Annotated in this window: 46 protein-coding genes and 1 pseudogene; 3 read left to right on the forward strand and 44 right to left on the reverse strand. The window is 55.9% G+C overall.

The annotated features are described in order from the left end of the window. Both ACTTKG_RS00410 and ACTTKG_RS00415 read left to right on the forward strand, forming a co-directional pair. A pseudogene (locus ACTTKG_RS00410) lies at positions 1–351 on the forward strand (PTS transporter subunit EIIC); the annotation flags it as partial. A 14-nt stretch (positions 352–365) separates the two neighbouring features. Further along, positions 366–1,448: a DUF871 domain-containing protein gene (locus ACTTKG_RS00415; protein ID WP_442672284.1), complete on the forward strand. Its 1,083-nt coding sequence runs from the start codon at positions 366–368 to the stop codon at positions 1,446–1,448. A gap of 117 nt (positions 1,449–1,565) precedes the next feature. On the opposite strand, the gene ACTTKG_RS00420 is transcribed toward ACTTKG_RS00415, so the two are convergent. The 36 genes from ACTTKG_RS00420 to dapB form a co-directional block, all read right to left on the reverse strand. Next, positions 1,566–2,186, reverse strand: a complete 621-nt coding sequence (locus ACTTKG_RS00420; RefSeq protein WP_442672285.1) for an epoxyqueuosine reductase QueH — start codon at positions 2,184–2,186, stop codon at positions 1,566–1,568. Continuing rightward, positions 2,183–3,187: a Holliday junction branch migration DNA helicase RuvB gene (gene ruvB, locus ACTTKG_RS00425; protein ID WP_442672326.1), complete on the reverse strand. Its 1,005-nt coding sequence runs from the start codon at positions 3,185–3,187 to the stop codon at positions 2,183–2,185. The genes ACTTKG_RS00420 and ruvB overlap by 4 nt, the downstream gene beginning before the upstream one ends. Positions 3,188–3,211: 24 nt before the next feature. After that, entirely contained in the window at positions 3,212–3,817 is a 606-nt protein-coding gene (ruvA, locus tag ACTTKG_RS00430) for a Holliday junction branch migration protein RuvA (RefSeq protein ID WP_442672286.1), read from the reverse strand. Positions 3,818–3,840: 23 nt separating this feature from the next. Continuing rightward, complete coding sequence (gene ruvC, locus ACTTKG_RS00435; RefSeq protein WP_442672287.1) at positions 3,841–4,335, reverse strand: crossover junction endodeoxyribonuclease RuvC; 495 nt, start codon at positions 4,333–4,335, stop codon at positions 3,841–3,843. 35 nt (positions 4,336–4,370) lie between these two features. Further along, complete coding sequence (locus ACTTKG_RS00440; protein ID WP_442672288.1) at positions 4,371–5,102, reverse strand: YebC/PmpR family DNA-binding transcriptional regulator; 732 nt, start codon at positions 5,100–5,102, stop codon at positions 4,371–4,373. A 40-nt stretch (positions 5,103–5,142) separates the two neighbouring features. After that, entirely contained in the window at positions 5,143–6,363 is a 1,221-nt protein-coding gene (gene tyrS / locus ACTTKG_RS00445; RefSeq protein ID WP_442672289.1) for a tyrosine--tRNA ligase, read from the reverse strand. 33 nt (positions 6,364–6,396) lie between these two features. After that, the gene (locus ACTTKG_RS00450) at positions 6,397–8,562 is read right to left on the reverse strand and encodes a transglycosylase domain-containing protein (RefSeq protein ID WP_442672290.1); all 2,166 of its coding nucleotides are present in this window, start codon (positions 8,560–8,562) and stop codon (positions 6,397–6,399) included. A 107-nt stretch (positions 8,563–8,669) separates the two neighbouring features. Then, on the reverse strand, positions 8,670–11,045 hold the full coding sequence (locus ACTTKG_RS00455) for an endonuclease MutS2 (RefSeq protein ID WP_442672291.1): 2,376 nt from the start codon (positions 11,043–11,045) through the stop codon (positions 8,670–8,672). A gap of 16 nt (positions 11,046–11,061) precedes the next feature. Continuing rightward, on the reverse strand, positions 11,062–13,548 hold the full coding sequence (locus tag ACTTKG_RS00460; protein WP_442672292.1) for a DUF3656 domain-containing U32 family peptidase: 2,487 nt from the start codon (positions 13,546–13,548) through the stop codon (positions 11,062–11,064). Between the two features lie 56 nt (positions 13,549–13,604). Then, a complete protein-coding gene (gene scpB / locus ACTTKG_RS00465; protein WP_442672293.1) occupies positions 13,605–14,258 on the reverse strand; it encodes an SMC-Scp complex subunit ScpB in 654 nt (217 codons plus the stop codon). Further along, entirely contained in the window at positions 14,258–14,980 is a 723-nt protein-coding gene (locus ACTTKG_RS00470; RefSeq protein ID WP_442672294.1) for a segregation and condensation protein A, read from the reverse strand. The genes scpB and ACTTKG_RS00470 overlap by 1 nt, the downstream gene beginning before the upstream one ends. A 5-nt stretch (positions 14,981–14,985) precedes the next feature. After that, a complete protein-coding gene (locus ACTTKG_RS00475; RefSeq protein WP_442672295.1) occupies positions 14,986–15,612 on the reverse strand; it encodes a site-2 protease family protein in 627 nt (208 codons plus the stop codon). Positions 15,613–15,625: 13 nt separating this feature from the next. Continuing rightward, on the reverse strand, positions 15,626–16,174 hold the full coding sequence (locus ACTTKG_RS00480; RefSeq protein ID WP_442672296.1) for an NUDIX domain-containing protein: 549 nt from the start codon (positions 16,172–16,174) through the stop codon (positions 15,626–15,628). A 10-nt stretch (positions 16,175–16,184) separates the two neighbouring features. After that, positions 16,185–17,891 (reverse strand): DNA repair protein RecN, encoded by a 1,707-nt coding sequence (gene recN, locus ACTTKG_RS00485; protein WP_442672297.1) that lies wholly within the window; start codon positions 17,889–17,891, stop codon positions 16,185–16,187. 10 nt (positions 17,892–17,901) lie between these two features. Beyond that, complete coding sequence (argR, locus tag ACTTKG_RS00490; protein WP_442672298.1) at positions 17,902–18,357, reverse strand: arginine repressor; 456 nt, start codon at positions 18,355–18,357, stop codon at positions 17,902–17,904. Positions 18,358–18,405: 48 nt separating this feature from the next. After that, entirely contained in the window at positions 18,406–19,260 is an 855-nt protein-coding gene (locus tag ACTTKG_RS00495) for an NAD(+)/NADH kinase (RefSeq protein WP_442672299.1), read from the reverse strand. Further along, the gene (locus ACTTKG_RS00500; RefSeq protein WP_442672300.1) at positions 19,248–20,090 is read right to left on the reverse strand and encodes a TlyA family RNA methyltransferase; all 843 of its coding nucleotides are present in this window, start codon (positions 20,088–20,090) and stop codon (positions 19,248–19,250) included. Before ACTTKG_RS00500 ends, ACTTKG_RS00495 begins: the two co-directional genes overlap by 13 nt. Further along, positions 20,071–21,972 (reverse strand): 1-deoxy-D-xylulose-5-phosphate synthase, encoded by a 1,902-nt coding sequence (gene dxs, locus ACTTKG_RS00505; protein WP_442672301.1) that lies wholly within the window; start codon positions 21,970–21,972, stop codon positions 20,071–20,073. The genes ACTTKG_RS00500 and dxs overlap by 20 nt, the downstream gene beginning before the upstream one ends. Before the next feature lie 12 nt (positions 21,973–21,984). After that, complete coding sequence (locus ACTTKG_RS00510) at positions 21,985–22,872, reverse strand: polyprenyl synthetase family protein (RefSeq protein ID WP_442672302.1); 888 nt, start codon at positions 22,870–22,872, stop codon at positions 21,985–21,987. After that, a complete protein-coding gene (xseB, locus tag ACTTKG_RS00515) occupies positions 22,856–23,107 on the reverse strand; it encodes an exodeoxyribonuclease VII small subunit (RefSeq protein WP_442672303.1) in 252 nt (83 codons plus the stop codon). Before xseB ends, ACTTKG_RS00510 begins: the two co-directional genes overlap by 17 nt. Further along, entirely contained in the window at positions 23,107–24,309 is a 1,203-nt protein-coding gene (gene xseA / locus ACTTKG_RS00520) for an exodeoxyribonuclease VII large subunit (protein ID WP_442672304.1), read from the reverse strand. The genes xseB and xseA overlap by 1 nt, the downstream gene beginning before the upstream one ends. 65 nt (positions 24,310–24,374) lie before the next feature. Then, positions 24,375–24,797 carry a transcription antitermination factor NusB gene (gene nusB, locus ACTTKG_RS00525; RefSeq protein WP_442672305.1) on the reverse strand — a complete coding sequence of 141 codons (423 nt, stop codon included), beginning with the start codon at positions 24,795–24,797 and terminating at the stop codon, positions 24,375–24,377. 77 nt (positions 24,798–24,874) lie between these two features. Beyond that, a complete protein-coding gene (locus ACTTKG_RS00530; RefSeq protein ID WP_442672306.1) occupies positions 24,875–25,147 on the reverse strand; it encodes a DUF2273 domain-containing protein in 273 nt (90 codons plus the stop codon). A gap of 14 nt (positions 25,148–25,161) precedes the next feature. Then, complete coding sequence (amaP, locus tag ACTTKG_RS00535) at positions 25,162–25,740, reverse strand: alkaline shock response membrane anchor protein AmaP (RefSeq protein WP_442672307.1); 579 nt, start codon at positions 25,738–25,740, stop codon at positions 25,162–25,164. Positions 25,741–25,757: 17 nt separating this feature from the next. Next, positions 25,758–26,135, reverse strand: a complete 378-nt coding sequence (locus ACTTKG_RS00540; protein WP_442672327.1) for an Asp23/Gls24 family envelope stress response protein — start codon at positions 26,133–26,135, stop codon at positions 25,758–25,760. Positions 26,136–26,216: 81 nt separating this feature from the next. Further along, positions 26,217–26,774: an elongation factor P gene (efp, locus tag ACTTKG_RS00545; RefSeq protein WP_442672308.1), complete on the reverse strand. Its 558-nt coding sequence runs from the start codon at positions 26,772–26,774 to the stop codon at positions 26,217–26,219. A 22-nt stretch (positions 26,775–26,796) separates the two neighbouring features. Further along, on the reverse strand, positions 26,797–27,873 hold the full coding sequence (locus ACTTKG_RS00550) for a M24 family metallopeptidase (RefSeq protein WP_442672309.1): 1,077 nt from the start codon (positions 27,871–27,873) through the stop codon (positions 26,797–26,799). Then, a complete protein-coding gene (gene aroQ / locus ACTTKG_RS00555) occupies positions 27,870–28,319 on the reverse strand; it encodes a type II 3-dehydroquinate dehydratase (protein WP_442672310.1) in 450 nt (149 codons plus the stop codon). The genes ACTTKG_RS00550 and aroQ overlap by 4 nt, the downstream gene beginning before the upstream one ends. 29 nt (positions 28,320–28,348) lie before the next feature. Continuing rightward, positions 28,349–28,633: an acylphosphatase gene (locus ACTTKG_RS00560; protein WP_442672328.1), complete on the reverse strand. Its 285-nt coding sequence runs from the start codon at positions 28,631–28,633 to the stop codon at positions 28,349–28,351. Between the two features lie 6 nt (positions 28,634–28,639). After that, the gene (locus ACTTKG_RS00565; protein ID WP_442672311.1) at positions 28,640–29,917 is read right to left on the reverse strand and encodes a peptidase U32 family protein; all 1,278 of its coding nucleotides are present in this window, start codon (positions 29,915–29,917) and stop codon (positions 28,640–28,642) included. Further along, positions 29,918–31,147: an endolytic transglycosylase MltG gene (mltG, locus tag ACTTKG_RS00570; RefSeq protein WP_442672312.1), complete on the reverse strand. Its 1,230-nt coding sequence runs from the start codon at positions 31,145–31,147 to the stop codon at positions 29,918–29,920. 122 nt (positions 31,148–31,269) lie between these two features. Next, positions 31,270–31,608 (reverse strand): DUF1292 domain-containing protein, encoded by a 339-nt coding sequence (locus tag ACTTKG_RS00575; RefSeq protein WP_442672313.1) that lies wholly within the window; start codon positions 31,606–31,608, stop codon positions 31,270–31,272. 11 nt (positions 31,609–31,619) lie between these two features. Beyond that, complete coding sequence (gene ruvX / locus ACTTKG_RS00580; RefSeq protein ID WP_442672329.1) at positions 31,620–32,066, reverse strand: Holliday junction resolvase RuvX; 447 nt, start codon at positions 32,064–32,066, stop codon at positions 31,620–31,622. Further along, positions 32,066–32,329, reverse strand: coding sequence for an IreB family regulatory phosphoprotein (locus tag ACTTKG_RS00585; RefSeq protein ID WP_442672314.1), 264 nt, complete (start codon positions 32,327–32,329; stop codon positions 32,066–32,068). The genes ruvX and ACTTKG_RS00585 overlap by 1 nt, the downstream gene beginning before the upstream one ends. A 43-nt stretch (positions 32,330–32,372) precedes the next feature. Continuing rightward, the gene (locus ACTTKG_RS00590) at positions 32,373–33,407 is read right to left on the reverse strand and encodes an aspartate-semialdehyde dehydrogenase (RefSeq protein WP_442672315.1); all 1,035 of its coding nucleotides are present in this window, start codon (positions 33,405–33,407) and stop codon (positions 32,373–32,375) included. Positions 33,408–33,438: 31 nt separating this feature from the next. Next, positions 33,439–34,230, reverse strand: a complete 792-nt coding sequence (dapB, locus tag ACTTKG_RS00595) for a 4-hydroxy-tetrahydrodipicolinate reductase (protein ID WP_442672316.1) — start codon at positions 34,228–34,230, stop codon at positions 33,439–33,441. 268 nt (positions 34,231–34,498) lie between these two features. On the opposite strand from dapB, the gene mutY reads away from it, so the two are divergent. Then, a complete protein-coding gene (gene mutY, locus ACTTKG_RS00600) occupies positions 34,499–35,698 on the forward strand; it encodes an A/G-specific adenine glycosylase (RefSeq protein ID WP_442672317.1) in 1,200 nt (399 codons plus the stop codon). A 17-nt stretch (positions 35,699–35,715) separates the two neighbouring features. Here the strand turns inward: mutY and ACTTKG_RS00605 are convergent, their stop codons facing one another. The 8 genes from ACTTKG_RS00605 to ACTTKG_RS00640 are packed head-to-tail and all read right to left on the reverse strand — an operon-like array spanning position 35,716 to position 42,207. Then, a complete protein-coding gene (locus ACTTKG_RS00605) occupies positions 35,716–36,654 on the reverse strand; it encodes a GNAT family N-acetyltransferase (RefSeq protein WP_442672318.1) in 939 nt (312 codons plus the stop codon). 38 nt (positions 36,655–36,692) lie between these two features. Next, a complete protein-coding gene (locus ACTTKG_RS00610; protein ID WP_442672319.1) occupies positions 36,693–37,430 on the reverse strand; it encodes an aspartate/glutamate racemase family protein in 738 nt (245 codons plus the stop codon). A gap of 23 nt (positions 37,431–37,453) precedes the next feature. Then, complete coding sequence (locus ACTTKG_RS00615) at positions 37,454–38,227, reverse strand: class I SAM-dependent methyltransferase (RefSeq protein ID WP_442672320.1); 774 nt, start codon at positions 38,225–38,227, stop codon at positions 37,454–37,456. Position 38,228: 1 nt separating this feature from the next. Then, positions 38,229–38,864: an NTP transferase domain-containing protein gene (locus tag ACTTKG_RS00620; protein ID WP_442672321.1), complete on the reverse strand. Its 636-nt coding sequence runs from the start codon at positions 38,862–38,864 to the stop codon at positions 38,229–38,231. Beyond that, on the reverse strand, positions 38,837–39,436 hold the full coding sequence (locus tag ACTTKG_RS00625; protein WP_442672322.1) for an HAD-IB family phosphatase: 600 nt from the start codon (positions 39,434–39,436) through the stop codon (positions 38,837–38,839). The genes ACTTKG_RS00620 and ACTTKG_RS00625 overlap by 28 nt, the downstream gene beginning before the upstream one ends. A 3-nt stretch (positions 39,437–39,439) precedes the next feature. Continuing rightward, positions 39,440–40,672: a CDP-glycerol glycerophosphotransferase family protein gene (locus tag ACTTKG_RS00630; RefSeq protein ID WP_442672323.1), complete on the reverse strand. Its 1,233-nt coding sequence runs from the start codon at positions 40,670–40,672 to the stop codon at positions 39,440–39,442. A gap of 10 nt (positions 40,673–40,682) precedes the next feature. Next, positions 40,683–41,795 (reverse strand): DegT/DnrJ/EryC1/StrS family aminotransferase, encoded by a 1,113-nt coding sequence (locus ACTTKG_RS00635; RefSeq protein WP_442672324.1) that lies wholly within the window; start codon positions 41,793–41,795, stop codon positions 40,683–40,685. Beyond that, positions 41,785–42,207 (reverse strand): sugar 3,4-ketoisomerase, encoded by a 423-nt coding sequence (locus ACTTKG_RS00640; RefSeq protein WP_442672325.1) that lies wholly within the window; start codon positions 42,205–42,207, stop codon positions 41,785–41,787. Before ACTTKG_RS00640 ends, ACTTKG_RS00635 begins: the two co-directional genes overlap by 11 nt. Positions 42,208–42,394 lie beyond the last annotated feature (187 nt).

Below are 42,394 nucleotides of genomic sequence, written 5' to 3' on the forward strand. Positions count from 1 at the left end.
GGCGCAGCCATCTGCGTCTATTGCAAAACGAAGAGCGCTTTTCTCAAGAAGACTGTAGCGACGGCTCTTCCCGTCGGCATACTGGGCGTTGGCGAGCCGCTGATCTACGGCGTCACACTGCCGCTCGGACGCCCCTTCCTCGGCGCCTGCATCGGTGGCGCCTGCGGCGGCGCGGTACAGGCATCTTTCGGCGTCGGCGCTCATGCTATGGGGATATCGGGGCTGCCGCTCGCCGCTGTCACGGACAATCTCACGATCTATCTCGTCGGACTTTTGACTGCATACATCGCAGGTTTTTGCGCGACTTGGCTGCTCGGCTTCCAAGATCCCGAAGAAGCGCTAAAACAATGAAAGGAGGCATTGCCATGCAGACAGGAATCTCTGTTTATCCCGCTCTTGACAACACCCCAAAAGAAAATCTTCACCTCATCGAGTCTGCCGCCAAACTTGGCGTCACGCGCATATTCACCTCCTTGCATATCCCTGAAACGAATCAGCGCACGCTCAAGGAAGAGTTCAGCGCCATCGTGCAGACAGCTCGTAAGTATGATATGGAGATCATCTCCGACATTTCTCCTGCAACTCTTGAACTTCTCGGTATGCGTCATTTTTCTCTCGCCGCATTTCAATTTATGGGTATACATACCCTGCGCATTGATTACGGATATGGCGCCGCGCACATTGCTGAACTCAGCCGCAATACGCAGAATATGCGCATCCAGATCAATGCTTCTACGGTCACAGGCAAATTCCTCACACAGCTTTTGCAGGAGAACGCTGACTTCGACAAGATCGACGCACTGCACAACTTCTATCCGCGCGAAGGCACAGGACTTGCCGAAGCGACACTCGTGCGCAAAACGGCGATGCTGCACAAGGCAGGCATATCCGTCGGCGCTTTTGTTCCCTGCCATTTCCGCCGTCGTTCGCCGCTTCGCTGCGGCTTGCCGACGCTTGAGATGCATCGCGACTTCCCGCTTTCCCTTGCAGCCCGCCACCTCGCTGCCATCGGCATGGATTCTATTTTCATCGGCGATTCTCTGCCGTCTGCCGAGGAGTTGGAGACGCTGACCTCGATTGAGGACAACTGCGTGACTATGCGCGCCGAGCTTTCTCTGCGCGAGCCAGTACAAGAAGAGCTGTTAACGCATGTCTTTACCGCCAGACTCGACGAAGCGCGCGACGCTGTGCGTGCGCAGGAGAGCCGCGCCATTCTCAAGGAAATGGGGCAAGATATCCTGCCGCAGAATCAGAAGATGCGCCCCTACGGCGCTGTTACGCTCGACAACAAGGACTACGGCAGATACATGGGCGAGCTGCAGATCATCAAGCATCCGCAGCCCGCCGATGCCCGCGTCAACGTCGCTGCGCTCATTCCGGAGGAAGAGCAGTTTCTCATCAACTACATCATCCCCGGTAAGAAATTTTCCTTCCATCTCGATGAATAGCGCACCTCATGCCGCTTCGTGCGGCGGCTAAATATGTGTCCTGAAAGTTTGCACGAAATAAAGAACTTCCGCCAAGCCCTGCGGCTTATTTGGCGGAAGTTCTTTATTTCCTACACCTTATCCGACATTTTTTATCTGCGTCTGCAATGCTGCTGCCCTGCGCTGCTTCGCCAGCTTTTTCTTTTCCTTGCGGATCGCTTTGCTGTAGCGCTCTTCCTCGCTGAAGATGCAGCCGCAGTACGGCTGGCGATAAAGCGCAAGCTCGTGACTGATGTCGATGCCTTCCTGCCAGCCCGAGCGGAAGTCCTCGTAGTAAAAATCGACGCCATATTTTCTTGCGAAGAACTCCGCTGTCTCGCGCATGAGATCGTGCTGCTGATGGATGCTGTAAAAAAGCGTGCTCGTAAACGCTTCGAAGCCGTTTTCACTCGCGTAACGCGCCGCTTCACTCAAACGCCATGTATAGCACATGCGGCAGCGGCCGTTGGGCAGTCGCTCGGCGCTCAGAGCACGCCGCAGAAAGTCGCGCAGCATATAATTCTCGTCCGTTCGTATATCCAAGTCTGTCTTGGCGGCAAATTCCTTCGCTGTCTTCAAGCGCATATCCCACTCTTTATACGGGTGGATGTTGGGATTGAAGAAGTAGCCGACAGGTTCTACACCATCTTGTCTGAGTTTCTTGACCGGATAACACGCGCAGGGACCGCAGCACATATGGAGCAAAAGTTTCAAGCTCATTTTCCGTCCTCCACATAAGGCACGCCGAGATGTTCATAGGCGGTGCGCGTCACGACGCGGCCGCGCGGCGTGCGGTTGATAAAGCCGAGCTGCAGGAGATACGGCTCGTAGATATCTTCGATCGTATCGCTCTCTTCGCTTATGGCAGCCGCCAAGGTCTCCAATCCGACGGGACCGCCCGCAAACTTTTGAATCATCGTCAAAAGCATACGGCGGTCGGTATGATCGAGTCCGATGCGGTCTACTTCAAGCCGATCGAGCGCCGCATCGGCAATCGCAGCCGTAATCGCCGACGCGCCCTGCACCTGCGCGAAGTCGCGCACACGCTTCAAGAGGCGGTTCGCGACGCGCGGCGTGCCGCGTGAACGCCGTGCGATCTTTTCTGCACCGCTCTTTTCGATAGAGATTTGCAGGATCTCGGCCGCGCGCTCGATGATGAGCATGAGTTCTTGCGGTTCGTAATACTCCAAGCGTGAGATCACGCCGAAACGATCGCGCAGAGGAGCGGCAAGCGCCCCTGCTTTCGTCGTCGCTCCGACCAAGGTGAATGGTGCGATGTCAAGTCGGATGGAACGCGCACTCGGTCCCTTGCCAATGATGATGTCGAGAGCGAAGTCCTCCATCGCCGAATAAAGCACCTCTTCGACGCTTCTGGAAAGTCTGTGTATCTCATCAATGAAAAGCACATCGCGCTCGCCGAGATTCGTCAAGAGCGCAGCGAGATCGCCCGAGCGTTCGATGGCAGGTCCCGAGGTGATGCGAAAGTTCACGCCAAGCTCATTGGCGATGATGCCCGCGAGCGTCGTCTTGCCGAGGCCGGGCGGCCCGTAGAGCAACACATGGTCGAGCGCCTCACCGCGATTCAATGCCGCCTGCACGAAGATCTTCAAGTTCTCCTTCGCTTTCTTCTGTCCAATGTACTCGACGAGCTTTCTCGGGCGCAGACTGTACTGCCAAGTGTCCGCTGCCTGTTCGTCAAGCGCGATGATGCGCCCTTCCATCTCATCCATGCCGCCCCTCCTTCCTCATCGGTGTTGCGCAAACTCTTTCAATGCAAAGCGAATGAGCGCTTCAGCGTCCTTGCAGTCCTTGGCACGCCGCAGGACGGGTGTGAACTCCGCCTGCGTATAGCCGAGAGAGAGAAGTGCCGCGCCCGCTTCAGCAAACATCGTATCTTCAACAGGCTCTTCAATCAAACCTTCCTCGACAATCGTTTCATGATCCGCCATGAATCCTTTCATCTTGTCCTTTAGCTCCAAGATGATGCGCTCCGCTGATTTTTTGCCGATGCCCGGCGCTTTCGTCAGGATGGCTGCCTTCTTGTTCCGCACGGCAAGACAGAGGTTCTCCGGCGTGATGTTCGACAGGATGCCGAGAGCCGCTTTGGGACCAATGCCCGTGACGGAAATGAGCATTTGAAAAAGCTCGTACTCTTCCTCGGAAAAAAATCCATAGAGCGTCATGGCGTCCTCGCGCACGGCGAGATGCGTAAAGAGCATCACTTCTTCACCGATATGCAGACGGCTGTGCGTCGCGCCCGACACAAAGACGCGATAGCCGACACCCGCGACGTCAAGGAAGCAAAAATCAAGGGAAAGGCGCGCGACCTTTCCCCGCAGGAAACCGATCATTAGAATCTCCTCGCATATCCGAACTACAAACGATTGCGCCAAGCGACGCTTCCCATACAGTGTGTCGTGCATACAGCGACAGCGAGCGCATCCGCCACATCATCGGGCTTTGGCGGCTTAGCAAGATGCAGAAGTTTCGACACCATGTAGATGACCTGCTCTTTTGTCGCCTTTCCGTAGCCCGTCACCGCCTGCTTGACTTGCAGCGGCGTATGCTCTGCGATTGGCAGTCCGTTCTTCGCCGCCGCTAAAAGCACGACGCCGCGAGCCTGTCCAACAGGAATCGCCGTCGTGACGTTGCGATTGAAGAAAAGCTGCTCGATGCCCATGACATCCGGTTTATACTCTTTGATGAGAGCGTCCAGTCCATCGTAGAGCTTCATCAGACGATCTTCCATGCGCGCCTTGGGGCTTGTCGTCAGCGCACCGTATGCGTGCGGCACGAGGCGACTGCTCTCCAAAGAGACGAAGCCGAAGCCGCAGATCGCCGTGCCCGGATCAATCCCCAGAGCAAGCATGACGACTCCGCTGCAAATCGCACGACCACAAACCTTTACTCTTCATCAAATGCATAGTTGCTGTAGACGTTCTGCACATCATCATTCTCTTCAAGCGCGTCGATGAGATTCTGCATCTTCTCCGCATCCTTGCCCTCAAGCTTCACGGTCGTATCAGGCACCATCGTGATTTCCGCCGACGCCGTTTCGATGCCCTTTTCACCGAGCGCCGCTTCGATTGCTTCATAGTCGGCAGGATCGGCAGTGATTTCAAAGACGTCGTCTTCCGCCTTGAAGTCCTCTGCACCGGCATCGAGAACAATGCCCATAAGCTCATCTTCATCCTCGAACGTTTCTTTTTCTACGATAAAAACGGCTTTTTGCTTGAACATCCAGCCAACGCATCCCGTCTCGCCAAGGTTGCCGCCGTACTTTGAGAAAATGTGGCGCACATCGGCGGCGCTGCGATTGCGGTTGTCCGTCAGGATGTCGAGCATAATGGCGGACCCTGCCGGACCGTAACCCTCGTATGTCAGCTCTTCGTAGTTGCTCCCTTCAGCAGCGCCAAGCCCTTTCTGGATGGCACGCTGGATATTGTCCTTGGGGATATTGTTCGCCTTTGCCTTGGAAAGCGCCAGCTTCAAGCGCATATTGCCCGTCGGATCGCCGCCGCCCATGCGGACGGCAATGGTGATCTCCCTGCCGATCTTCGTCGTGATCTTGCCGCGAATCGCGTCATTCGCCCCTTTTTTTCTCTTGATGTTCGCCCATTTGGAATGTCCTGACATGAAACCTTGCAACTCCTTATCCAAAATGTATCGTTATGCTTCAGGCTTTCATAAGCCGATAATGCTTTTTCTTTCCCTTCTTGACGAGCGCTGCACCGTCGGTGAAATCTTCATCGCACAGACAATAATCAGCGTCTCTTACCTTCACGTCGTTGAGCGTGACGCCCCCCTGCGCGATGAGCCGCCTGCCTTCGCTCTTTGAAGGGAAAATGCCGTGCTTCGTGAGGATGTCGATGAGCTTCTTACCCATATCTTCTGGCATCAGCGTAAATGTCGGTATATCTGCCGACGCGCCGGCGCCGCCAAACATCGCCTCAGCTCCGGCTTTCGCCTTTTCTGCCGCCGCTTCGCCATGCACGAGCTTCGTAACTTCGTAGGCAAGCACCGTCTTTGCCTCGTTGATCGCCGCATCCCTGCGTGCGCCCAAGCGACGCACCTCTTCCATCGGCAGGAACGTCAAGAGTGCAAGACATTTTTCAACGTCAGCGTCGTCGATGTTGCGCCAGTATTGATAGAAGTCGTACGGCGGCGTCTTTTCGGCGTCGAGCCAAAGCGCGCCGCCCGCCGTCTTGCCCATCTTCTGCCCGTCGCTCTTCGTAAGCAGCGTGAAGGTCAGACCGTAAGCGGGCTTCGCTTCCTTCCTGCGAATGAGTTCGACGCCCGCAATGATGTTCGACCACTGGTCATCGCCGCCCATCTGCAGTTTGCAGTCATGGCGGCGATGAAGCTCCATGAAATCGTACGCCTGCATGACCATGTAGTTGAATTCGAGGAAGGTCAGCCCCTTTTCCCAGCGCGATTTATACGCTTCGGCAGCCAACATGCGGTTGACGGTGAAGTGCGCTCCGACCTCGCGCAGAAGCTCGATGTAGTTGAGTTTCCGCAACCAATCGCCATTGTTGACCATCAGCGCCTTATCCTCAGAAAAGTCGATGAAACGCGCGATCTGCTTCTTAAAGCAGCTGCAATTATGCTCGATGTCCTCATCGGTGAGCATCCTGCGCATGTCCGTACGCCCTGAAGGATCGCCGACCGTTCCCGTGCCGCCGCCCACGAGGCACACAGGGCGATGTCCGCCGCGCTGCATGTGCGACATCGCCATGAGTCCGAGAAAGTGCCCGACATGCAGGCTGTCCGCCGTGGGATCGAAGCCTACATAGAATGTCACGCACTCTTTATCGAGCATCTCCCGCACGCCTTCCTCATCGGTACATTGAGCGATGAAGCCGCGCTCTTTCAAAACATCAAAAACATTTGCCAACGAACTCTTCCCTTCTCTTCTCACATGTACCTATCAATCTCTGCCCTTGGAAACACTGCCGCCCGGCTCCGGTCCGCCGTCTGCAGCAGGCGGCGACGGCTGCTGCGTGGGTACGGAAGCGGGCTGCTTCGCCGATGAATCTGTACTCGAAGCTTTGCCGCCTGCGTTGGATGGCGCCGTTCCCTTGGCGTCCTTGGCGTTCTTTTCCTTCTTGTCCGGAGCCTTTTCTTCCTTCACGGCTTTCTCGTCTTTGATTTCACTGACGTTACCCGGCGTATAGGACACACCGTCAAAGTTCTTCACGGGCGTGCCTGCGACGACCTTTTGCATGAATGCTTTCCAAATCTCCGCAGGCGCCATGCCGCCCGTCATCATGCCCAATGATGTATTGTCGTCGTTGCCGACCCAAACGCCTGCCACGAGGTCGGGCGTATAGCCGACAAACCACGCATCGTGATAGTTGTCTGTCGTTCCCGTCTTGCCTGCGGCGGGGCGTCCGATATTGGCATGAGTGCCCGTACCATGCTGCACGACATCCTGCAGCATACTCGTCAGAGACGCCGCGCTGCTCTCTTTGATGACGCTTTTTTGCTTTAGCTCCGCCTGCTCAAGAACCTTGCCGTTGCGGTCAAGGATCTTGACGATGGCGACAGGTTCAACGTGTATGCCTTTGTTCGCAAACGTGCCGTAGGCGCTCGTCATCTCAAGCGGCGTCACACCCTTCGTTAGACCGCCGAGCGCCGTAGCGAAATTCCGATCGCTGCGCTCGCCGTCGAGCACAAAGGTTGTAATGCCCATTTCCTGCGCATAGTAAATCGGCTTTTCTATGCCGAGCTTCTGGGCGATCTTTACCGTAGGTACATTGAGCGAATAGCGCGCCACCGTGCGCAGCGTCACTTTGCCGCTGTAGTTGCCGCTGTAGTTCTTCGGCGACCAGTCGCCAATCTTGATCGGGCTGTCGTCGATGATGGTATCAGGAGAATAGTTTTCTTCCAATGCCGCTGCAAAGACGAACGGCTTAAAAGAAGAGCCGGGCTGGCGCTCTGCCATTGTCGCGCGGTTGAACTGATCTGTGCCGCGGCCGCCGACCATCGCTTTGATGTAGCCTGTGTGCGGATCGATGGCAACGAGCGCCATCTGGGGCTGCTGTATGCCATTGCCGTCCGTGCGCTGCACATTCAGCTCATGCGCTGCCTCCTCTGCCGCCTTCTGCATCGTCATGTCGATCGTCGTGTAGATCTTCAAACCTTCCTTGTAGATGGCGTCAGCGCCGTATTTATCAATGACCTTTTGCGTGATGTAATCGATGAAGTAAGCGCCCGTCGAATCCTTCTCCTGCTTGTGATTCACGAGCTTCGGCTTCTCTTCGCTCGCCTTGCGTGCCGACGCATGGTTGATGTAGCCGTACTTTTCCATCTGATCGAGCACGATGCCCTTGCGTTCCTGCGCGGCGTTGAAGTTGTTGAACGGTGAGTAATAATTGGGGCTCTTCGGTATACCCGCAAGCATCGCACACTCGTTGAGGTCAAGCTCCTCGACATTCTTGCCGAAGTATGTCTGCGCGGCTGCCTGCACGCCGTAGGCGCCCTGCCCGAAGTAAATCTGGTTCAGGTACAGCTCTAAGATCTCCTGCTTCGTGTACTGCCGCTCGATCTGGAGGGCGAGGAATACTTCCTGAATCTTGCGCTTTATCGTCCGATCCTGCGTCAGGTAGGCATTCTTCGCGAGCTGCTGCGTGATCGTCGAGCCGCCCTCGGAGATCATCCTGCCCGTGACATTGGCATAAACGGCGCGCAGGATGCCTCGCGGGTCAATGCCCATGTGTTCATAAAAGCGATTATCCTCAACTGCAACAAAAGCATTCTGTAAGTTCTGAGGAATCTGTGATAGTTTGACAGGTTCGCGGTTCTCTGCCGCATGAACATTCGCGATCTCGTTGCCGTTGATGTCGTAAATGTGCGAGGACGCCGGCGGACGTATATCCTCGACAAGATTATCCTTCGTATTCATGCTTGCGGTCAAAAAACCGCAGCCGATACCGACGAACATGACGAATACGACAATGAGGAAACCCACGAGAGCGCGCACGATCCTTCCGCCGCGGCTTTTTTTCGGCGGCGGCTTCGGATTCGGCTTCGGTGCCAGGCGCCTTTGCAGATCTTGCCGCGAAGCACGCGTCGCATCGGTACGTTTTTCCATGAAGAAGCTCCCTCCTAATCCATCTTACGCAATCATATGCTTTTCATTATACTGCAACGAAAGTGACAGGGCAAGATAAACCTGCCGCTCTGTTATCCTTGCAGCCTCTACTGCAAATCGACGAGCGTCGCTCCCGTGCCGCCCTCGCTGATATCGGCGAAATTGAAGCGCAGGACGCTTTTATGTCGTTTCAAATACGCATGAATCCCTTTTCTAAGTGCGCCCGTGCCTTTGCCGTGGATGATGAGCACCTGCCCTAAACCGCCGATGACGGCGTCGTCCAAGAACTTGCCAAGCGCCTGCTCCGCTTCATCGACCATGAGACCCCGCACGTCTATCTCTCGGTGCAGATTCGCCGTCTTTTGCAGCAGACTGCCGGCGCTTTTCTTAGCGCCGCCTGTCGATGCGGCGGGCGGCTCCTTCCTCGCTCTTTCGACGAAGCGGCAGTCGCCCGCCTTGACATACGTCTTGAGACTGCCGAGCTGCACCTCGATGCTCGTGCCTTGGATTTTGAGCACCGTCGCTTGTCTGTCGAGCTTTCGCACATAGATGACATCGCCGACGGCGAGCTTCTTCATGTCGATCTTCTCTTTGTACGCCTTGCCGGGAAGAAGTCCTGTGCGTGAGCGCTCCGCCGCTTCCTGCAGCTTCTCACGCGCTGCCTGCATGGCGCGGCGGCGGCTCTCTATGCCGAGATCGTCGAACTGCTCCTTGAGACTCTTGATGATTTCTTCCGCTTCACGCCGCGTGCGCCGCACGAGAGATGCGCTCTCCTGACGCGCCTTCTTGAGCATTTGCTCCTTCTTCTCTCGAATCTCATCTTTCAGCGCCTGCGTCTTTTCTTCGAGCTTCGCTACGCGCTGCTGTCGTTCCAAGACGTCGGCATTCATTTGCTCGTACATGCGCTTTTCGCTTTCGAGCTGATTGACGACCTGCTCGAACTGCGCATGATCTGCCTTGATGAATTGCTGCGCACGCAGGATCGTCGCCTCCGAAAGACCGAGACGGCGGCTGATAGCAAAGGCGTTGCTTGCGCCCGGTATACCTGTCAGCAAGCGATACGTCGGGCGCAATGTCTCAACGTCAAATTCCACACAAGCGTTCTCGATGCCATCGCGCGTAAAAGCGAATGTCTTTAGCTCCGAGTAATGCGTCGTCACGATCGTCGTGGCGCCGCGCGTGAGGAACTGCTCAAGGATGGCCACGGCAAGCGCAGCGCCTTCCTCGGGGTCGGTTCCCGCACCAATTTCGTCAAGCAGCAGGAGGTCATCTCTTTCGACGCACGCCAACAGCTTAATCAAATGCGACATGTGCGCGGAAAACGTACTGAGACTCTGCTCGATGCTCTGCTCGTCGCCGATGACTGTATAGACGTTCGGATAGACGGAAATTTCCGAGCCTGCGGCGACGGGAATATAACAGCCCGACTGCACCATGAGCGCAAAGAGACCGAGCGTCTTTAAGCTGACTGTTTTGCCGCCCGTATTGGGGCCTGTGATGAGCAGCATACGATACGTTTCGCCAATCTTGATGTCGATGGGCACGACCTTCGCCGCTTCGATCAGCGGGTGACGCGCGGCGAGGAGCTTCGTCCTGCCCTCACGATTGATCGCGGGCTTCGTCGCCTGCATCTCTGCGGCGAGCTTCGCGCGTGCGAAGATGAAGTCCAGCGCAGCGAGAATGGCGCAATTCTCCTGCAGAACGGCGCTGTTTCTGCCGACTTCCTGCGAGAGGAGCCGCAGGATTCGCTGCACCTCATTCTTCTCGGCAAGCGCAAGCTGCTTGAGGTCGTTGTTGAGGTCAACGAGCGCTAAAGGCTCGATGAAAAGCGTCGCGCCGCTTGCCGACTGATCGTGGACGATACCCGGGAAGCTCTGGCGATACTCCTGCTTGATCGGTATGACGTTGCGCTCACCACGCTGTGTAACGATGGCGTCTTGAAAGAATTTCTGGTACTCCGTACGATGCAGGATGGCGTCCATCTGCTCCTTCGCTCTGCGCCTGCCCGAGCGAAGCTCCCGACGGATGCGCGAAAGTTCCACGCTTGCGTCGTCGAGCAAGCTGCCGTGCTCATCGACGCTGTTTTCCAATCGACGCTCAAGCTGTCCAAGAACCTCGATGCCTTTTGCCTGCTCCTTGAGGAGCGGTGCATCCAGCTCTACTCCCTTGAAGAAGTGCTTGACGGCCCGCATGGCGTGCATCGTACTCAGAAGATCTGTAAAATCGCCGAGATCGAGCACAGCGCCGCGCTCGGCTTTTGTCAACGCCTCGCGCATGTCGAAAACGCCGCCCATCGGCGGCGAGGAAAATGCCGACAAACGCACAGCCTCTTCCGTTTCACGCAAAAGCTCCGCAACCTCGTCAAAATCACTTGCAGGAAGAACAGCATGCGCCTTTTCCTTTCCAAGAACGGAGCCTGCCTTCGCCTCAAGCATCGCGCGGATCTTATCGTATTCAAGCGTGTCGAGTGTTTCCTTTTCCATAAACAATTTCTATCTCCTACTGTACGCCGCGGAAGTAGTGACCGCGCGTCGTATCCTTGCCCTCCTGCTCCTTCAGATAGTCCTCCTGCTCTTTGAGCAGTTTACCCGAAAAACGGCTCCATTCCTTGTAAAGACGCACGCGCCTGCCAAACTCCGCCGTATCCATAAAACGCCCGTCGATGCGCAGAAACGAGATGCCGCGCGGCGCGAACTCCATCGCATGAAGCAGCATCGTCAGCCGCTTGCTGTTGAGGACGTGCATGTGACATGACTGATCGAATACGAGCGGAAATTGCATGTCCTTCCTATCCATGAGGGCGTAGCGCTTCTTCCCCTTGCAGCATGGCATCGAACAAGCGCCCGAAGCTGCGCTGCCGAGAAAACTGCCCAGCGCGCAATATTCGGATACCATCAGCTCAAGATTTCCCTCGACGATACACTCGACGGGAAAAGGTGCGCATGACGCGAGCGAAGCCGCCTGCTCCAACGTAAGTTCGGGCGAAAGTACGGCGCGGCTCGCCCCGAAATCTGCAAGCTCCGCAAGAGCTAAATGATTGACGACGGGAAGCGATGCGTCGGCATGGAATTTCAGCCCCGCCTCGCGCACGAGACGGAGCATACCGATATTGTGGACGCTGACGGCATCGGGCGCGAGGCGCACAAAGCCATCGACAAGCCTTCGCTGCGCTGTCATGTCGCGGCACACGACAAGGCGCGGCGTATTGAACACGATGCGCCGCTTCATGTCGTGTGCGAGCCGCGCCGCTTCCTCGTAGTCGCGCAGAGGAATCTGACGATGATGATACGAATCACCGCCGAAGAGGATTTCATCGGCTCCAGCACGCAGGGCTTCATGTACGCCGGCAAGCGTATCCGTCACTGCCACGACGTGCGCCTCAACCTTGCCCTTCACCTGCGCGAGCGGTCCTTCATAACGAAAGACGGGCAGAGCCGGACGCGGACAGTGCACCATGCGCTTCTCCTGCAGCAAAGCAAATGCCCTGCGCCGCGCTTCGTTGATTTCGCTGAGGGGAACCATCACGCCCGGCACAATATCCAACGCGACTTCATCCAGCGAAAAGATCGTCGTGCCGATGCGGCGCAGCTGCTTTTCCACGGCTGCGGCATCCAGCGGACGCTTCTTTGCCGGCTCGGCAAGAAACTCCGTCGCCGCCTCCGCCGTAAAGCCGTCCGCGTCACGCAAAGAGATGACAAGCGGCGCACCGAGACGCACGCCCACATGCGCCGCCACGGACACGCGCCGCACGGGAGCGCCTGCGCGAAAAAAACCGCGCGCCTTTTCCATCAGCTGCGCGTCAAACACCTTGAATACGCGATCATGCGGCTTTACAGCTGCATCCAGAGACAATGTGATCTCCTCACCCGCTTTTGCCGCAAGGGAGACGCGCCCCTTTTTGTCGCGCAGCTCCGTGACCGTCGCCGCTCTTCTGCCGCCGACCTTGACCCAAAAATCCAACTGATCGCCTTCTGCCAAATCCCCCGAGAGTTTCAGCGTCACGCGTCCCGCCGCTCTTTCGTTGGAAAGAACGCGGTCGACGAGCAAACCGCGGTTGTTCGGACGCGAATCGCTCATCAGCGCACGCCCCGGCCGCTCCTTGAGGTAGGCAGTCGTAAAATCGCGGTTGAAGATCTGTGCCAATGCCTTTTCATCGTCAGCGATGCTCGGCAGAGCCTTGCCCGCCTCTATGGCGTCGATGGCGCGGCGATAGGCATCAACAACGACTGCGACGTACTCAGGCCGCTTCATGCGCCCTTCGATCTTCAACGATGCGATGCCGCTTGCTAAAAGCTCCGGCAAAAGCTCGATGGTTTTCAGATCCTTGGGCGACAGCAGGAATTGCCCCGCTGCCTTGCCCAGTACATCCGCTCCCGTTTCGTCGACGAGCGTATACGGCAGGCGGCACGGCTGCGCACAGCGACCGCGATTGCCGCTCCTGCCGCCGATCATGCTGCTCATCAGACATTGTCCCGAGTAGCAGACGCAAAGCGCCCCATGCACGAAAGTTTCGATTTCCACGTCGCTGTGCGCCGTGATATAGCGTATATCCTCAAGCGAAAGCTCACGCGAAAGCACGACGCGCTCGAAGCCCATTTCCTGCAGTTCGAGCACACCTTCAAGGTTGTGTACGGTCATCTGTGTGCTCGCGTGCAGCGGCAGATCAGGAGCCGCCTGCCGCGCGAGACGATAAACGCCGAGATCCTGCACGAGCGCCGCATCCGCCCCCGCCTCGTAAAGAAAGCGAAGGTAGTGCGCGAGCGCCGCCAGCTCATCGTCACGCACGATGGTATTGACCGTCACATGCACGCGCACATTGCGGCTGTGCGCGAAATCGATCGCTTCTCGCAGCCCGTCCTCATCGAAGTTGTCTGCATAAGCGCGTGCGCCGAACATATTGCCTGCCAGATAAACAGCGTCAGCGCCGCTCTCCACAGCGGCGGTGAGCGCCTCCCTGCTTCCTGCCGGCGCCAGTAATTCAACCACTTTTTTCCTCCGAACAGCCCCAATGCATCTATGCAAATCCGGGCGACTTCATCTTATCAATACTTCTGTAATCTCTCATCCAGATTCTCAGCATTCACCAAGTCCCTGGCAGACTTTTCCGCCGATTCTTCTTCCCGGCATTGCGCTGCACCATCGGCGGCGATCAGCTCGATCTGCACATCGGCCTCTTTCGCCACCTCTTCCAACGCAGGCAAAGCCGGCAAATCACTGAGTTCGTTGAGTCCGAAACACTTGAGAAATACATCCGTCGTGCCATAGAGAATCGGTCGTCCGATCACAGGCTTTCTGCCGACTTCTTCGACGAGTTCCATCTCCAAGAGCTTCTGCATGGCTCGTTCAACGCGCACGCCGCGGATATTCTCGATCTCCTGCTTCGTGATCGGCTGCTTGAAAGCGATGATGGCGAGCGTTTCCAACGTCGGCGTCGAGAGCTTTCTATCCTGCACTTCTGTGAGTTTCTGCACATAGACATGGCACGCGGGACGCGTAACAAGCTGAAAGCCGCCGGCTACGCGATGCAGCATGAGTCCGCTCCCGCGCTCTTCCAATGTTTTTTCGTAGAGCGCAAGAAGCTCGGCAAAACTCTCCTCATCGATCTCCAAGATCTCTCGAAGCTGCGCCGCCGTCACCGGCTCGCCGCGTACAAAAAGCAGCGCCTCCAACGGAGCCTGCATTTCTTCCATAAACATCAGGGATCACTCGTCCTTAGACAAACAAGAATATCGCCAAAAAGATCGCCTTGACGAATCACAACGGAGTGGAGCTTGATAAGCTCCAGCAGCGCGAGAAAGGACACGATAAGCTCCGCGCGCGTACCCGATGGAAACGCAGCGGCAAACGGGATCTGTCCGCCGCCGTGGTCAAGGAGCACGAGAATATCCTCCATTTTTCCCTGGATACTGTAAGCGTCGGGTGCGACGAGAGCCTTCGGTATCGTGATCTCCTCTCGCACTTCCATAGCGATGCGAAAAGCGTCGATTAAGAGCGCGACAGACATATTATCAGGAGGCAGACGACGCGCCGGAAGCGGCGTAGGGGTTCGGGCGAATACCCTTTGCCGCAGCGCGGCGAGACCGTCAAGCTCCACACTGACGCGGCGAAAGCGACGATACTCCAAGATGCGCTCCACCAGCTCACGTCTCGGATCGTCCTCTTCTTCCGTCTCCTTTTCTTTCGGCGGCTTCGGCAGCATCATGCGCGACTTGATCTGCAAAAGCGTCGCCGCCATGACGATGAACTCGCTCGCTACCTCGATATCGAACTCCTGCATCTGCCCGAGGTATTCCATATACTGCTCGGTCAAGACCGCCATCGGTATGTCGTAAATATCGATTTTGTTCTTCTCAATGAGGTGCATGAGAAGATCCATCGGCCCTTCAAAGGCTTGGAGCTTTACCGTGTACTTGTCCATACCGATTAAAAAAAGAGCGCCATAAAGTGAACCATGAGCCAACGAATCTTCAAAGACGCCATCGCCAGAAGTTTTCCAAAGGGACCGATGACGAAGAGGGCGATGAGGATGATGAACGTATAGCGCTCCAACCGCATGATCTCATACGCCCAGCGTCCCGGCAGCAACGTCATGAGGACGCGCGAACCATCGAGCGGCGGCAACGGAAGAATGTTGAACAAGGCAAAATTGATATTGATGATAACAAGATAATCCATGACCGTGAAAAAACCATCCGTGGTCGGCAAGCCGAGTCTCGCGTAAAGAAGCATGAATACGATGGTCAAAAATGCCACGACGAGGTTGGAAGCCGGTCCTGCCAGAGCCACGAGGATTTCGCCCTTGCGCATGTCGCGGAAGTTTCGCGGATTGACCATTACGGGCTTCGCCCAGCCGAAATGCACGATGAACAGCATCAAAAGTCCGATGGGATCGATATGCGCCTTGGGATTGAGCGTAAGACGTCCCATGAGACGCGGCGTCATGTCGCCCATAGCGACGGCGACGCGCGCATGGGAATACTCGTGCACGACCATCGCGATCAGAATGCCCGGGATGCCCGCGATAAACCACATCAAATCAGAACCAAACATACACTGCCCCCTGTCAATCTTTCGCTTCTCTGAGTGCCGTCAAAAGAATCGCCGTCACAGATTTTGCGTCGAAGATCTCGCCTTTTTTCACGCACTGCACCGCCTCTTCGAGCGGCATCTTGACGACGTGAATGAACTCGTCGTCGTCCGTATGCTGCTCACCCGCCTGCAGATCACGCGCGGCGTAGATATGAATATACTCATCCGAAAAGCCGACGGTCGTGCCGATCGTCGTGAGCTTTTCATAGCTTTTTGCCGTGTAGCCCGTCTCCTCTGACAATTCGCGCATGGCGCAAGCGAGCGGATCCTCCGTCGAAGCATCGAGTTTGCCGGCGGGAATCTCCAGCGTGACGCGCCCGACCGGATAGCGGTACTGGCGCACGAGAAGCACCGTGCCGTCTGAAAAGATGGGCAAAACGGCGGCGGCGCCGGGGTGCTTGACCCATTCGCGCACGGCTTCTTTGCCGTTCGGCAGCACCACGGTATCTCGCTTGACATGAAGCAGCACACCATCGTAGATGCTCTCGCTTTTGCTCTTTTTTTCCAATAAATCTTCGTACATGGCTTCCCCTTTATCTGCGGCTGATTTTTGCACGCTTAATTCTAGCATTATCCACCATTTCCCGCGCGTTGTCAAGCGCAGCCGCCGTGATGTCGCTGCCCGACGCCATGCGTGCGATCTCGTTGATGCGCTCGCCCTCTGTGAGGAGATGCACCTCGGTCAAGGTGCGCTCTCCCTGTGTTTCCTTATGAATGTAGAGGTGCGCATCCGCCATACAGGCGATTTGCGGCAAATGTGTGATACAGAGGACTTGGCGATGCAGTGCAACCGTGGCGATGCGTTCGGCGACCATACGCGCCGTCTTGCCGCCGATGCCTGTGTCGATCTCGTCGAACACCATGCTTGGCGGTGAATCGTCGTTTGCCGCCGATACCGCCTTGACGGCGAGCGCCACGCGCGAAAGTTCGCCGCCCGAAGCGACATCCTGCAGCGGCTGTTCCTTCTCGCCTGCGTTCGCTGAAAAGAGCATGACGATGTCATCCGCCCCCGTTGCGCCGTAGTCGGCGGCACGAAGTGCGATGGAAAAGCGCGCCTTCGCCATGCCAAGCTCCCTGACCTGTTCACCGATGCGCGAAGAAAGCTCCTTCGCCGCTGCCGCACGCAGCTTTGTGAGTTTCTTCGCCTCGTCTTTCAGAGCGATTTCCGACTGCCTGAGCGCAACTTTCAAGTCCTCGACGTCGGCATCATAGTTCTCAATGCGCTGCAGTTCGTCCTTGACCTTCGCCAGATGCGCGAGTACGTCTGTCGCCGTCGCACCGTATTTGCGGCACAATTTGTCGATGACGCTCATGCGGTTTTCGAGCGCATCGAGCCTGTGCTGGTCAAACTCCATATCGGAGCCGTAATCGCGAATCTCATACGATGCTTCCTGTAAGTCACAGTAAGCGTTCTCCACCATCTTACAGGCATTGTCCAACTCGCTGCCGAAGCGCGAGAGCGATTCCAAATTCTTCTTGACCTTGCTCAGAGCCGCGAGAACATTCAGCGCTTTACCGCCCAGTTCACCGTTCAAGAGTGTGTACGACTCTTCGACGAAGCCGGAAATCTTCTCGGCATTCGAGAGCTTGCGAATCTCTGCCTCAATGCGTTCATCTTCACCATCTTTGAGCGCCGCTTCCTCAATCTCCTTTTCCTGCCAATGCAAAAGGTCAAGGCGTTCCGTCGTACTCTTCGCCTCCTCTTCCTTGGCTTTGAGGCGCTTCTTGCAGTCGTTCCATGCGGCAAAGCTCTTTTGATAGACGCCGCGCTGCTTTTCGATCTGTGCATCTGCACTGTCAAGCAGCACGAGTTGATTTTCCGGACGCAAGAGAGCGAGGTTGTCGTGCTGTCCGTGAATATCGACGAGATGTGCGCCCAGCTCCTTCAGCAGCGTGAGTGTCACGCGGCAGCCGTTCAAAAGCACGGAATTTTTCCCCTTGTGCGAGACTTGGCGTGTGATGATCAGCTCATCGTCCTCAACAGGGATCGCCTGCTCTTCTAAGAGTGCCTTCAAAGCCGCCTGCCCCTCAAGATCAAACACCGCCTCGACGCGCAGCCATTCACAGCCGCTTCGTATAGCAGCCGCCGCCAGACGGCTGCCAAGGACTGCGCCCAGGGCGTCTATGAGGATCGACTTACCCGCGCCCGTTTCGCCCGTCAAGATGTTCAGACCTGCGCCAAATTCGATTTTTACATGCTCCAACAAAGCAAAATTCCAAACCGTCAATGTCCTTAACATGATTTCCCTCTCACTCAGCGAAGAAATTCTCCATGCGCCGCACGATCTCAGGCGCAGCTTCCTTTGGCTTGACGACGACGATGATGCTGTCATCGCCCGCCACCGTACCGACGACCTCCTGCCACGGCATGTGATCCAAGATGGCGGCGACCGCATTCGCTGTGCCGGGCAGCGTCTTGACGACGACGATGTTCTCACTGTAATCCAGCGAAACAACAGAATCGTAAAAGAGACGCGCCATGCGCTCCTTCGATAAAAGCGCCCCCTTCTCCTTGGGAAATGCGTAGCGGTAGCGGCCGTTCCCTGCGGGAACTTTGACGAGCATCAAGGTCTTGATGTCGCGCGACACGGTCGCCTGCGTCACGTCGATGTGGCGTGCGCGCAGCGCCGCCGCCAAGTCCTCCTGTGTTTCCACCGACGAGTTTTCGATGATCTCGCGAATGACTGCATGACGCTTGAGCTTCATGCCCGTTCCTCCTATTCTCTCAGCAGCACGTCTCCCTCGACATACATTTCAAGGATGCCCCCAGAGCTTTTCCTTCATCGTGCGATAATAGTCTTTGTCGCCAAACTTCACGATACGCGCGGGATTTTTCGCTTTCTGTACGATCACTTCATCCTCATCGGCGATCTGATGCGACTTCTGTCCATCAAAGGTGATGAAGATGTCGGGATGCCCTGCCTCGATGCGCATACGAATCGTATCATCCTCCGATATCACCATCGAGCGAATATCGAAGGTATGCGGGCAGATAGGCGTCAGAACGAGCGCCTTGACGAGCGGGTTCACGATGGGACCGCCTGCGGAAAGCGAATATGCCGTCGATCCCGTCGCCGTCGATACGATCAAGCCGTCTGCCTTATAGTTCGCGATGCAAGTATCATTGATGGAAAGCCCGAAACGCAGCATACGCGCCATGCCGCCTTTCGTCACGACGATGTCGTTGACGGCGCTGCCCTTGTAACTCTTCCTGCCGCGATGAACGACGTAACCCGAGAGCATCAGGCGCTCTTCGATACGATACTCCTTGTCAAGGATCTTCTGCAACTTCATTTCAATCTCATCAAGCTCGATGTCGATGAGAAAGCCGACGGTACCGAAGTTGATGCCGCAGACAGGAACGCATTGATCGTAGACGCGGCGGCAGACATTCAAGAGCGTGCCGTCGCCGCCGATGCTCAACGCCATGTCAATGGAGCGCTGACTGATATTTCGAGCGCCGAACTCCTCGTGCCCCAAGAGCGCCGCTTCTTTTGACGGAAGCAAGACGCAGACATCTTTCTTGTCCGCAAAGAACGCGAGGACGCGTTCAAGAATCGCCCGGATATTCGCCTTTGTCACATTGGGAAAAACCGCTATCGTAAACATTTGATCCCTGCCCGCTTGTCCAATTCCTGATGTGCCTGCCGCACGACAGCAATGATCTCTTCTTCCAAAACATCGCATGAAGCGGACGTTCCTTCGCCCGCGCATACGAGGTGCATAAGGTACTCGATATTGCCTTCCGGTCCCTTGACGGGAGAATAGGAGAGGGCTTTGACGCAAAATCCCGCTTCCTGCGCGGCAAAAAAGACATCGCGAATGACAGCCTCATGCACGCTCGGCGCACGCACGACTCCTTTTTTGCCGACGTTCTCGCGTCCCGCCTCGAACTGCGGCTTGATGAGCGCCGCGACCTCACCGCGCGGTTTGAGTAACGCACGCACAGCAGGAAGAACCTTCGCAAGTGAGATGAAAGCGACGTCGATGGACGCGAAGTCAACGAGTTCGCCGAGCATCGCAGGAGTTACATGACGGATGTTCGTGCGTTCCATGTTCCTCACACGCGCGTCCGTGCGCAGCTTCCATGCAAGCTGCCCGTAACCGACGTCGATGGCATAGACCTTCGCCGCGCCATTTTGCAGGGCGCAGTCAGTGAAGCCGCCCGTCGAAGCGCCGATGTCCGCCACCGTTTTGCCCGTGAGGTCGAGGAAAAAGACTTGCATAGCTTTCGCAAGTTTCAAGCCTCCGCGGCTCACATAGGGCAGATCCTCGCCCAAAATGCGAAACTCTGCATCCGCTTTTACCGCCATCCCTGCCTTTTCTACCTTCTTGCCGTCAACGAGCACGCGTCCTTCCATGATCATCGCGCGTGCACGCTCACGGCTTGCAGCAAGACCGCGCTCGACGAGCAAAATGTCAAGCCGCTCCTTCGCCACCGTGTTCCGCTCCCTTCCACACCTCTAGGATACGCTTTGCCATCTGCTCGGGCAAAAGCCCTGCGATTTCCAAAAGTTCCTGCGGCTTTCCCTGCTCGATGAAAACATCGCCGATGCCAAAGCGCACGACGGGCACAAAAATCCCTCGATCTGCCAGCGATTCGAGAACAGCGGAGCCGAAGCCGCCCGCAAGCACATTCTCCTCCATCGTCACGAGCAGTTTCTTCTCGTGCGCCATGTGACAAAGAAGCTCCGTATCCAAAGGCTTTACGACACGCATATTAACGACGGCGGCAGCGATTCCTTCTCCTTTTAGAAGCTCCGCTGTCTTTTCTGCGGCTTCAACCATACTGCCGACCGCTAAGAGAGCGATCTCACCGCGCCCTTCTATGACCTCCGCACGCAGATCTTTGAGTGGCGTAAACGGCTCTTCAAGAGCTGCGCCAAGTCCTTCTCCGCGCGGATAACGCAGCGCGACGGGACCTTCCATCGAAAGAGCCGTCTTGAGCATACGTCCAAGCTCATTCTCATCTTTCGGGGCGAGTACGGTCATATTCGGCAAATGACGCAAATAGGAATAGTCGAAGATGCCGTGATGCGTCGCACCGTCCTCGCCGACGAAGCCCGCGCGGTCAAGCGCAAAGACGACATGCAGGTTCTGCAGACAGACGTCATGCACGATCTGATCGTAAGCACGCTGGGCAAACGTCGAATAGAGCGCGAGCACAGGCTTCCTGCCCGCCGCCGCAAGACCTGCGGCAAACGTCGCGGCATGCTGCTCGGCGATGCCCACGTCGAAAAAGCGCGAGGGATACTTCTCGCTGAAAGCGCGCAGTCCCGTGCCGTCGGGCATCGCCGCCGTGATGGCGACGACATCTGCATCCTGTGCGGCGACATCCAGCAGCGCCCTGCCGAATACGCTCGTATACGTCGGCTTTGCCCCCGCCTTTTTGAACGCCGTTCCAGCGGCAACATCGAATTTGCCTATGCCGTGAAACTTGTCCGGCGCTTTTTCCGCCGGCATATAGCCCTTGCCTTTACACGTTTCAACGTGAATGAGCAGCGGTCCTTTGAGCTGCTTTGCCTGTTCAAATACATCGAGCAGGAGCGCGATGTTGTGCCCGTCCAAAGGACCGATGTAGTGAAACCCCATATCGGTGAAGAGACCGCCGGGCACGAGTGCCGAACGCACGCCGTCTTTGATATGCTCCGCCGTGCGATAGACGCGTTCACCGATATGAGGAATGCTCTTGAGAAAATTCTTGATGTCCTGCTTCGCACGGTGATAACCGGGCGCAACGCGAAAACGGGACAGGTACTCCGACATTGCGCCGACGTTCGGTGCGATCGACATGCCGTTGTCGTTCAAGACGACGATGAGATCGCGCCCCTGTGTCCCCGCATTGTTCAGCCCCTCAAACGCCTCGCCGCCCGTCAGAGCGCCGTCGCCGATGACCGCCGCAACACGGTAATGCTCTCCCGCGATGTCACGCGCCGCCGCCATGCCCAAGGCGGCGGAGATCGACGTACTCGAATGTCCCGTACCGAAAGCATCGAAGATGGATTCATCCATCTTCGGAAAACCCGTGATGCCGCCTTTTTGGCGCAGACCGGCAAACGCCTCGCGCCTGCCTGTCAAAATCTTATGCGCATAGGCTTGATGTCCGACGTCCCATATAATTTTATCCTGCGGACAGTCGAACGCCCTGTGCAGGGCAAGCGTGAGTTCCACCGTGCCGAGGCTCGGCGCAAGATGCCCGCCTGTCTGAGAAACCGTATCAATAATTTCGCGGCGCAGTTCCCGCGCCAACTGAGAAAGCTCGTCGAGCGTACAATATTTCAGTTCACATGGCTCATTGATGTGTTCCAGTAGCTGTCCCATATCCATCCGCCCTCAATTTTCTCGTTTCAACAAAAACAGCGCCAAATCCCGCAGAAAAGCTGCGCGTTCACCAAAGACACAAAGCGCCGCCACAGCTTCATCCACTGCGTTTTGCGCCAACGTCTTCGCTTCATCCAAGGATGTCAGCGTCACATACGTCGCCTTCTCGTTGCGCACATCGCTGCCCACGGGCTTGCCAATCGTTTTCTCATCACCCGTGACATCCAAGATGTCATCCGTGATCTGGAAAGCAAGCCCGAATCTTTCGGCATAGAGCGTCAGCGCGGCAAGTTCCGTCTCGCCCGCGCCCGCCAAAATCGCTCCCGAGCGGATGGCGGCGCGAAAGAGCGCCCCCGTCTTGCCCATGTGCATCTTCTGCAAAGCCGCCATGTCGAGGTGTTTGCCCTCGCCCTCAAGATCGAGCGCCTGTCCGCCAACCATGCCATAAGGCCCCGCCGCGCGGCTCATTTCGAAAACGACAGCAGCAATGGTTTCTGCCGATGCCGCCGGTTGGCGCAGCATGACCTCGAAAGCGAGCGTCAAAAGCGCATCGCCCGCAAGCACCGCCATGCCCTGACCGAAAACCTTGTGGTTCGTCAGCTTGCCGCGCCGATAGTCATCATCGTCCATCGCCGGCAAATCATCATGGATCAGCGAATATGTATGGATCATCTCGATGGCACAACCCGTTGTAAGGAATTTCTCGCCATCCTTGCCAACGGCGTCTGCAGCCGCCATCAAAAGCACAGGACGCAGACGTTTGCCGCCTGCCATAAGGCTGTACTCCATCGCACGCCCGAGCGTTTCGTCGTAAGCAGGCGCCTTTGCCAATTCGTGCGCCAGACCATTTTCCACCAAGTCGGCGCGTCGCTTCCATTCTTCCTTAAAATTCACCTGCATCACCTTCTATCTCCAAGCGAAATTCTTCAACAACGCCGTTTTTCTCCTTGAGTACGACGTCCATCGCTTTTTCTGCGCGATCAAGCGAAGTCATGCAGAACTTCGAAAGCTCCACGCCCTTCGCATAGCTGTCCATGAGCTGTTCCAGGCTCAAATCGCCGTCTTCCATCGCCTGTACAAGCTCTTCAAGCTCTATGAGCGCCTGCTCGAAGGACGGCGTCTTTTTCCTTGGCATCATAAACCTCCTTCTTGCACATGGCGCACGACGGCGTCAAAACCGCCGTCCGAAAGTCGCACCAAGACTTCATCTCCGGCGGCGAGCTCCTTCATGCTGCGCACCGTCCTGCCCGATTTTTCGACAATGCTGTAGCCGCGCCCTATGACGTGCAGCGGACTGAGCATCTCGAGCTTCTCCGCCGCGACGCGAAAAGCGTGCCGCTTCTCCAAAAAGATGCGGCGCATCCCTTGGAAAAGCGCTTCCGACGCCGCATCAAGCCTTTGCCGACGCGCCGCCAGAAGCGCCTGCGGCTGCCGCTTCAGGAAAGCGGCGCTCAAACGCGCTGTACGCTCACGTTCATAGGCAAGACGGCTCTGCACCGCCTTGTGCAGCCGCGTCTCGTACTCAGCAATCCGGCGGCTCTGCACTGCGGCCTCGGGCACGGCGATTTCCGCCGCCTGCGACGGCGTCGCTGCCCGCACATCACTCACATAGTCGGCAAGAGTCGTATCCGTCTCATGACCGACGGCAGAAATGACCGGAATCGCCGAATCATAAATCGCGCGTACAACCGGCTCTTCGTTGAACGCCCAGAGGTCTTCCATAGAGCCGCCGCCTCTGCCGACGATCAGAAGATCCACGGGATATTTCTCATTAAAAAAGCGGATCGCAGACGCGATCTCCGCCGCCGCCCCCTCACCCTGCACAAGCGCCGGATAAAGAGCCAAGCGAATCTTCGGATCCCGCCGCTTGGACACGCGGTAAATATCGCGCAGCACAGCTCCTGAAAGCGACGTCACGACGCCGATCGTGCGCGGGAAGGACGGCAGCCCCTTCTTATGCGCGGCATCAAAAAGCCCTTCAGCGCCAAGACGCGCCTTGAGCTGTTCAAAGGCGATGCTGAGTTCACCCGCACCTGCCGGAAGCAGCCGCTCAGCATAGAGCTGGTAAGCGCCGTCGCGCTCGTAGACAGAAATCTCCCCCGCAGCGACGATCTTCATGCCATTTTCGGGCTGAAAGCGCAAGAGACGTGCGCGGCTCTTAAACATCACGCACTTTAGGGATGCCGTTTCATCCTTCAGTGTGAAATAACAATGTCCCGAAGCGTACATCTTATAGTTGGACAGCTCGCCCTCGACGGAGACATGGTGCAACATGTCCTCCGCTTGGAACATACGCTTAATGTACTGCGTCAGAGCAGATACGCTGTGAACCGCCAACTTGACGCCTCCTTCCAAAACTATATAAGGAAAGGGGCTGTCGCGCAATGGCAACAGCCCAAGGATTATCCTGCCAATCCGCCCAAGATCCCGTTGACGTAGCGGCCGGAATCATCTGTGCCAAATTTCTTTGCCAACTCGACCGCCTCGTTGATAACGATGCCGACATCGAGCTTTTCCGCGCCGTACTTCATCTCATAGACCGCCAGTCGCACGATGTTTCGATCAACGCCCGTCATGCGATCGAGCTTCCAATCGTGCGCAGATGCAGCAATCGCCTCGTCGATCGCCGCAAGATTTTCGCGCGTTCCGCGTACGAGAGCCGCTGCATAGCGGTAATCCCGCTTCCCTTCCAGCGGCATCTCCTCGACGGCGGCATCAAGCGCCCATGTCTGCCACGCCTCCTCAGAGGCAGCCTCCGGCGGCGAGTTAAGCTCCAGTTGGAATAATGTCTGAAGTGCGGCTTCACGCGCCTGTCTGCGACTCATAGAACAAAACCTTTCCTTTCCTGCCTGCTCAAATCACAACTCCCCTGCCCATCGGCAGATCTTTGCGTTCGCTGCCATCATTTGTAGCGGCGGTACCGATAAGGAAACAACTCCTTGAAAAAATCCTCCACGTCACGCAGACGTATGCCGTGGTCGATGCGGATGCCAATCAAAAGACCAAGGAAGCCGCAAAAGAGCACGAAAAGGGTCGGCAGGAAACCGAAGATAAGGATAGCCAGCGCAAGCATGACTCCGAAAAGTACGCCGAAGATTTTGCCGCGATGCGGCTCCAATCCGGGAGCATGTGCTTCAAAAAAAGCCTTGAAAGGGCAAACCTTTTCCTCATTCATATTTCCGCCCCCTGTCAAACGACGCGCTTCTTCTTCGTCAAAGGCGCATTGGAAATATCTTCAACAACGATCTCCAACGAAAAATCATCGACGCCGAGCGTATCCCGCATATAGCGGCGAATCTCCGTGCGAATGTCATCGGAAACAGCGGCGGCGTTCGCCTCCTTGCCGATGACGACAGCAAGACGAAGAGTCAATGCACGCTCACCCTTCGCCGCCGCTTTTTCAGTAGAAACCCTCGTCTTGAGACTGCGCACCCCCGAAACGGTTCGCGCCGTCTCTTCCACAAGATTGTGGACGGCGCCAAGAGAGACGCTCACATCGCCTGCCTTGCCGTGAAGTACGAGGAACTCGCCGCCGCTACGCTCTGTCGAGCCGCAGGAAAAACTGCAGCCGATCAGATGGATGCTCAGAAGAAAAACGAGACCGCCGCCCGCAACGAGAGACCATTGCTGCTGCCCCATCAAATAGCGATATTCATTGAGCAGCATAGGCTCCGGTACGATCTGCAAAGCAAGCGCCGCAACTCCCAGCGAAAGGCAGGCGACGGCGAGCGCGTAAAGGAGCAAAAGAAGGCGATTGATGAACCCCATAAACTATCTCCTCTTCCTCAATGGACGCGGATTTCCTCTTCCTCTGTCTCCTCGTCGAAGCCCACACCCTGCACATGGACGTTGACCTCGACGACGGTCAGACCCGTCATGTTCTCGATCGCCTTCTTGACATTCTCCTGCACGGCAATGGCGACATCGGGAACGCGCACGCCATACTTCACGATCATATAGAGATCGACAGCCGTTTCCTTTTCGCCGACCTCGACCTTCACGCCCTTTGTGAAGCTCTTTTTGCCAAGCATTTCAGCGATGCCGCCGGCGATGCCGCCGCTCATGCCCGCCACGCCGTCGATCTCCGTCGCGGCAAGTCCGGCGATGATGCTCACAACCTCATCGGCGATGCGAATCGAACCAATGGCTCCCTTCTTGCTCATGATGGTTTCCTCTGCCACGGAAAATACCTCCTTCAAAACACATGAAACGCCGCCCTGCAAACAGCAGGCGCACACAATGGATCAGGCGCGTTCAATATAGTTGCCCGTGCGCGTGTCGATGCGCAGAACATCTCCTTCGTTGACAAAGAGCGGCACACGCACGACGTATCCCGTCTCGACCGTCGCCATCTTCGTCGCACCCGTCGCCGTATTGCCCTTGACGCTCGGCTCACATTCCGTGACCTTGAGGTTGACGGATGTCGGCAGCGTGATGCCGATGATGCGATCCTTGAACGTCTGCAAATTGACTTCCATATTCTCCTGCAGGTAGTTCAGCGCATCACCGAGCTGCTCCTTGCTGAGTTCGGTCTGCTCGTAATTTTCCGTATCCATGAACGTATACATGCCGTCAGCTTCATAGAGGTACTGCATTTTGCGCGTATCAAGGCGCGCTGCAGGCATCTTCTCGTTCGGGTTGAACGTGCGTTCGACGACGGCGCCCGTCTCAACATTCTTGATCTTCGTGCGCACGAACGCCGCACCCTTTCCCGGCTTCACATGCTGAAACTCGACGACCTGCCAAACGCCGCCGTCGATCTCGATCGTAAGACCCGTACGAAAATCTGTGCTTGAAATCATTTGTAGCCCTCCATTATTTATCCTAAAGTTCGATCAGGTGTTTTGCCGCCTTTGTCAGAGGCACACCGCCCTGCTTCTCCAAAAGTACCGTATCTTCGATGCGCAGTCCGCCCCAATTCGGCAGATAGACGCCCGGCTCGACCGTGATGACCATGCCTTCTTCCAAGCGTTCTGCCTTGCTCTTCGGCGAAAGGCGCGGCTCCTCATGAATCTCCAGCCCAACACTGTGACCAAGCCCATGACCGAAGTATTCGGCATAGCCGTCTTTCATCAGGCAGTCGCGCACCGCCCTGTCAACCTCCTTGCCCGAAGCGCCGACCCGAAGGCGCTGCACGCCAAGTTTCTGCGCCTGCAGCACCGCGTGATAAAGCTCCTTCTGTTTTTCAGACGCCTCTCCCAAGACAACCGTGCGCGTGATGTCGGAATGATACCCTTGATAAACAGCACCATAATCCATTGTAACAAATTCACCCGCAACAAGCAACTTTTCTGACGCAGTTCCATGCGGCAGACTGCCGCGCACACCCGAAGCAACAATCGTTGTAAAAGCGGGACGCTCTGAACCGTGCTCGCGCATGAAAGCTTCCAGACGGGTTGCGACGCTGTGCTCCGAGATGCCCGGACGCAAAAAATTCAGCACGTCGTCAAACGCAAGATCGCTAATCTCCGCAGCCTTTTTCAAACAGGCGATCTCCTCAGCGTCCTTGATCTCGCGCAGCGGTTCAAGAACGAGACTGATAAAATTTTCCTCATGAAAAGCAGGCAAGAGCTTGCGAATCGCTTGAAATGTATCAAAGGAGACGTCTTTGCCCTCGAAGCCGAGAATGCGGCATCCAAGCTCCTGTGCGGCGGCTGCCGCCTGCTTCCAAAGCCCGTCTTTCTGCTCGACGACCTCGAAGGATGTTTCTGCCGCCGCCTGCTCAAGATAGCGGGAATCCGTAAGCAAAAACTCGCGTTCCGCCGTGATGAAGAGCAACGAATCATCGCCCGTAAAGCCGCTGAAATAGCGCAGATTGACGGTCTTGCTCACGATCATCGCCTCGACGCCCTTCTCCTTCATGAGATCGCGCAGGCGCTCGATGCGCTTTGCCGTATTCATCGCTCCGCCCCCTTTTTCAAGATCATCAGAGCGATTTCAAGCGCTCCCAAGTAACTTTCCGCACCAAAACCCGCGACCTGCCCCATGACGACGGGCGCGATCACCGATGTATGGCGAAACTCCTCGCGCTTATGGATGTTCGATAGATGGATCTCCATGACGGGTACGGAGACGGCGGCGATCGCATCGCGCAAAGCGATGCTGTAGTGCGTGAAAGCCGCGGCGTTCAATAGGATGAAATCCGCGCTCCCCTCAGCATTCTGCACGGCATCAACGAGCGCCCCCTCATGGTTCGACTGGAAAAACGCAATGCCTGCGCCCGCTTCCGCTGCACGCTTTCGCAGCCTTTCGTTGATGTCCGCCAGCGTCATCGCGCCGTAGATCTCCGGCTCCCGCTTTCCGAGAAGATTGAGGTTCGGTCCATTCAGAACTAAAATTTTCGGCAAGATCGTTCATCCTCCATTTCTTATACGTTTCAACGGCGAATCGCAAAATTACGCTCGCTCTCCACCGTTTCCCGCGCCGCCGTTTCCAGTCCGCTGACGCGAATGAAGCCGTTGCCCTGCCAGATCTTGTTCCAAAGTTTTTCAATCGCCGCTGCCGTCCCCTGCACCTCCATTGTGACAGAGCCGTCATCCATATTGCACACCCAGCCGCAAAGCCCCAGCTCCATCGCATTTTGCTGCACGAAGAAGCGAAAGCCAACGCCCTGCACACGTCCTTCGGCTCTGGCAAAAAAGCGCACGATTTCCTTTTCCATCACATCTCACCATTCCTCTCTATGACGGCGCACGATGGCATATTCCTCAACGGGTTCTTTCATGCGCATACGCACAATCTGCTGCGCGTGCGCCGCGACCGATAAAGGCGCACCCATCCCGTCGGTCATCTCCTCCAAGCGCTGACAAAACGTCTCTCGTGTCGGCTGAAATATCTCAATCTCCTGCCTGACCTTCATATTGTTGCGCTGCTCAACCGTCGCCATCTGTGTCCTTTCATCATAGTCGCGCACAAGCCCGATGAAATCTGTCGACTGCTCGTACGAAGCGCTCGCATAAATCTGATCGTCTGCGTCCGGTACATGGCTGAAAAAACCGCTCGTGTAGATACGATGCGACACCTTCTGCAGCTCATCAAGCCAAGATACACGCAGATCAAACGGCTGCGCCTCATCACATGCCGCATCTATCGCTTCGCGGTAGACCTTCGTGACGCTCGCCGCATAATGGACGCTCTTCATGCGCCCTTCAATCTTCAAGCTGTCCAGCCCCATCGCGCAAAGATCGGGCAAAAACGGCAGCAGACAAAGATCCTTGGAATTCATGATATATGTACCGCGCTCGTCCTCCTCAATCGGAAAGAACTCACCCGGACGCCTCTCCTCGACGAGTCCATAGCGCCAGCGACATGCCTGCGCACACGCACCGCGGTTCGCATCACGCCCCGTGAAGTAACTGCTCAAAAGACAGCGTCCCGAATACGATATGCACATCGCACCGTGTACGAACATCTCCAACTCGACCGTCGAACGCGCGCGAATCTCAGCGATCTCAGCGCGCGAAAGCTCCCGCGCGAGCACGACGCGCTCCGCACCGAGCTTCTGCCATGCGTTGACCGTCGCCCAATTCGTATTGTTCGCCTGCGTGCTGATATGCAGCGGCAGCGCGGGCGCAAGCTCACGCGCAAGGGAAAAGACGCCGAGGTCGGAAACGAGCAGCCCGTCAACGCGAATATCAGCGAGAAAGGAAAGATACGCAGGCAGCTTCTCCAAATCCGCATTGTGCGGAAAAATATTGAGCGTCACATAAACTTTCTTGCCGCGTGCATGAGCAAACTGCACGCCATCCGCCATCTCTTTTTCGCTGAAGTTGCCGCCGAAAGCGCGCAGTCCGAAGCTCTTGCCGCCGAGGTAGACAGCATCCGCACCATAGATGAGCGCCATTTTGAGCTTTTCCAAATTCCCCGCCGGAGCGAGAAGCTCCGGTTTCTTTCTGCATCCGCCTGCACTCTGCGGCGCCGAAGTAAAATCTTTCGCCAAACTCATCTAGCGCACCTTCTGCACAATGGCATCATGTTCTGCGTATGTATGAGAATAATAATTATGCCCCTCACGATCTGCGACAAAATAGAGATAGTCCGTCTTTGCCGGCCAGAGTACCGCTTCAATCGACGCTATGCCGGGATTAGCGACGGGACCGGGCGGCAGCCCCCGATGCTGATAAGTATTGTACGGCGAATCAAGCTCCGTATCCTTATACGTCACATCCTCCTTCGGCGCATCGAGCAAATATTGCAGCGTCGCATCCGACTGCAGCGGCATACCGATGGCAAGACGCTTCAAAAACACCTGTGCGATAAGTGCGCGGTCTTCCTCGTAACGCGCTTCTTTTTCAACGAGCGAGGCAAGGATGATAAGCTCATAGATGCTCAGATTTTCCTCCTCCGCACGCTCGCGCATCTTACGCGTGAGACGCTGGTCAAAATCACGCGACATCATCGAGAGGATGCCGTCCGTTGTGACGTCGCCGTCGATCTCATATGTATCAGGGAAGAGGAAACCCTCGGCATAGTAGCGCACTTTTTCGTTTTTTTCAATATAGTCGTAAGGGGCGTAGTGTTTCGCCGCCTGCAGGAAATCATCCTTCTTCACAATCCCCTTCGCATCCAAACGCTTGGCGATATCCTCGACCGTGAAACCTTCGGGAATCGTAAAGCGCAGCTGTACCGTCTGCCCTTCAACCAAAGCCTGCAGCACATCGCGCGGCTCCATATTCGTATAGAAAGCATAAGTTCCGACCTTGAAAGAGCCGTCAGAACCGTTCATCTTCGCCGCCAGCCAGAATTTCAAACGGCTTCGTATGATGCCGCGCTTTTCCAACAGCGCCGCCACATCATCGGCAGTCATCCCCGAGCGAACCGTAAGGTAAACCGTCTCCTGCTCTTCTGAAACGGGCGCCGACGAAGAAAGCGCATAGGAAAAGACGCCGAGCAGCAAGAAAAAAAGCAGCGCGGGCGGCAAGACGTACTTTTTCATATACCCCGTCCAATCTTCGGGCGGAAAACGCCGCAGTTCATCGAAAGAAAGACTTTTCATCCATGAGAGGAAGATTTCCTGCACCCATACCACACCCACGAGAAGAAGCGCCAATCCTTGTCCAAGATACTTCTGCGCCTGATCAAGAATGCGCTCTCCTCCGGCATCTTTCTTGAGCGCAGCAGAAACAAAACCTTTGAAGCGCTCCAGCCAAGGCGCAAGAAAATCCGGCAGCCGCAAAAAAACATCCCCTTCCATTCAATGTCAGTACTTCCCAAATCTCATTATACGCAAAGACTGCAAAAATTACAACAGGCATAGAAAAAGCCGACGCCCAAAAGCGTCGGCACTTTTCTTCTCTGTCAGTCTTCCTCTTCCTCGTCCATGATTTCGTCATACGCACGCTGCACGGCATCGAACTCTTCATCCGTCGGCTCAACGTACTCTTCCTCACCGTCCTCGCCCGTGACGATCTTCGCGATGAGGACGTCTTCATCGTGCTCGTCGCAGCCGCAGTCGCAGCCACAGCTATGCGTATGTTCCTCTTCCTCATCGTGAATGCCGATGAGCAAGGCAAAATTATCATTACCCACAGAAATAATCATCTCCTCACGGTAATAATAGCTGTTCCCCGCTTCATCCGTCATCTCAACGATAACATCTTCGTCCTCTTCCAAAATCTCTTTTTCTTTGTCCGACATATCTCTTCTCCTCATTTCTCTTCAGAGACTGCGCCGACGCGCATCCCTATATTGTCCAAATAGCCTTGTAAGATAAAGACCGCCGCCATCTTGTCGATAACTTTGCGTCTCTTGGCGCGGCTTACATCCGCTGCGATCAGCGAGCGCTCCGCCGCCACGGTCGAAAGGCGTTCGTCCCAAAAGACGACGCTGCTTCCTTTGCATTTTTTCTGCAATCTTTCTGCAAAATCACGCACGATATCACAGCGCTCGCCCTGTGTGCCGTTCATATTCTTCGGCAAACCGATGATGAACGCGTCCGTTTCATAAAGCTTCATAAGCTCTTTGATACGAGAAAAATCCTTATCCCACGATTTGCGCCGTATCGTTTCGACCCCTTGCGCCGTAAGCCCGAGTGCGTCGCTCACGGCGACGCCGATCGTCTTGTCGCCGACGTCAAATGCAAGAAAGCGCTTCATCACGCCTTCTTCTCCCGATGCGCTTCAACGTAGAAATGTACGAGCTCCTCTAAAAGCTCATCTCGTTCGAGCTTCCGCACTTTGCTGCGCGCCTCCTTGTAACTCGTCACATAGGCAGGGTCGCCGGAAAGAAGATAGCCGACCAGCTGATTGATCGGATTGTATCCCTTTTCCTCCATCGCTTCGCAAGCCTCGCGTATGATGACTTCAGCCTTGTTTTCGTCCGCACCGAAGCGGAACATCATCGTTTCATCGCTGACCATCTTTTGCTGTCCCTCCCATCGGAAATACTCCCACGGCGCAGTCTCAGCCAATCATCTCATGGCTAATCATATACTCGGCGATCTGCAGCGCGTTGAGCGCCGCGCCCTTGCGGATCTGGTCGCCGCAGACCCAGAGATTCAGACCGTGATCCACAGACTCGTCGCGACGAATGCGGCCGACTTCAACATCGTCCTTGCCCGAAGTGAAGAGCGGCATCGGATATTCCTGCTCTGCCGGATTATCGTTGAGCGCTGCGCCGGGGAAGGCGGCGATCGCGGCTCTCGCCGCCTCGACGCTGACCTCTCGGGCAAATTCGACATTGACCGACTCCGCATGGCTGCGGTAAACAGGCACGCGGATCGTCGTCGCCGTCACGCGCAAATCAGGCTCTGCAAGGATCTTGCGCGTTTCGTCGATCATCTTCATCTCCTCTTTCGTATAGAGGTTTTCCTTGAAAATATCGATCTGTGGAATCAAATTGAAAGCGATCTGATAGTGCTTCTTGAGCGATGCCCCCGGCAAAATCTCCGCCTTGACAGGCTTCTTCGCAACGATCGCCTCGACCTGCTCTTCAAGCTCTGCCATCGCTTCCTTACCGCCGCCCGAAACGGCTTGATAGGTCGAGACAACGACACGTTTGATGGGCGCAAGGTCAAGAAGCGGCTTCAGCGCCATGACCATGATGATCGTCGAGCAGTTCGGGTTCGCGATGATGCCTTTATGCTCTTTGATCGCCTCGGGATTGACTTCCGGTACGACGAGCGGCACCTCGGGATCCATGCGGAACGTACTCGAATTGTCGATGACGACCGCGCCCGCTTTCACCGCCGCAGGCGCAAACGTCTTGCTCGCGCCGCCGCCTGCAAAGAGCGCGATGTCAACGCCTTCGAAGGAATCCTCGCGCGTCTCCTCAACCGTGTATTCCTTTCCTATGAAAGCGATCTTCTTGCCTGCCGAGCGCGAGGACGCAAGCAGACGAAGCTCCGCAAAAGGGAACCTGCGCTCTTCGATGAGGTTCAAAAACTCTTGCCCTACAGCGCCCGTCGCGCCCATGATCGCCACATTATATTTCTTCATGCTGCCAACTCCTGTCATGTTCCTGCCGCCCTCAATCGAGCAGCTTCTCCAAGCCTACGACAAGCCCCGTAAGCTCCCTGACCTTCTTGCACGCAAGCACGACGCCAGGCATGAACGATTCCCTGTTGATCGAATCGTGACGAATCGTCAAGGTCTGCCCCAAACCGCCGAAGATGACCTCCTGATGTGCGACGAAGCCCGGCAGCCGCACGCTGTGGATGCGCATACCATCGACTTCGGCGCCGCGTGCGCCGGCGACTTTCTCCACCTCTTCGGCATGTCCCTGCCGCATACTCTCACGCGCTTCCTTGATCAGCTCCGCCGTCTGCAAAGCCGTGCCCGACGGCGCGTCGAGCTTGTTGTCGTGATGCAGCTCGATGATCTCGACGTGCGGCATATACTTCGCCGCTTGGCGGCTCATGAGCATCATGAGCACAGCGCCGATGGCAAAATTCGGCGCGAGAAATACCGGCGTTTTCTTCTCGACCGCCAACGCCTCAAGCTGCGCTTTTTCGTCCGCCGTCATGCCCGTCGTGCCGATGACGGGCGCGACCCCATGCTGCACGGCAAGCATCGCGTTGGAAAAGACGGCGTCGGGGCGCGTAAAATCCACCATGACGTCCGGCTTCTTTTCGATCAAAGCCTGCGCAAGATCCGTTTCTACCGTCACGCCGCATTTGCCGCAGCCTGCCAGCTCTCCTGCATCCGCACCGCCGCAGACATCAACGGCAGCGACGAGAGAAAGCTCCGCATCGCCCTGCACCGCCTTGACGACAGCCTGTCCCATGCGCCCGCAAGCTCCGCTGACCAACACCTTTACCAAGATATGCGCCCCCTTCAAATCGGACTGCCGAGCATTTGCCCGCAAGTCCAGCGTGAATCTATTGTATATGAAGCGCATGGAAAAAGTCAATGAATTTCCGTCGGCAATCTTATTCGAACATCGCGCAGAGCCGTCATAAATAAAGCCCTTTCTTCCACCTGCAAAAAACAGCAAATATTTGACGCTGCCCCATATCCCTGCAATAATAGAAGAGTCGTTTATGGCGTATATATGCCCAAATAAAATCAACACACCGAGGAGATTTCCCGTGGCAAAAACAACAAAGGAAAACATCTTGAAACATACAAAAATGCTCGATGAGATCGCCGAGCCGCTTCTTCGCTGGTTCTACAGCGAGAAGCGCAGCCTGCCGTGGCGTGACGATCCCACGCCGTACCGCGTCTGGGTGTCCGAAATCATGCTGCAGCAAACGCGCGTCGAAGCGGTCAAACCGTACTTCGAACGCTTCATCGCCGCGCTGCCCGATGTACGCACACTCGCCTGCGCCGACGAAACCCTGCTGTTGAAACTCTGGGAAGGTCTCGGCTACTACAGCCGCGCACGCCATCTGCAGGCTGCCGCGCAAATCATCTGCCGCGACTACGGCGGCAAAATGCCCGAACGCTTTGCCGATCTGCTCGCACTTCCCGGCATCGGACGTTATACGGCGGGCGCCGTCTCATCCATCGCCTTCGGCGCGCGCGTCCCTGCGGTAGACGGCAACGTGCTGCGCGTCATCATGCGGCTTCTTGCATCGCCTGCCGACATCTTGAAGGACAGTACGAAACGCGCCGTCGAAGAAGCGCTGCTGCCGCGCCTGCCCGAAGCCGCCGGCGACTTCAACCAAGCCTTGATGGAGCTGGGCGCTCTCGTATGTCTGCCGCGCGGGGCAGCACGCTGCACCGCCTGTCCCTTGCAGCGCCTCTGCCTCGCCAAAGAAGCCGATCTGCAAGCGGAACTGCCGAAAAAAACACCGCCCAAACGGCGGCGCATAGAAAAACTCACGATATTCCTCTTGTCGAAAGACGGCAAAATCGCCCTCGAAAAACGCCCCGATAAAGGGCTGCTCGCGGGACTTTGGAGCTTCCCCGCCATGACAGGGCATCTCAAAAAGAACGAGGCAAAAAAAGCACTGCAAACCATCGGTCTTTCCCCTGCGAAACTTTATGCGCTCCCTGCCGCACAGCACATCTTTTCCCATATCACATGGCAAATGATCGGCTGGCGCGTCGAACTGGCAAAAGATCGGCAAAGCGGTGCCGCTTCAAAGACAGCGCCAACTTCCGACGAAGAAACCGCACAAACGGCTCCCCTTCTCCTTCACGAAGCCGCCGCCCCCTACGGCACGACGGTAAAGACGCCGCCGCTTCTCTGGGCGACAGCGCAGGAGATCGCCGACACTTACAGCGTACCTTCCGCTTACCGCAGCTATTTTCCCTACATCAGTACACCCGATGAGCAATCCTGAGCGATTGACGCCAAGCTTCATCGACAGTCAATCTCATAAAAATCATGCACAACCGCCCTGCCGCCGAACCCCTCCTTCTGTGCCGTCAAACCTCGATTGAGCCGCCGTCCCCCATCTTCATTTGATATGCCGAAGTCAAAATAACGGCGATCGCAATAAACCTCCGCAAGCAAATGATCGATCAGCGCGTCGAGCGCCCCCATCGTTCTCCCTTGCGCCGTATTCATCATATACTGTGTATGCACCGTCGCGCCATTGTCGAAGATGACCGTTCCCGCGAGCATCGCACCATCCTTTTGCGCCGTATAGAGCTTGATATTTTCGGGGAAGCGGCCGGCAAGCATCTGCAATTCTGCCGCCGTATGAACGGGAACCGCATCGTGGCGCTCGCGAAGCACCTCGCTCAGCAAACCGACGAACGTCGCATAATCGCCGCTTTCCTGCAAAGACAGCCCATTCTTATATCCCTTCTTGATCTCGCACGCCCTGCCCTTGCGATAGCCGTAACGCTGCGGCAAAAAAACCGTCGATGACACATCGCGGCGCACGAGCCGCGCCCCATGCACAAACAGAGCGTACAAGTCCTCCTCCGCCGGATAGCGATGGTATATCCACGGCATACTCTTATAGAGCAGTTTCGTCACGCCATGCCCACAGAGAAAGCGGCGCACATCAGCGAAAAGATCGACCATCGTCTCCGCCGCCATGCGCTCTCCTACGAGGAAGCCGCCGAACGTCAGACCGCCGTGAGAAACCGCCGTCGCTTCCTGACGCGACAGCGGCAAAAGTGCCAGCAGCCGCTCCTTTTCATCAAAAACGAGAATGGACGCGTCAAAAAAACGCGCCTTATGATAATCCATATAATCGCGCAGGAAAAAAAAGTGACGATTCTTCGCCTTGCGGACAAAATCATCCCAAAGCGTCCGATCCGCCGGCTTATAAAAACGTACGCGCATCTTTTTCCCCTCCGAAATCATCTAGGACTTCACCAAACTCATGCCATATTCGCGTATAAGAAATCAATGACCACCGTCAGCGGGTCGTAAAAACGCCTGCCGCGCCACAAACAGACGTCGGATGCGGGCGCATCGATCCTCTCCATGAGACGCCGCATGAGTACGGGAAATTCCGTGCAGCCGAGAACCACGTCCTTTTCCTCGTATTTTTGCAAAAATGCGGAAAAACGCTCGGCGAGATCAACAGGATAAGCATCTGCCTTGACATATTCGATGAACCGACGAATCTCTTGATACTCTACCGCGCAAGGTTCACTGACCGCAATATCATATTCGTGCAGACAATCGCGATAGAGATGCTTTTTCAACGCCCCTTCCGCCGCAATCACGAGCACATTTTCAACACCCTTCGCCTTTAACTCACGCCCCAACAAATGAATAGCATGAACGACGCGCTCTTCCGCTTCGGGCACAAGACGGTAAACATCCGGCAAAAAGTAGTGCGACGTGCCGCAGGGAAGAACAATATACCGTACACTTGTCCCCCCCCGCGAGACTAAAAACCTCATCGAAGAAGCAATCGCAGCAACAACATCCGCATATCCTTCTCCCGTCAAAAGTGCGCGTGTGCGGCTGGGCATCGAGAAATCGTTGTCCATAATGATATGCGGATAGCTTCGCTCCGACTCCGAAGCGAATTTTTTCAATACACGCGCAAAAAAATCCAGCGTCGCATAGCCTCCGAAGCCGCCGACGACGCCTAAAACATCCTGCAAAGCACTTCCCCCATCTCATCCTTCTATTTTCTTTGCACAAGCCAGAAGTATGCCGTCGTCTCCCTGCGGTTGCCGAGCGCATTCTCCCAGACTTCGCCGCGCTCGATGATTTTCCAGCCATCCTGCGCCGGAAAAAATTCACGCCAGAGCGCTTCATACTCGTCGATGCCGCGATAAATCGCGCTGTAGTCGTGCGAGAGCTCTTCGGAATACATCTGATTCAAAGTCAGCCGCTTGCCATAGCTTACGGACTCCTTGACATACAATATCCCCCCACGGGATAAAAGGTCTTTTACATTGGATATACACAGAGAGAGATCCTCGTCATTGACATACATCAAAACGCCGTTGACGAGAATACGATCAAAAACCTTACCGCGATATTTCTGCGGCAGAGCCGCAGAAAGCTCTTGAAAGCTCCCGCAGTAAAACTCGCAGTTTTCACGTTCCTTCGCATGTTCCTTTGCCAGCTGCAAAAGCCCTTCGCTGTAATCAACGCCAACATAACGCCCATTCCCTGCAAGATGCACGGCAAATTCGTCGCCCCAGCGTCCCACGCCGCAGCCGATGTCGAGGATCAGCGCATCACTCGCCGCCGCAAGCAGCGGCGCGATACGCGCCTTTTCCGCACGGTCGCGCTCTAAAGCAAGCGCAGGGTGATTGTCCTGATAGTTCGTATAATTATAGAGATACGGCAGGTCCTTTTGGCAGCGCGCATCAAAGAACGCTTTGACTTTTGCCGTATCGAGCGAAACTTTCTTCTCTCGGATGCGCTCTCCGGCGCTTTTTTCCTGCATTTCAACCCCACGATTCTACAAATTTCAACGCGCGTTCGTAATCGCCGTATGTATCAATATCACAGGCGCGAATCTTGATGCCCGGCAGAGGCAGGTACGGCTCCAGCTGATTGTAAACATGACCCGACGTATAGGCGACGCGCTCTCGCTTCAGGCAGCACGGCCCCGTCCATTCGTAATCCCCCGACGCACGCGAAAAAGACAGCACCTCGCCGTGCGCATTGACGCGCACGAAGATAGCGTCGTCCGACATCTTGTCCGCATAGGCGATCCACTCGCCCTGCATCTCCTGGAGCTTCTTCATATCGTCGGGATGCACGAGGAGGTCGCCGTCGTACTCCAGCGCGTATTCGTTGCCGTCCCTCGCCCCTAAGTGATAGCTTGCCCCCGTCTTTGTTTCAAAATAGTTGTGGTTGAATACAAACACAGCATCAGGACGGTAGCGCCGAACTTCCTCGATGACATCCTGCGCCTCAAAGCCGACGACGACGCGAATATCCTCGACATCTTGAAAAAGTTCCAGCTGCCAGCGAATCAACGATTTGCCATGAATGTTGATCAGCGCTTTCGTCGTCCCCAGCCCCAGACGCGAGCCGATGCCCGCACAGCTTATAACAACTGATTGAGTTGCCTGCATAATGCCACCTCATTCAACACGAGATAATCTGCCACGGAAATGACGCTCGCCGTCGGCGCATGTGTAAGCCCCGAGGCGATGGCAACATCGGCGGTACGCATCGCCTCGACGTCGTTGTTGCCATCGCCGATGAATACGACGCGATGCCCCTCGGCGCGATACCGTTCGACGACGCTTTCCTTCTTGAGGATGTCCGTGAGCTTTACCACTTGATTGTTTTCGATCATACCCTCCGAGCAATAGACCTCACAGCCAATCTTTGCAACCAGTTTCGCGACCCAGCAGGAAAGATTCCCTGTAGCAATCGCACAATGTGCACGATTTCGCTGAATAAACGCCACGACAGCCTCATGAAGCGCCACATTCGCCAAAAGCGCATCTATCTCGTCAATCGGCAGCTTCCCTAAAATAAAGACGCGCCGAATGAACGACTCAACAAACGGGATATGCCCCATGACCGTCTGCTTCGTGAGCGTTTCGATCTCCTCTTCCACAGAAAAATGTTTGGCGATGAGCGGCAGCGTTTCTTCTTTCGTGACCGTTCCATCGAGGTCAAAGATAAATTTCGTCATGATTCAAACTCCAATCGAGCATACAATATCATCATAGATAAACTGCGTCGCCGATTTGCGGTGTTCAGCTGCATAGTCGAGGACTTGACGGAAGAAGTTCTCCCTCGCATCCTTCATGGGATCACGCTCGATCAGTACATCGAGAAAATGCTCGATAGCGGCATAATCCGTTCCCGACGCACGATAGAGCAAGGAGGCGACCATCTCGCCAAACTCATTGAAACGCTCCCCTTCGCGCGTGAGGAAGAGCGCGGGCTTATGAACGTACAGATACTCCGCCATAAACGATACGCTGTCGAGGATCATCGCATCCGAACTTGCGAAGTAGGCAAGGTACTCTCCCATCTCCACCTTAGCGTTCGGCAATGCGTCCCAGGCACGGCAGTACGCGTCGTATTCATCCAAAGAAGAAAAGACGCCGTTCTTCACACAGCTGAGACCGAGCATCGGATGCGGCTTGAACACCCACGAAGTATCTTCCCCATGCGCTCGCGCATACGCAAGAAAAAAGCGGTGGTTCGCGGCAAACGTAGCGTAATAAGGCTTCTCCGCGATCGAATGATGCGGGGCAAAAATGATCTTCTTTACCGATCCCTTGCCCGCGATCTTCCATGCGGCACGGTCCGCACACGCAGGATCGAGCAGCCCGTCGAGCTTCGGATAGCCGGCGTAAACCATCCCGTACGCGCCAATGTCGCTGTAGCGCTCCGCCATGATGTCGTATCCCTTCGCCAGCGTGAAGTTCTTCCAGCAGATATGATGCGCAAACAAGTTGAACTGCATCTTCTGTATATCGGCAAGATAAAAGCCGTACGGAATGTAACAAACGAGCGTCGAAAGCGGAATATCACGATCCATCCAATGAGAAAGAATCTCCATGTAAGGCGACGTATAGAAAACGATATCAAAATCCCCGGGCTTGACACTGCCGTCGGACAAGCGGTACGGCAGCCCCGACTGCTCGAAATGTTCGATCAGCGCAGGAATCTCCTTGTCAAAGTCCGTATTCACCTGCCAGACGATGACCACGGTCACATCGAAACGCTCATTTTCAGCGAACTTGCGCACGAGCGCGTCGCCGACCCACTCGGCAAGACACGAACTTTGAAAGGCGATGCGAATTTTCTTCTGGGCGCGTATGCGGCGCAGATTTCTCTCCTGCACCTCTTTCAAGCAGTCCAGATAACATTCCTGCCGGATGAGCCGATACATCTCATAGTAAGTTTCGATCTTCATGCCTTTGCTCCTATGCACGTCTGACGTCGGGCTGATAGTCGTTGCAGAGATCCATGACGTACTGTACCTCTTTTTGCGTCATGCCGTTGAACATCGGCAAGCTCAGCACCTCAGCCGCCATCTTCTCCGCCAGCGGGAAATCGCCCGCCTTGCCGCCAAGCGCACGATAGCACTGCGCGAGATGCGGCGGCACAGGATAATGAATCAGCGTCGTGACGCCATGCTCCTTCAAATATTGCTGAAAGTCATCGCGATGTCTGCTGCGCACGACGAATTGATGGTATGTATGCTCGGCAGCCGTGCGCTTTTTCGGCAGTTCCAGCCAAGGGTTGACGATATGCGCCCGATAAGCGGCAGCGATGCGCTGCCTTTCCTCGATATCTGCCGCGAGATGGCGCAATCCGACGCGAAGAAGCGCCGCCTGCATCTCATCCAGCCGCGAATTGACGCCTGCAATTTCATTTTGATACTTGACCTTACTGCCATAATTTCGCATCATGCGCAGCGTTTCTGCCATCTCTTCAGAGTCCGTGACGACTGCCCCCGCATCGCCAAACGCGCCGAGATTCTTCGTCGGATAAAAGCTGAAGCAGCCCATGACGCCGAACCGCCCCGTCATCCGTCCGCCAAAGTGCGCCCCATGCGACTGTGCGCAGTCTTCGAGTACAGGTATGCCATGCGCTTCAGCGATCTCTAAGATCGCCGCCATATCCGCCGCCTGTCCGTAAAGATGGACGACGAGGATCGCTTTCGTACGCGGCGAGATTGCCGCTGCAAGATGCTCGGCGGAAAGGTTGAAATATTCATCCGGCTCGACAAAGACAGGGCGCGCGCCGTTTTCCGTCACAGCCAAAGCCGTCGCAATATATGTGTTCGCCGGCACGATGACCTCGTCGCCCGCCCCCAGTCTCAAGGTACGAACGGAAAGGCGCAGCGCATCAAGCCCCGAATTGACCCCCACGGCGTACCTCGCTCCCGTATACGCCGCGAACTCCCGCTCAAACGCCGCCCCTTCATCCCCCAAGATATAGTGTCCGGAGCGCAGGACGCGCAAGGCGGCGGCTTCATACTCCTGCCGATGCCGCGCAAACTTTCGCCCCAAGACGGAAAGATCAATCTTCACGCACCCATTCCCCTTCCCTTTGCGACAAACGCAAAAATTCATCGTAGTCGCGGATATAATCCTCTTCTTTATATATATCGGAAGCCAGCACCATAAGAACAGCATCGGATGAAAAATCATACATTTCACGCCACATATAATTCGCCACGTAAAGTCCTTCGTATGGTTTTTCGAGCGGCACGACCTTCTTTTCCCGCCCGTTGTCCAAGCGTATCTTGCAGCTGCCGTGAATGCAGATCAGGATTTGCTCCAAACTTTTATGCGCATGGTGTCCGCGCACGACGCCTTCGAGCGTGTCGTACATGTAGTAGACGCGCTTGATGCGAAAGGGAATATCCGTAAACTCTTCGAGAGCGACGAGCATCCCACGCGCATCGCCATGCGGCTGGAACACATACTTTACGATCTGCATCTCTTCATTCCTCATTTCTTCTCTTCGCGTTCAAACGCAAGAAAACGTCACTTTCCCGCGCACCAATTTCGCCAGCTCTTCGGGAGCGGCGCCGTGCAGATAGGAAAACATGCCCTGCGCCCTCGCCTCATCAATTCTTCGATAGTATTCCTTCGTTTCTTCTGCATAGGCGTACCATATTTCTTCT

It is taken from the genome of Selenomonas sp. (genome assembly GCF_052169755.1).
Taxonomy (GTDB): Bacteria; Bacillota; Negativicutes; order Selenomonadales; family Selenomonadaceae; genus Selenomonas.

What these genes read in the sequence shown, in the direction of transcription:
- ACTTKG_RS00415 (WP_442672284.1), top strand. Translation starts at nt 366, where the DNA reads ATGCAGACAGGAATCTCTGTTTATCCCGCTCTTGACAACACCCCAAAA.
- ACTTKG_RS00420 (WP_442672285.1), bottom strand. Translation starts at nt 2,186, where the DNA reads ATGAGCTTGAAACTTTTGCTCCATATGTGCTGCGGTCCCTGCGCGTGT.
- ruvB (WP_442672326.1), bottom strand. Translation starts at nt 3,187, where the DNA reads ATGGAAGGGCGCATCATCGCGCTTGACGAACAGGCAGCGGACACTTGG.
- ruvA (WP_442672286.1), bottom strand. Translation starts at nt 3,817, where the DNA reads ATGATCGGTTTCCTGCGGGGAAAGGTCGCGCGCCTTTCCCTTGATTTT.
- ruvC (WP_442672287.1), bottom strand. Translation starts at nt 4,335, where the DNA reads ATGCTTGCTCTGGGGATTGATCCGGGCACGGCGATCTGCGGCTTCGGC.
- ACTTKG_RS00440 (WP_442672288.1), bottom strand. Translation starts at nt 5,102, where the DNA reads ATGTCAGGACATTCCAAATGGGCGAACATCAAGAGAAAAAAAGGGGCG.
- ACTTKG_RS00450 (WP_442672290.1), bottom strand. Translation starts at nt 8,562, where the DNA reads ATGGAAAAACGTACCGATGCGACGCGTGCTTCGCGGCAAGATCTGCAA.
- ACTTKG_RS00455 (WP_442672291.1), bottom strand. Translation starts at nt 11,045, where the DNA reads ATGGAAAAGGAAACACTCGACACGCTTGAATACGATAAGATCCGCGCG.
- scpB (WP_442672293.1), bottom strand. Translation starts at nt 14,258, where the DNA reads ATGTTTATGGAAGAAATGCAGGCTCCGTTGGAGGCGCTGCTTTTTGTA.
- ACTTKG_RS00470 (WP_442672294.1), bottom strand. Translation starts at nt 14,980, where the DNA reads ATGGACAAGTACACGGTAAAGCTCCAAGCCTTTGAAGGGCCGATGGAT.
- ACTTKG_RS00475 (WP_442672295.1), bottom strand. Translation starts at nt 15,612, where the DNA reads ATGTTTGGTTCTGATTTGATGTGGTTTATCGCGGGCATCCCGGGCATT.
- ACTTKG_RS00480 (WP_442672296.1), bottom strand. Translation starts at nt 16,174, where the DNA reads ATGTACGAAGATTTATTGGAAAAAAAGAGCAAAAGCGAGAGCATCTAC.
- recN (WP_442672297.1), bottom strand. Translation starts at nt 17,891, where the DNA reads ATGTTAAGGACATTGACGGTTTGGAATTTTGCTTTGTTGGAGCATGTA.
- argR (WP_442672298.1), bottom strand. Translation starts at nt 18,357, where the DNA reads ATGAAGCTCAAGCGTCATGCAGTCATTCGCGAGATCATCGAAAACTCG.
- ACTTKG_RS00495 (WP_442672299.1), bottom strand. Translation starts at nt 19,260, where the DNA reads ATGTTTACGATAGCGGTTTTTCCCAATGTGACAAAGGCGAATATCCGG.
- dxs (WP_442672301.1), bottom strand. Translation starts at nt 21,972, where the DNA reads ATGGGACAGCTACTGGAACACATCAATGAGCCATGTGAACTGAAATAT.
- ACTTKG_RS00510 (WP_442672302.1), bottom strand. Translation starts at nt 22,872, where the DNA reads ATGCAGGTGAATTTTAAGGAAGAATGGAAGCGACGCGCCGACTTGGTG.
- xseB (WP_442672303.1), bottom strand. Translation starts at nt 23,107, where the DNA reads ATGCCAAGGAAAAAGACGCCGTCCTTCGAGCAGGCGCTCATAGAGCTT.
- nusB (WP_442672305.1), bottom strand. Translation starts at nt 24,797, where the DNA reads ATGAGTCGCAGACAGGCGCGTGAAGCCGCACTTCAGACATTATTCCAA.
- ACTTKG_RS00530 (WP_442672306.1), bottom strand. Translation starts at nt 25,147, where the DNA reads ATGAATGAGGAAAAGGTTTGCCCTTTCAAGGCTTTTTTTGAAGCACAT.
- amaP (WP_442672307.1), bottom strand. Translation starts at nt 25,740, where the DNA reads ATGGGGTTCATCAATCGCCTTCTTTTGCTCCTTTACGCGCTCGCCGTC.
- ACTTKG_RS00540 (WP_442672327.1), bottom strand. Translation starts at nt 26,135, where the DNA reads ATGAGCAAGAAGGGAGCCATTGGTTCGATTCGCATCGCCGATGAGGTT.
- efp (WP_442672308.1), bottom strand. Translation starts at nt 26,774, where the DNA reads ATGATTTCAAGCACAGATTTTCGTACGGGTCTTACGATCGAGATCGAC.
- ACTTKG_RS00550 (WP_442672309.1), bottom strand. Translation starts at nt 27,873, where the DNA reads ATGAATACGGCAAAGCGCATCGAGCGCCTGCGCGATCTCATGAAGGAG.
- ACTTKG_RS00560 (WP_442672328.1), bottom strand. Translation starts at nt 28,633, where the DNA reads ATGGAAAAGGAAATCGTGCGCTTTTTTGCCAGAGCCGAAGGACGTGTG.
- ACTTKG_RS00565 (WP_442672311.1), bottom strand. Translation starts at nt 29,917, where the DNA reads ATGAGTTTGGCGAAAGATTTTACTTCGGCGCCGCAGAGTGCAGGCGGA.
- ACTTKG_RS00575 (WP_442672313.1), bottom strand. Translation starts at nt 31,608, where the DNA reads ATGTCGGACAAAGAAAAAGAGATTTTGGAAGAGGACGAAGATGTTATC.
- ruvX (WP_442672329.1), bottom strand. Translation starts at nt 32,066, where the DNA reads ATGAAGCGCTTTCTTGCATTTGACGTCGGCGACAAGACGATCGGCGTC.
- ACTTKG_RS00585 (WP_442672314.1), bottom strand. Translation starts at nt 32,329, where the DNA reads ATGGTCAGCGATGAAACGATGATGTTCCGCTTCGGTGCGGACGAAAAC.
- ACTTKG_RS00590 (WP_442672315.1), bottom strand. Translation starts at nt 33,407, where the DNA reads ATGAAGAAATATAATGTGGCGATCATGGGCGCGACGGGCGCTGTAGGG.
- ACTTKG_RS00605 (WP_442672318.1), bottom strand. Translation starts at nt 36,654, where the DNA reads ATGCGCGTACGTTTTTATAAGCCGGCGGATCGGACGCTTTGGGATGAT.
- ACTTKG_RS00615 (WP_442672320.1), bottom strand. Translation starts at nt 38,227, where the DNA reads ATGCAGGAAAAAAGCGCCGGAGAGCGCATCCGAGAGAAGAAAGTTTCG.
- ACTTKG_RS00620 (WP_442672321.1), bottom strand. Translation starts at nt 38,864, where the DNA reads ATGCAGGCAACTCAATCAGTTGTTATAAGCTGTGCGGGCATCGGCTCG.
- ACTTKG_RS00625 (WP_442672322.1), bottom strand. Translation starts at nt 39,436, where the DNA reads ATGACGAAATTTATCTTTGACCTCGATGGAACGGTCACGAAAGAAGAA.
- ACTTKG_RS00630 (WP_442672323.1), bottom strand. Translation starts at nt 40,672, where the DNA reads ATGAAGATCGAAACTTACTATGAGATGTATCGGCTCATCCGGCAGGAA.
- ACTTKG_RS00640 (WP_442672325.1), bottom strand. Translation starts at nt 42,207, where the DNA reads ATGCAGATCGTAAAGTATGTGTTCCAGCCGCATGGCGATGCGCGTGGG.